The following is a 54816-nucleotide window of genomic DNA, read 5'->3' as shown; positions in this document are numbered from 1 at the left end:
TTAGGCGACGGCGGGGGTGCCGGGTGTGGTGTCGCTCTTGGCGGCGTTTGTCGTCTCAGGCGCACCGGCGGGCGTGATGGCCGGGGCAACGGTCCTGGCGATTTCGGTGAAGTCTGCCCGCGGTCCGAGGACGGCGAGGGCGTTCTGCCACTGGTCCGCCACGGCCGCCAGCAGGGCGGGCGTTTCGCCGATTTGGGCGGCAACGTCCACGGCGAGGGCGGCGTCGCGGGCCATGAGGCCCAGGGAGAAGCCGGAATCGTGGGTGCCGGTGAGCACCCAGTTCGGGTACATGTTCGCGGAGACCTTGCTGCCGCCGGAGGCCTCGCTGATGCTGGCGGCCGCCGTGGCGGGGTCGATTCCGTAGGCCTTGGCGACGCCCAAAGCCTCGCCGACGGAGACCAGGTTCGCCGCGGCGAGGACGTTGTTGAGGAGCTTGACCACGTTGCCGCTGCCGGGGCCTCCGATGTGGCTGTACTTGCCGCCCGTGAGTGCGAGCAGGACAGGCTCTGCAGCGGCAAGCGCAGCATCGGTTGCCCCGACGAACGCGCTCAGGGATCCCGTGGCTGCGCCGTCGCGGCCGCCGGAGACCGGCGCGTCCACGAACGCTGCCCCCTGCGCGTCGGCGAGGGCGGCCATTTGCTGGCTGGTGGCCGGCTCGGAGGTGGTGGTGTCAATGATCGCGACCGTTCCCGGTGCCGCGAGGAGCTGGGGCACGGTGGCTTCCACAACGCTGGCCGCAGGCAGGGAGAGCACCGCGTACGGGGTCCCGGCGAGATCGGCCAGGCTGGCGGTGGTGGGGATCCCCGCGTCCGCGGCTCCGGCCCGGGCTGCCTCGGAAGGGTCGAAGCCGGTGACGGCCCAGCCGGCCCGGTGCAGGGTGGCGGCCATCGCTCCGCCCATGGCGCCGAGGCCTATGACGGCTACGCGGCGGTTGGTGCTGGTGTTCATGAGGTACTCCTGGGAAGGTATTGCGGGGCTGGGGCGGGGCGGGGTGTTGGGAAGCGGGCGTTGGGAAGCGGGAGTGTGCTGGGTCAGTCGAGGTAGATGTCCAGGTCTTTCCACAGCTGCTGGGTGCGGCGGATCGCGGCGCGGCTGCGCTCGGGGTGCGCTGCCTCCATTCCCGCGAGCAGGCCGTAGACCAGAGAGTTTGCGGCGGTGACGGACTGGAAGAAGGAGATTCCTTCCGAGGCCACCACCAGGAGGTGGTCCGCCGCAGCCGCCAGGCGGCCGCGGCGCATGTCGCTGATGGCAATCACCGTGGCACCTGCCTGCTTGGCGGCTTCGGCGGTGACGATGATCTGCCGGATGGAGCGCCACATGTTGATGACCACCAGGACGTCCCCCGGGCCCAGGGTGTTGGTGCTGGAGGCGAGGTGGACGCCGGCGCGGTTCTCCAGGGTGATGGGGTAGCCCATGGTGGAGCCGAGGTGTGCCATCACGCTGGCGGGGCCTGCGAAGGAACCGAGCCCGACGACGGTGATGGACTTGGCGGCGGCCATGGCAGCGATGGCGGCCTCGGCGTCGTCGGCCGTATTGGAGTCCAGCGTCAGGCGGAGGTTCTCGATGTCGTGATTCAGCGCGTCATGGAGCGGGCTGCGGTGTTCGCCATGCTCGGTCAGGGTGTCCTCGGTGGAGATCATCACGAGGTACCGGGAGCGCAGCTCGCGCTGAAGGTCGGGCCAGCCCCGGTAGCCCAGGTGCTGTGCCGCCCGGACCACCGTGGAGTTGTTAACGTCCGCGCGCTGGGCGATCTCGGCGATGTCCGCATAGGAGGAGAGCTGCGGGTTGCGGCCGATGACATCGACCACCCGGCGCTGGGCTTTGGACAGCGGAACGTCGGGAAGCACGTCACCGAGCCAGGCATGGGAAATGTTGCCGGCGCCATTGCCGCTGGCCGCGTTGGCTTCCAAGTCGACCGCGTTGGTATTCAAGTCCGGACCTCTTCTGTAATCTGGCTCACTCTGCAAGTGCGATTGCATCAAATGTACTCTGCAATTTTGTTTGCGGCTAGGGGTTTGCGGTTCCCGCTTGTAAATCGTCGTTGTGGTGGCCGCCGGACTGCGCCACCATGATCGTATGAACGCTGAAACACCGAAGGTGGAGGTGAACCTTCCCCAGGCTGTGCTCCTTCTGGCGACGAACGACAAGGACGGCGAGCCCGTCGTGCCGCAGACCGTGCTCCGGGCCGCCGTCGCCGGGGCAATACTGGCCGAGCTGGACCTGATCGGCGCCGTCGAGCTGCAGGGCAAGCACGTGAGGATTACGGGGACCGACCCGACGACGGACTTCCACCACCAGCTGCAACTCATCCGAGACAAGTCCCGGCCGCACACGCCCAAACGGTGGATCTCGATGCTGGAGAGCCGCGCCGAACTGCACCGGATCTACGAGGGGATGGCGTCGTTGGGTGTGGTGGCCCATGTCGGTGAACGGCACCTGGGCCTGTTCCGGACCACGCGGTACCCGGAGAAGGATCACGCTCCGGAGGCGGCGCTCGTGCAGAAGATCCAGGCCGGGCTGGGCGCTGCACCGTCCGGTTCCGCGCCAGGCGATGCCGGGCCGCCGGATCCCAGGACATCAGCCCTGATCGCGCTGCTCTACGCGGCCGGGCTGCTCGCGAAGATCGCCCCGGCGGCGGATCAAAGCCGGGCAAGGGACATAGCGACCAGTTATTGGCCTGCCCGCGCCTTGGCGGACGAACTTCGGATGATCAAACTCGCGGAGGCAGAAGCAGTCACGTAGCGGACCGCCGTCGGCTGTTGCTCAACGCTCCCTCATGTCCGGCGGCCAATTGCTCAACGCTCCCTCAGGTCTGGCGCCCCGCCGACACGATTGTCACCGCTACCCGACGCTCCGACTCGGGATCTGGCCAGACGCTCAGGCGAGCCCGTACACACGGCGGGCGTTGTCGCGCGCGACGAGCTGCACGATCCTGCGGGCGTCCGCCTCGGAACAGTCGTCGTCGTCGATCCATCCGCCGACCACTTTGGAGATGGCGTTGCGCCACAGTCTCGCTCCGAGGTAGTGCAGTTCGGCCGGGCCGAACGCGTCGGAGGAGTACAGGACTTTCGTGAAGGGGGCCAGCTCGAAGGAACGGGCCACCAGGTCCCTGCTCCGTGTCCCGGTGTAGTTCACGGCCAGGCCCACATCGAGGTAGACGTTTTCAAAGGCGTGGGCCAAATAGCCGGCTTCACGCTCAAACGGATAGCAGTGGAGCAGCATGATGGGTGTGTCCCGCACATCGGGGGACCGCAGAAAGTCCAGAAGGTACAGGGGATTGGTCTTGTGGAGGTCGAGGTCGCGGTCACCTAACCCCACATGGAACTGCAGCGGAAGCTTCATCGACACGGCCGTGTGGATCCCGTGGGCAAGGAGGGGCACATCGGTGAGCCTCACGGGGGTGCCGGCGCGCAGGTTCTCCTGCCAGCGGCGGGCCGCTTCAACCACCGCGGCCGGTGTGGGCCGGCTGAGATCCTGGTCAAATCCCGCGCGGTAGGCGAGTACTGTTTTGAAGCCCACGGCGCTGCGGGTCAGCTCTTGAAGCCGCTGGCCGAACTCTTCGACGTAATCGCCAGGGTTGTCGATCTCCTGGATCAGCGACTCGGCGACCAGTTCCAGCCGAACGATCTGGTGGCTCCGCCCACCCGAGACCTCGGCCATGCCCGCCATGCCGAGGTAGCCAGGCGCATCAAGACCAGTATCGATCAGCCAGTCGCTCACGCCGGCAGCGCGGGTCATGCGCGTGCAAACCTCGAGTTCGCCAAGCTCGGAGCGCCGGCTCCAGTAGTCCGCCGGTGAGGCGTGCCGTGGCAAATCAAGAATGCCGCTGCACCAGCGTCGGATGGCGAGCCCGATTTGGGTGTTGTACGCGTCCCCGGGGTGGGCCAGCGGTTCGGTGCTTCCCTCGTTGAGCGCGTTTTGGAAGCGGGCCTCGTCGCCGTCGGCGCGAAACGCGCCATGCACGTGGTGATCGATGAGGCTGACGTGGTCAACGAAGTCCGGGAAGGACCCGCCGGCCATCAGATCGACCAGGCAAGTCGAAAGCGTCCCGCCAGCTCTTCCGGCGGGAGTCCCGCGGAGATCCGCTGTTCGTAGCGCCGGACGGCCACCGTGGCATCGACGATGGCGTCGCCGAGCAGCCCGCGCGCCAGGCGTGACGTGTCCAGCGTGTCGATGATGACGGCGGGGGAGTCCGGGAGCAGCCGGATGTTGGCCCGGCGCCGCTCGTCTTCGGAGAGCCGTCCGGGGTCGCCGGGGACCTGTGGCGGAAGCCTGCGCCCGTGGCGGATGCCGTCGAGGGCGAGCGCAAGGATGGCTGCGGACGCGAGATACACGTTCGACGACGGGTCGATGATTTTCACCTCGACGTTGGCTCCGTGCGGGTTGCTCTCGCCCTCCTCCAGGAACCGCACCGAGGCCTCCCGGTTTTCCAGGCCCCAGCACAGGTAGGCTCCCGACCACGTGCCGGGGGCCAGGCGGCTTCCGGACAAGACTGATCCCGTGAGGAAGCCCTGGATCTCGGGGAGTCCTGCGATGATGCCGCCGATGGCCGCGCCGCCCTCCTCGCGGATGCCGTGCGGTCCGCCGCCGCCGGAGAACAGCGGCACGCCGTCCTTGTGGAGCGAAAAGTGCTGGTGGGCGCCGTTGCCGACCGTGCCGGCAAAGGGCAGCGGGGAGAACGAGGCCTGCATGCCGTGGGCCCGGGCGGTGATGCCCACGATGAACTTGGCCAGGACCACGGTGTCCGCGGCCTGAACCGGCGAAGCGGGAGGGAGGGAGAATTCGAACTGGTTTCTGCCGTACTCGGCGTGGAGCTGCTCCGCCGGAACGCCGGCCTGGTCCAGTGCAGACAGGAGATTCTCGAGGAATTCCGCCCGGTCCAGCAGGCCGGTTGCCCCGTACGGAACCCAGAGTGTGGTGTCCAGCGCTGAACCGTCCGAGGCGACGAGGACGAATTCCAGTTCGTGGCCCACGAGTGCCCGGTACCCGGCTGCGTCCAGGCTCCCGTCGACGTCGGCCAGCAGTCCGCGGGCGCAGGCCGGAGATGCGGTTCCGTCTTGTTCGAAAAGGCTGCCAGGCGCCCAGGCCCGGCCGCCCGGCAGGATGCGGAGCCCCTCGATATCGATCTTCAGGCGCAGATCGCCCACGGTGGTGATGGTGTCCGTGAACGCTATCCCGCCGTCGATCGCGAAGACATGCCAGACGGGGGCGGCGCCCATCCCGGACTGGTGGAAGGCGCCGAGCCGGGCCAGCGGGACGCTCTTGGCCAGCGTGATGCCCGAAGCGTTCACCACCGTGCCGATCACGGTGCGGACGCCGGCCTCCTGGAGCTCGTGCTGAGCCTTGGCGACAGCGGATTCGTCCGCTGATGCGATGTACGCCATGCGCTCATCATGCGACGCATGCCAACCCCAATGAAAGAGTCGAAGGATGCGCCGGCTTTTGGCTTGCACCGTGGGTGCGGCCGCACCAGCGTCAACGGCGCCATCCACGCGTTCGCCGCCGTTCGACGACGCCGACTGGGCCAAAGAGGCGGCCGAAGTGAAGGCGAACAGGCCCCAGGAGGACTCCCGGGCGCCGGCAAGTCCAGCCGAAGATCAGGGGTACCTTGGGCATCCGAACCTGCTCCTGATACTTCGGCGTTCGTACGGCGGGGCCACGGCGGTTGTCAGGGCAGGGCCGACGAACCCGGCTTGGTGACTTCTACCAACTCGCCCGCCCTGTCTATCCGCGCAAAATGTTCGTCCATGGCGTTCATTGCCTCGCCCGGACTCCCTGATTTGAGCGCGTCGAGTATGTTCCGGTGCAGGCTGCGGAGCACCTCGGCGTCGGAGGACAGCGTCCGCATCCGGGCTCGTCGTTCGGTAACTGACTGCGCGATGAGGTCGCCAACTGCCTCCGACAGGAAGATGAGGGCAGCGTCTCCAGATGCCTGGAATAGTGCCGTGTGAAACTCCAGGTCGGCCGCGTAGAGCTCATCAGGGTCGGTGGCAGCTTCCATCCGCAGTACGGCCTCCTCCACATGCGCGATGGGGACGGGCTTGCCTACGGTGGCAGCCAATCGGGCGGCTTCCCGTTCCAGGGCCACGCGTACGGATTGGAATGCCGTCGCCGAGGACAATGCCGACGCGTGGAGGCCGGTCCGCAATGCCACTGCCACGTCCTGAGGCTTCATGACACGGGTGTATGTCCCACCCGCGCCTTTGCGCTCCAGGGCACCCATCGCCTCAAGCATCCGCAACCTGTCCCGCAGGGCGGTCCGGGAGCATCCCCAGCGCTCAGCGAGGTCGCGCTCCGAGGGAATTCTCTGGTCCGGCCCAACTTCGTCAACAAGTTCCAGCAGGCGGTCCAGCAGGTTGTCGTCGGACACTGAAAGCCTCAATTCACGTTCGATTCGCGATGCCCGGCACAAGTGTGGCCGATGGTTCATCTCATCCTATCTTGGACCTACCAAGCGTGTGGTCCGGGGAGGCTGCCCGCTTGGGTCGGCCAAAAGAGTCTCGCCAAAAGACTGGACTCTTGGTAAGACCAAGATTACTATTTGGAGTGACCTAGATTATATCCGGTAGTTCCACCGTCCCGTCGATAAGCACGAGATGCCGTTGGCACACCACCCCGATCGGAAGGAAGCCCTGTGGACGTTGTAGTCAACCAGGACATTCTTGGCAGCGAAACTGAAGCCGACATCAGCGAATGGCTGATCGAAGACGGCAGCGAGGTGACGGCGGGCCAGGCTTTGGTGGAATTGGAAACCTCAAAAGTGCAGGTTGAGGTCACCTCCCCCATGGCGGGAGTCATCACCCTCATCGCGGCGGAAGGCGACGTCATCGAGCCCGGCGCCATTATTGCCAGGATTGCGTAAACCCATGGCCACTCCTCAAACAACGGAGCTGAACGTCTTCGATCCGGCTGCAGACGGTACGGCGGCGCTCAAATCAATGACCGCCATCCGCGAATTCGAATCGCGCCTCCCCGGCTATTCCCGAGAAGGACTCATCCGCGGCTCGACCCACCCCTCCGTGGGGATGGAAGCCATCGCGGTCGGCGTCTCCCACTCCCTACGCGCGACAGACAGCATTGCCAGCAACCATCGCGGCCACGCCCACTGCCTGGCCAAGGGTGCCGACGCGGGCCGTACCCTTGCTGAAATCCTTGGCCGCCGGGACGGCTACTGCGGAGGCAAGGGCGGCTCTATGCACATCGGCGTGAAGGAACTTGGGATCCTCGGTACCAACGGCATCGTTGGAGCTGGCATTGGTCTGGCAACGGGAGCTGCTTTGGCGGCGCAACAACAAAACAGCGGCGACGTCGCCGTCGCGTATTTTGGCGACGGCGCCAGCAACCAGGGCGTATTGGCAGAAAGCTTCAACTTGGCCGCCATCTGGAAGCTTCCGGTGATCTTCGTCTGCGAAAACAACCACTTCGCCCAATCCGCAACCCTTGAAGAAATGGTGGCCCAGCCCGAGCTGCGCCGCCGCGGCGAGGCCTATGGGGTCCCTTCGTATGACGTCGACGGCATGGACGTCGAAGCCGTCGCAAACGTCACCGCAGAAGCAGTGGAGCGCGCCCGCCGCGGGCTCGGCCCCACCTTCATCGTCGCCGACACGTACCGATACCTCGGCCATATGGCGGACGACACGGAGATCTACCGTACGCGGGAGCAGGTCGAGGCGTGGAAGGACCGTGACCCGATCGCCAAGCTTGCCGCCAAGCTTGTGGATCACGGGACGCTGACCCAGGAGGACGTTGACGCCATCGCCGCAGAAGCGGAAGCCGCCGTCGATGCCGCCGAGGCATTCGCGAAGGCCTCGCCCTTCCCCGACATTTCGCAAGCTTTCACCCAGGTCAGTGAGGATCACCGATGAACAAGCCGGCACAGCAGTTGACGATATGGCGCGCACTGAACGCGGCCCTGCATGACGAATTCACCGAAGACCCGGACGTGATGATCATGGGGGAGGACATCACAACCTGGGGAACCGGGGGCGGCATATACGGCGTAACCCGGAAAATGGCGGAGACGTTCGGCAAGCATCGCGTGCGGGACACCCCCATCAGCGAAGAGGCCTTGATCTCCGCAGGAGTCGGTGCTGCGATGGCGGGAACCCGGACCATTGTGGAAATCATGTACTCCGATTTCAGCCTTCTCGGCGCAGATGGCCTGATCAACCAGGCAGCCAAGTCCCGGTACATGTTCGGCGGCCAATTCGCCACGCCGCTGGTTCTCCGCACAAATGGCGGATCAGGTATCGGCAAGGCGGCCCAGCACTCCCAGTCGCTGGAGACCCTCTATGCGCACATTCCCGGCCTCGAAGTCGTCGTGCCATCAACAGCGAACGACGCTTACGGACTGCTGCGTACCGCAATCAAGAGCAACAATCCAACCATCTTCCTTGAGCACAAGGGCCTGTACTACGACAAGGGTCCGGTTACCAAGGAACTCATCCCGTTCGGACAGGCCCGGACCGCCCGTGAGGGCAAAGACATCACGGTCGTCGCCACCCAGCTCATGCTCAGCCGCTCCCTCGAAGCGGCAGAAGAGCTCGCGGAACGCGGCATCGACGTGGAAGTCATTGATCCTCGCACGCTCTACCCCCTGGACATGGATTCCATCTACGCCTCCGTCCAGAAAACGCGCCACCTCGTGGTGGCACACGAAGCCGTCCGGGACTTCGGGTGGGGCGGGGAAATCATTGGCAATGCTGTTCAGGAGTGCTGGAACGAGCTGGATGCGGCCCCTCGGCGGCTCGGAGCCGCCCGCACACCCATCCCCTACAGCGAGGAGCTGGAAAAAGCCGTCATTCCGAGTACCGGAGCTATCGTCGCGGAGATCCTCGCCGCTCTCGGCAGCAAGGTGGCCCAGCCGGCATGACCAGCGCATCAGCCACGCCCCTCGTCGGTTTTCTCGGCATCGGCGCCATGGGCCTGCCCATGGCCCGACGTATCCATGAAAGCGGCCAGCGCGTACGCGCAGTGGACTTGAATCCGGGCCAGGTTGCCAAGGCTTCAGAAATGGGAATCGCGGCGTCCACGGCCCTCGACGATCTCGCCGCCGCTGACGCACTGTTTGTTGTCGTCGCGACAGGCGACCAGCTCCGGGGACTCCTCGACTCCGCCCTGCTGTCAGGGACCGGCAACATCAAGACTGTCGTGGTGCTCAGCACAGTGGGGGTCGACGCCGTGACGGACTTTGCCGGCAGGCTTTCCGACCGCGGAATCAGCGTCATCGACTGCCCCGTCACCGGCGGAGTCAGCGGCGCGGTTGAAGGCCGACTCAGCCTCTTTGTTGCCGGCGACCCGGCGGATGTCGATGCCCTCCGAGGCCCGCTGGAAACCATGGGGGCAGTTCAGGATTGCGGAACCAAGGCAGGCGACGGGCAGGCCTACAAAATGGTCAATCAGCTGCTGGCGGCGTCACATCTCGCCATCGCCGGGGAAGCGCTCGCGTTTGCGCACGCGCTGGGACTCGATCAAGGAAAGGCGCTCAAGGCAGTCAGCGGGGGCGCCGGAGGATCCTGGATGCTGTCAGATCGGGGTCCCCGCATGATCCAGCCGCCGGAACAACGCCCCACCCAGACCCACCTGTCCATCTTCCTGAAGGACACCAGCCTGGTGAAAGCCGCAGCGGCAGGGGCCGGATTCGACGCCAGGATCCTGAACGCCGTGGCCCGGGAATTCGAGCGAGCCTCCCAAGGAGGACTCGATAGGGCAGATGACTCTTCGATCGTGGATGTCGTACGGAGCCTGCCTAGCAATGCCGAACAGAGCCCTCGACAGCGGGCTTAATCAACTCCAGCAATTCATGCCGTTCCCCCAGAACTCAAAGAGGAGATCTTCAGTGGCAACCCAAATCACATCTGATCAGGGCGCCTTGCGCGCCTCCACCCGCCGCAAAGTACTTTGGCGCATCATGCCGTTCCTCATGCTGTGCTACTTCGTGAACTACTTGGACCGAAGCAATATCGGCTTCGCCGGGCCGAACGGGATGAACGAGTCCCTCGGGCTGACGGCCACGGCCTTCGGATTCGCGTCGGGCATCTTCTTCATCGGCTACATCCTGCTTGAAATTCCCAGCAACTTGGCCTTGCACCGCTTTGGAGCCCGGAAATGGATGGCGCGAATCCTCGTCTCCTGGGGCATCGTGGCTGCCCTGACGGCGTTCGTCCAAGACGCCACGATGCTCTACGTCCTTCGTTTTCTGCTCGGGGTGGCGGAAGCCGGATTCACGCCGGGCATCCTCCTGTACCTGACGTACTGGTTTGTCCAGAAGGATCGGGCGCAGGCGTACGCAATGTTCCTCATTGGCATACCACTCTCGTCAGTCATCGGCGCTCCTTTGGCCTCGGGCCTCATCCAGTGGGGAAACAACCTGCTCTTCGGCCTCGACGGCTGGCGCTTCATGATCCTCATCACCGGCATTCCGGCGATCCTGTTGGGTGTCATGTGCTTCTACTACCTCACGGACAAACCGGACCAGGCAAAGTGGCTGACCGAGGAGGAACGTACGCTGCTTGTCCGCGACCTCGCCGACGAGGAAGGCACTTATGTCCAGCACAAGCTGCGCGGCGTCCTGCTCAACGGAAAAGTCTGGCTGCTCGGCCTTGGCTACTTCGGCCTGGTGTTTGGCCTCTACGCCATCGGTTTCTTCCTGCCCACCATCATCAAAGACTTCCAGCAAACATTCGGTATTAAATACTCCGTCATCGAAATCGGGATGCTCACGGCTATCCCGTACGGTTTCGCCGTTGTTTTCACGATCCTCTGGTCGATGCACTCCCGACGCACAAATGACATCGCGGGACACGTCGCCGTCTCTGCTTTGATGGGCGCCGGCGGCATCCTGATCGCGGTCTGGGCGCCGTCGTCGATTGTTACGCTGATCGGCATCAGTATCGCGGCGATGGGACTCTGCTCCGGGATTCCGCTTTCCTTCGGACTGCCTACAAAGTTCCTCACCGGAGTGGGCGCGGCGGCCGGGCTGGCCCTCATCAACACCATCGGCAACCTGGGTGGCTTTGGCGGACCGTTCATCTTCGGCTGGTTCCGCGACCTGACAGGCACCACCAGTGCAGGCCTCTACGTCATTGCCGGCCTGTGCGTGGTGTCAGCCATATTGGCTGTGCGCACAAAACGCTGGACAACCGAGGTTCGGACTGAACGGGTCCCCTCGCGCGTCGGTTAGCAATAGGGCGTGGTTTGAGAGTACGACTACGTAAAACTCCAAGCGGACGACGGCGGGAGGCCGCCGGCGTCGTCTGCTTGGCAGGGTCCTTCCCGGGCGCTAAGGTTCCGGCGGACCCGGATGGCCTCGGCAATCGGCCGGCTGTGACGTCAACCGGGAAAGCACTGGGCGCGGTTCTTGTCACTCCGATGACCGAGTCAGGGCTCGACGAGCATCAGGATTGTTTCCGGACGGACGCCGTCGAATTTCATCGCTTCGGCCGCCTCCGCGGACTGCATGATCCGTTGGAAGGTTTCCATGTCGGGGACTTGGGCGATCAGGCCCACACGGTTGCTCTTCGCCGGGTCGATGAACGTTCGGACCGTGATGCCCAGCGGCCCGAATACCTCTTCCCGCTTTGGTGAGCTGAGCCAGCGCTCAACGTCGTCGACTTCGTGGAAAATCATCAGTGTTGGCATCATTTCCTCAGCTTTCTGGGGTGGGGCCAGGAGCCGGGCTGGTCAAGGGGCCGCGTCGGGACATCCTGATTACGCTGAACGTACCACGGCTCCGAATGCGGCGGTAGCGGGGAAAACTGGCAGTTCGGCCCCGCCAAGGGGGCCAGCCGGGAAGACAGGCAAGGCGCCGGTTGGCGGCAGTCGAGTGAAGGACGACGGCCACGACGACGGCCGGGGCCAACTCGTTCAGAGCCCGTCCCGGATGTCCCCAAGGGTCAGGGCCGGCGGGGAACTTCCGTCGATGTCCAGTACGCCGAACTCCTTCGCAACCGCGGCGGCGACGAGCACCTGGCCGGTCCGCGCCATCCGGTTCGGATCGTGGAATAGCGCGCTGATCACGCGTCCGATGAACTCGGGGCTCTCGCTGGTCGAGAGATCAAACGCGCCACTCTCCGCCGCCGCCAGGACCGCCTCGGTTCGCACCAGGCCGGGGTAGAGCGAGATGACCGGAATGTCGAACGGTTTCAGCTCGACGGCCGTATCGGACGTCATCTTGTCCGTCGCCGCCTTGGCGATGCCGTAGATCGTGTTGCCGAGGTGATGCTGCGCGGCCCAGAAGCTGATGTTGACGATCAGCCCGCTGTGCTGCGGCGTCATCAGCCGCGCCGCGTGCGCTGAACAAACAAATGCCGCGCGGACGCCGGCGTCGATCATGCCCGTCCAGCGGTGCATCGGCTGCTCCCAAAACGGCGCAGGCCACGTGAACGCGCCGCCTTCGACCATCTTCTCGTATCCGCCCCAGGCGCAATTGACGAGGAGATCCAGGCGCCCCTGCTCGGACCGGAGCACTTCATACACGTGCGCCGTCTCTTCGTCTTTGAGATGGTCGCAGCGCAGGCGCCGGATCTCCCGCGGCAGATCCGCCTGGTCGATCGAGCGGCCCGTGCCGTACACCTCAAACCCCGCGGCCAGGAGACCCAGGGCGATGCCCCGGCCTACCCCTCGGCTCGCGCCGGTCACGAGTGCAACGTTTCCCGCTGGCACCTCGTCGCGTCCGCTCACGTGGTTCATGCCCGGGCGCTGCGCTTCCAGCGGACCCGGAGGGCTCCGGCAATTGGACCGGCAATAGGGCCGGCGGTGACGTCGACGGTTACAGTGTGCACGGTGACCTTCCCGGTGCTGGAAGAGACGTTTTGAGTCATCCCAGCAGGTCGTCCTCATAACACCAGCGCCAGTCTTCGCCCGGCTCGATGCTCCGCATGACAGGGTGCCCGGACGCTTCGAAGTGCCTCGAGGCGTGGCTTCCGGGTGAGGAATCACAGCACCCCACCTTGCCGCATGCCAGGCACATCCGCAGGTGCACCGTCGTCGTGCCTTCCTTCCGGCAGTTCGTGCAGAAGGGGTCCCCGGGTACCTCCGGAGACCGGGCCGATTCGAGGTGGGCACATACTCCGCCCGGCCTCGCGATCCCTTCCCCGCCGCCCTCGCCGGAGGTGTCCACCTCGTCCAACGCCATGTCCAGCATGGATTCTTCAACATCCAGCCGGTCCAGCACCTCGCTGAGGACCTCCTGCGCGTACTCGCCGCCGCGCCGCAGTTCCAGTACCTTGGCCCGTTCCGCATCCAGCATGGCCAGCCGCAGCCAGGCATAGCGCGCGCTGGGGGTCGCTGTTTCCGCCGAGGGGCGGCCGAGCCGTTCCCAGGCAGCCAGCCCGCGCTCCTGGGTGCGCCGTTTCAGCATGGCCACCACCTCTGGCGGATCGTTGTCCGTGCGCAGTTCCTGCAGGCGAGCAACTCCGGCGGCCGTGGCCAGCTGCATCAGCGAAGCCTGGTTCAGCGCGTCTTCGCGCTGGTCGGGGCCTTGGATATTCAGGAGGCGGACCAGTCCCGGGAGCGTGAACCCCTGCAGCGTCAGCGTGCCGCCCACCACCACAAGGGCGGCCAGAATCAGCACCGAACGATGCTCCAGATCTGCGGGCAGCACCAGCACCGCGGCCAGCGTGACCACTCCCCGCATGCCGGCCCAGGAGACAATCGCCGCGAACTGCCACGGCGGCGCCGGGTCATTCCGCCGCACGGCCGGAATCAGGCGGGGCAGGTACGTGGCCGGGAAAACCCACACCGGCCGGAGCACCAGCACCGCCAGCAGGATCACGGCGCAGCCGGCCCAAATCCGCCCGGCGCCCAGGGAGTCGTCCTGGACGCCCTCGATGATGGTCCGCACCTGCAGCCCGATCAGCAGGAATACGGCGTTTTCCAGCAGAAACTGCACAGTGTTCCAATTGCTGCGCTGGCTTAGCCGGGCGGCGCCGTTGGGCATGGAGGGCGCCTTGGTGCCCATCACCAGCCCGGTAACGACGACGGCGAGGACGCCGGACGCGTGAATCGCCTCCGCCGGAAGGTACGCGACGAGCGGGGCTATCAACGACGTCGACGTGTTGATGGCGACGTTCCGGGTCCGCTTGCGGAGCTCGGTCAGCACGTAGGCGGCCGCCATGCCCACCACCACCCCGCCCCCTGCCGCGAGCAGGAAGTCCGCGGCGATCCCCGTCAGGGACACCGACCCCGCGATGGCGGCGATGGCAGCACGAAGGCAGATCAGGGCGGTGGCGTCGTTGACCAGGGATTCACCCTCCAGGATGGTGACGATCCTGCGTGGCATCCTCACCTTCCTCGCGATGGCGGTGGCCGCCACAGCATCCGGTGGCGCCACGACCGCGCCGAGAGCGATAGCGGCAGCAAGAGGGATTTCCGGGAACAACCACCAGACCACAAAGCCCACTGCGAAGGTTCCGAAGATGACATAGCCCACCGAGAGCAGTCCGATGGCGCGGCGGTTGGAGCTGAAATCGAAGAGCGAGGTCCGCAGCGCCGCGGCGTACAGCAGCGGCGGCAGCAGTCCCACCAGGACGACTTCAGGGTTCAGCTCAATGTGCGGGACGAACGGAAGGAAGGAGCCCGCCACGCCGGCCACCACCAGCAGCAGCGGCACCGAAATGTTGAGCTTCCGGCCCAGCGCGCTACCGGCGCAGACCACCGCGACGAGAACCAGGAGTCCCAGCGCAATGTCCATTGGGACATTGTCTCAGCCGGAGGCAAAGGTGTCCGGGCCAGCCGGGCATTTTCTGCGGCCTGCGCCGCGCGAGGCGGGCAGAAGGCCGCCTTCCGGCCCTACCGGGAGGCCGCTGGACGTCCTATCGTGGTCCTGAATCAGCCCGAGGAAAGGAACGACGATGTTCACCCTTCAGATTGGCTATCAGGTCCGGGACTACGAGGCGTGGAAGAAGGTCTTCGACAGCGATCCCGCAGGCCGCGCGGCCTCAGGCGCCCGGTCTGTCCGGGTGTTCCGGGATGCCGAGGACCAGAACAGCATCGCCGTGCTGCTGGACTTCGACACCAAGGACGCGGCGACCGTCTTTCTGGAACAGCTCCGCAGCAAGGTATGGGACAAACCGGAAGTGATAGGGCAACTGGTGTCGGCGTCGCCGACAGCCAGAGTCCTGGAGGAGGTGGCCCGCGAGGGCCAGGGCGCCGGCTGACCCAGTAGGGGAGCGGCGCCCAAGCGCAGACGGACGACGGCGGGAGGTCCCGCCGTCGTCCGCTCAACAGGTTCAGTCCTGGGCGCTGAGGTTCCAGTGGACGCGGATGGCCTCGGCAATGGGGACGGCGGTGACGTCGACCCGGAAAGCAACGGGTGCGGTTCCTGTCTCTTCGATGACAGAGTCACGGTATACGCGGCCGCAGGAGGGACACAGGGTGTGGAGATCCTCATCGGGAGGCCATTCCGCCAGCCCGGCGGGGACCGGGGTGGTGTCTCCGAGATGGACGGGGACGCCTTGTGAGTTCGCCTGGATCAACCCTTCCTTGCTGACGGTGTTGCCGCACACGCAAGTGATGGTGGTGACATCATGATCGATTACATCGGCGGTTTCAGAGTCCACGGTGACCTCCCCGGTGATGGAAGAGACGTTGTCCAATTAGCTTAAGCCTGCTGATCCGGGCGGAGGCCCAGGAATTAAAGCCCAGAAACTAAATCGGGCCGGCCGCGCCACCCGGGTCCCGGGTGGCGCGCAGGTGCTAGTCGGCGAGGATCTGGTACAGCGCGCGCCGGGTTTCATCGATTTTTTCCATCGCTGCCTTGCGTTGCTCCTCGGAGGCCGAGAAGCGGAACTGGTGGATCACGCCCATAAGCTTTCCCACGCTCTGATGAAACGCCGGGCCGGACCCCTGGGGGTCGGTGTTCCAGGCGTCCGCGAGCTCCTCTGCGTGGTCGGCGACGTAGGCCCTTCCCGCGTCGGTAAGGGAGAACTCGGTGCGCCGGCCGTCGCTCTCGGGCGCGATGAGTTCCTCGTCAACGAGCTGCTGCAGCGTCGGGTACACAGAGCCCGGGCTGGGACGCCAGGCGCCGGACGTCCTCTCGGCTATTGCCTTGATCAGGCCGTAGCCGTTGGACGGTGCTTCGGCCAGGAGGGAGAGGATGGCGGATCGAACATCGCCCCTGTTTGCCCGGCGTGAACCGCCCGGACCAAATCCGGGGCCGAATCCGGGACCGAACCCTGGCCCAAACCCGCGGCCCGGCCCGAAGCCGCCCCCCGGTCCGAAGCCGCCGTGTCCGTGGGGTCCGCGGCGCCCTCTGCCGCGGCCGAAGCGTCCCGCGGGGGAGCCGCTTTCCGGGAATTTGTCGTCATTTATGCCTTTCATAGCGGCATCGTCCTTCCTCTGGGAGTCATTCATTTTGTTGGTCACCGAACCTATCGGCGATAGTTAACGATATATCGGTAAGCATCGTTGAGCAAGAGTGTATCCAACGTGTTTGCGGTCAGGTCCGGGACTAATTCGGCGGACGGTGCAGTTATGCAGTCGGAACAGGAACCGGTTTTGCCGGCAACGCGCTTTGGGCGCCGACAGGGAATGGGACGACGTGACGACAACGCATGCTGACGGTGTGGGCTTCCGGTCCAAACGCGGACCGGTCCTCATCGCCCTGATGCTCTCCACGGGACTGGTGGCGATCGATGCCACGGTGGTGGCCACGGCGGTGCCTTCGATCGTGGACGACATCGGCGGTTTTACCTCGTTCCCGTGGCTGTTCTCCGCCTACCTGCTGGCGCAGGCCGTGTCGGTTCCTGTCTACGCGAAGCTCTCCGACACCATCGGCCGCAAGCCCATCATGCTCATCGGAATCGGCCTGTTCCTGCTCGGCTCCATCCTCTGCGGAGTCGCCTGGAGCATGCCCGCGCTCATCGCATTCCGCGTGGTGCAGGGCCTGGGCGCCGGAGCAGTCCAGCCGATGGCCATCACCATCGCCGGCGACATCTATACGCTGGCAGAGCGGTCAAAAGTGCAGGGCTACCTTGCGAGCGTATGGGCCGTCTCCTCGGTCGTCGGTCCAACGCTCGGGGGAGTGTTTGCCTCACTCGGCATCTGGCGTGGCATCTTCCTCGTGAACATCCCGCTGTGCCTGGTGGCCGGGTGGATGCTGGTCCGGTCGTTCCACGAGAACATCGAGCGTGTGAAGCACCTGGTCGACTATCTGGGGGCGGGGCTGCTCACGGTCTCCCTGACTTTGCTCATCCTCGGGGCCCTTGAGGGCGGCCAGGCGTGGGCGTGGAACTCTGCCGCCAGCTACGGAGTGTTTGCCGCCGGTGCGGTATTGTTCGCCGCGTTCATCTTCGTCGAGCGGAGGGCCGCGGAACCGGTCCTGCCGCCGTGGGTTGCGTCCCGCCGGCTGCTGGCGACGACGGCGATGGTGTCCTTCGGCGTCGGAGCCGTCATGCTCGGCCTCACTTCCTACGTTCCCACGTTCCTCGAGGGTGCACTCTCCACCTCCCCGATCCTCGCCGGGCTCGCCCTGGCCGCGCTCACTATCGGCTGGCCGATCAGTGCATCCCAGTCGGGGCGTCTGTACCTTCGAATCGGGTTCCGCAGGACCGCCCTGATCGGCGTCACGGTCACCGTCATCGGCACGGCGGTCCTTGCGTTCACCGCCTTTTCGCCGAACATAGCGATGGTCGCGGCCAGCTGCTTCATCGTCGGGCTGGGACTGGGGCTCGTGGCGACCCCGACCCTCATTGCCGCCCAGTCGAGCGTCGAATGGAACGAGCGCGGCGTGGTCACCGGCACCAACCTTTTCGCCCGATCGATCGGCAGCGCAATCGGCGTCGCCGTCTTCGGGGCAATAGCGAACGCCGTCTACGCCGGCACGCCAGACGGCGGCACGGATCCCCACACGATCGTGGCGGCCTCCGCCGCCGTGTTCCTGGCCGTCATGATCGGTGCCGTCCTCACGGTCGTCGCCGTGATCGCGATGCCCGCCACAAAAAGCGTCCAACAGGCCCACGCCGCCGCGCGGTCGTAGTTACCAAAATCCCGCCAGGGCCGGGCGAAAAAAGTGTCGGCACGCAGCTTCTTGCGTGCCAGAATCCTCACATGGCCAAGGAACGCAGTGAACTGAAGAGCATCGGTTACGAGATCTTCATCGGTATCCTTTCGATTTTGTCGATCGTCAATCTGGGGCTCCTGTATGCCGCGCAGGAGAAGTCGATCGATACAGTGCTGACGGCGATGAACGCCCTCTTCAGCGTGATCTTCGTCGTCGACTTCCTCTACCGGATTGTCACCGCGCCATCGGCGGGCGCCTATTTCTTCAGGCACTTTGGCTGGGCCGATCTGTTGGCAAGCGTGCCGTTGGCGCAGTTCAAGATCCTGCGTGTCTTCCGGCTGATCCGCGTGTACCGGCTGCTCCGCGATGTCGGCCCCCGCACCGTCCGCCGTGCATTGATCAAAGATCGGGCCGGCAGCTCTCTGTACACACTGCTGATCATGGGCATTCTCGTGCTGGAATTCGGAAGCCTCACGATGCTCACCGTCGAGGAGGGCGCCCCGGGGGCCAACATCACGACCGCCTCGGACGCCATCTGGTTCACGATCGTCACGATCTCGACGGTCGGATACGGTGACCAATATCCGGTCACCGATGCGGGCCGCATGATCGGCGCAGGCATCATCATTGTCGGTGTCGGTATTTTCGGCACCTTCACCGGCTACCTGGCCAACTTCTTCCTGTCTCCCAAGAAGAAGGAATCCGCACCGCCCGTCCTTGCGACGGACACGAGCGCCACAACGGTCGAAAGGCTTCGACTGAGCCTCGAAGAGTCCGAAGCAAAGCTCGCCGAGATCAGAAAGCTGCTTGCCGGGCCGGCCCAGTGAAGGACTGTCACATGACGCCGGTGGGTACCAGCAGGGCCCAGGCCAGGGCCGGGGCCACCAGCACCACTCCTCCGGCGTAAATCATCAGCTGGCGGTAGACGCGGTGCCGGTCGTTCGCCCGGGCGTTGGCGACAACTAGCGCGCCGTCGGTGGAGAACGGGGAGACATCCACGACGGTGGCGGCGATGGCCAGTGCCGCCACCGTTCCGGAGGCGCTCAACGTACTCGTGGCCAGCAGCGGACCGGCCAGCGGGATGAACGCGGTGAGCAACGCCGTGGAGGAGGCGAAGGCTGAGCCGACGCCGATCACGTAACAGAGGACCAGCGCCACCAGCAGCGGCGCCCCCAGCGCCAGTGCCATCTCGGCGAGGGTGTCGATGACGCCCACGTGCTGGAGCAGCGAGACGTAGGTGATCATGCCCGCCACCAGCAGGACCGTGGACCAGGAGACGCCGCCGATGAATGTTTGATGTTCCTTGATGTTGACCAGCGCCAGCAGGAGTCCGGCCGAGAGGGCCACAAAGCCGATCGGCATATGGAAGCCCAGGGTGCACACGAGCATCACGGCGATCAGTACGAGCGTGAGGATCTGCTGGCCGTGGGGACGGCCGGTCCGGGTGTCGAGATCGGCCTGCTGGCCGCCTTCGCCGTCGCGCAGCTTGCCCAGCAGGACGAACAGGACGATGGTCAGCACGGAGAGAATGAGATTGATGGCGAAACTGGCCAGGAAGAGTGAGCCCTGGGAGATGGGAAAGCCGTTCGCAAGCGCGACGTCGTGCACCAGCACGCCGGCCACGGACAACGGTGAAAAGCCGCCGGCGTGCGCCCCGTTGATGATGAAAGCCCCCATCAATACCGGATGGATACGGGACTCGTAGGCGAAGGCGATGGCCGCCGGTGCCAGCAGCGCGACGGCGGCGGGGGAAAAGGTGCCCAGTGCCGTCAGTGCGGCTGCGAGCAGGAAGAACACCCAGGGCAGCAGCAGGGTCTTGCCCCTGACGAGGCGCACGCAGTTCTGGACGATGATGTCGATGGTGCCGTTCCGCTGGGCCATGCTGAAGAAATAGGTGACCCCGATGATCGTCAGGACGATGCTGGCGGGGAAGTCCTTAAGGATCTCCTTGTCGGTCATACCGAGCAGGAAGTAGCCGACGCCGAAGGATGCGACCAGCCCCATGACCCCGATGTTGAGTGGCCACCTCGTGGCGACGACAAACATCACGACAAGAATGACGAGCGGGATGATCTGGATGGCGGTCATGGTCTGCTCCGGTTGCGTGGTGGCCGCCGGGGTAAAGATGTCACCGCCCAGCAGAAGGGCGGCCAGACCCAGGAACACGAATCCGGCCACCGCCAAGATTAGAGTACGGCGGCGACGGGGAGGACGTTTGGGACCGTCGTCCGGGGTCTCGCCCGCCGGGGCAGGGGTGCGGTGCGCAGTCTCAGTCATGGGGGTCTCCTCAGGAGTAGCACTTGCGAGGGAGGCCGTGGCGGCGCTGCCGGAGGCCTCGGGGAGGTGGCGGTGAAACAGCGGGGCGGCCGTCGTTGCGATGAGTCGGCGATCCGGGTGATCGCCTTGGCCGCCCCGCTGTAGTCTGCGGAATTCAGCCGATGTAGCCGAAGATCCGGTTCCAGGTTTCCTGGTCGTCTTTTCCGTGGCGGGCCAGGTCCTCGGGCATTCCACGGTGCGGGAGCCCGGTGTTCATGGCCGGGAGCTGGACATCCATCACCTTGGGAGCCGGGGCGGAGGAATCGGCCGGGTATTCGCCTATCTGGGAGAAGACGCTGGCTCCTCGTTTGCTGAGGTTCCAGTTCATGAACAGCTGGGCGGCGGCCGGGTGTTTGGCCGTGGGCGTCATGCCCAGGAAGTAGTCGTAGAGCGCGAATCCTTCCTTGGGGACCACGAACTTCACCGGCGCGTTGTTGTTTGCTGCGATGTTGACGCTGCTGACCACTGCCGTGGCTACCTGGATTTCACCGCGAGACAGGCTTTCCTGCTGCGCGCCGGAGGAATCGAAGATCCGTGGCTGCTGGGCCGCGTAGCCCTTGAGGTAGTCCTCGCCGAGGGCGTCGAGCTGGAAACGGACCAGGGATGCCGAGCTGCCGCCGGCGCCGACCTGCGTGGTGCCGATCTTCCCTTTCCATTTGGGGTCCAGGAGGTCCTGCCAGGACTTCGGGGCGTCCGCCTCGCTGACCAGGGCCGTGTTGTAGGCGAACGTGAACGCCGGGTCGAAGACGCGGTAGAACTTCCCGCCGTCGTACTTCACCGTGTCATCCAGCTGGTCGAAGTTGGGGACCTTGTGCGGCGCGAAGGTGCCGGCCTTGTTCATGGCTGATACCGAGGAGAACTCGGAGGTGCGGATGACGTCGGCCCCCAGCTTGTTGGCGCCCTGTTCGCTGAGCACGCGCTCCAGCAGTCGGTTGGGTACCAGCCGGACCAGGTTTACCTTGATGCCGGTGTCCTGGGTGAAGGCCTTGATGACTTCCTTCTCGCTGTTTTCCACGTAGCCGCTGTAGAGGCTGATGGACCCTTCGGCCTTGGCCTTGGCGAACAGCTCGCTGTCAGCCACGGTCTGCCCGTTGATCACGAGGTCGGAGGTGGCGGAGAGGGATTCGGCCTTGCTGACCAGCGTGACGGTCTTCGGGGCGCTGCAGGCGCCGGCGGTGACCGCCAGCACGGCGGCGGCCAGCACCGACGTCGTTGTCTTGAGGATGTTTTTCATCGTGCTTCTCCGTTGGTTGCGCGGGCGCCGAAGGCTTTCGCGATGACGACCAGGGCCAGGATGACCAGGATGTAGAGCAGGCTCGTCGAGGCTGCGGAGCGCAGCGCCCCGTTGTCGTAGTTGTCAAAGACCACAATCGCCAGGAGCCGGGTGTTGGAGGTGAACAGGAACAACGCGGCGGAGAGTTCCCGCATCGCCAGCATCAGCAGCAGCAGGACCGTGGACATCACGCCTGTCTTCATCAGCGGCAGGGTCACATAGGACACCGCGCGCGCCCTCGTGGAGCCCAGAAGCACTGCGCTGTCCTCGAGGTCCTTGTCCACCTGCAGGATGCTGGCGGACATGCCCCGGTACCCCTGGGGCAGGTAGATCGCGATGAAGGCGATGATCAGCACCACGATGGTTCCGTACACGGGCAGCGGCAGTACCAGCCAGGTCCAGAGCAGGCCCAGGCCCATAACGATCGCCGGAATGGCGAGCGGGAGCATGGCGACGAACTCCAGGCTCTTCCGGCCCGGGGTCTTGGTCCGGTACACGAGGTAGCTGAGGTAGAACGCCAGCCCGGCACCCAGGATTGCGACGCAGACGGCGACCATCACGCTGTTCCGTGCCGCGTCGAGGAAGGTGGACGACTGCAGCGTCTGGAAGAGCGACCAGAAGGAGAGTGCATCTTCGCCGAATAGCTGGCCCAGGTTGGAGACGTAGGGCGAGGACTGCAGCGAGGCCAGCAGCAGGGCTATCACCGGCAGCACGATTGCCAGGGCGAAGTACGCCAGGGCGAAAGCCAGGCCCACGCCGCGGAGCTTGCCGATGTCCATCATGCGGGGCTTCATGCCCTTGCCGGACACGGTGGTGAAGTTCCTTTTCATCACCACGCGCTGCTGGATTGCGGTGACGGCTATCAGGACGACGGTCAGGACGACGGCGACCGCGGCGGCTTCGTTACCCCTGGCCGGTGCGGAGTTCATCAGGCGGTAGATGAAGGTGGGCAGTGTTTCAATCTGGCCGGGGGTGCCGATCATCTGGGCGACCGGGAAGTTTTCCATGGTCAGGGCAAAGATCAGCACGCCGGAGCCGAGAATCGCCGGTGTGACGAGAGGGAAGGTGACGGTTTTCAGGATCTTGCCGAGCGAGCCGCCGTGGACGCTGGCGGCCTCCTCCAGATCGGGGTTCATGAGGGTCATGGCGCCGTGGATCAGCAGGAACGCATAGGGGGCGTAGTACAAGGCCAGAACCAAGATCAGGCCGGGCATCGTGTAGACGTTGAAGAGGTTGCCCAGGCCGATGCCGCGGGTGAGCAGGTTCAGGTAGCCCGTGGCGGGTCCGGCCAGGAGGGACCAGGCCAGTGCCCCCACCAGGGAGGGCAGGAACATCGGCGCGATGCCGATGAAGTAGATGACGGCCTTGCCCCAGATGTTGGTCCTGGCCGCAAGGAAGGCCAGCGTTCCGCCGATAAACATGGCCAGCACTGAGGCGGATGTTGCCACCACCAGGGAGTTGGTCAGTGCGGTGACCGACTGGTGGGAGGAGAGGATCTTGAAGTTCTCCAGCGTCAGGCCGCTGAGTCCGATCGAACCCGGCCGGGGTGTGGAGCTGCTGAAGGCAGAGATCAGGATCAGGGCCATCGGCATGAGGATCAGGAGGGCCAGGAGGGCCAGCATCAGCCACGTGGGCATGGACTTCCTGAGCTGGTGGCCGAGCTGGCCGCCGGTTCTGCGTCGGGGCTGCGGGGCCGGTTTCTCACGGGGCGGTGTGCCCGGCTGCTGATCCGGCCGCTCGCGGAGGTCTGTGGTGGCGGCGGACATCAGGCCACCTCGGCGGGGAGGACCTGGATGTCGGAGGGGTTCGCCGTGACCCAGACCCTGTTGCCTTTTCCGGCGGGCGGGCCGTCGCGGCGGGAAACTAGGGCCTCGATGGCGGGGCCGCCGTCGAGCTCGATCAGGTAGCGCACGTTCGAACCCTGGTAGCTGGCCACGGCGACCTCGCCGGCCCAGTTGTTGGAGTCGGCCTCTGGCCGGTGTGCGGAGACGATGACGTCCTCCGGCCGGATGCACGCCTTGATGGCATCGCCGCCGAGGGTGTACTCGACCGTGGACAGTTCGAGCTTGTGCTCCGCCATCTTGTACGTTCCGGGGTGGCCGTTCTTGAGCACCGGGAAAATGTTGGTGACACCCAGGAAGTCCGCGATCGAGGCGCTCGCCGGGTTTTCGTAGATCTCGCCGGGACTTCCCACCTGCGCGAGCCTGCCGTTCTGCATGAGCGCGATCCGGTCCGCGAGGGCCAGGGCCTCACCCTGGTCGTGCGTGACGTAGACGCTGGTCAGGTTGAGCTTCTGCTGCAGTGCCCGGAGTTCGATCCGCAGGCGGTCCCGGAGCCTTGCGTCAAGGTTGGAGAGCGGCTCGTCGAGCAGCAGGACGCTGGGGCGCATCACCAGGCTGCGGGCCAGGGCAACCCGCTGCATCTGGCCGCCGGATAGGAGGCTGGCGCCGCGCTTCTGGAACCCGTCCAAACCCACCAGCTGGAGTGCCTCGTCGACGCGCTCCGTGACTTCCTTTTTGCCCAGTTTCTTCATTTGGAGCGGAAAGGCGACATTTTCGAAGATGGTGCGGTGCGGCCAGACGGCGTAGGACTGGAAGACCATTCCCACGTTGCGTTTGTGCGATGGGACGTTGATGTTTCGTTCGCTGTCGAACACCACCTGATCCCCGATGGTGATCCTGCCGCGGACGGGTGTCTCCAGCCCGGCGATGCAGCGCATGGTGCTGGTCTTGCCGCAGCCGGACTTGCCCAGCAGCACCAGGGAGTGCCCGTCCTCGATTTCGGCGTTGACGCCCTGGACGGCGTAGGTATCGCCGTATTTCAGGTCGATGTTCTCCAAAGTGACTTTCATGTCAGACTCCTTTGTCTTGGTCTTTTATGCGGTTAGGCGCTGGCCCGCACAGGGGCGGCGGCGCGGGTAAAGATGATGGATTCGCTGATGACGCGGGCGGCCCGCTCCAGGCCGATCCGGGCAGGCCGCCCGAAGGGATCCACGTTGGCGACGGTGCCGATGATGCCGGCGGCGGTGCCGATCCGGAGGTGGGCAACGGCGTCGGGAGCTGTCTGGATCGCCCCGCCGGGCAGGGCGGCGTGGACCACGGTGCCTGCCGTGAGGGCGGCGGTGGCGATCCCGACGGCAGACGTCAGCCCGATCGCAGGGTGCGGGGCGTGCATGGAGAGGGTCCGGATCGAGACGTCGTAGGCCGAGCCGCTGATGTGCTGGCCGCCGGTGGTGACGAAGTCCGTGGCGGGGCCAACCACGCCCACCTTGGGCACCGCGTGGTCAACCGGCGAGCCGGCGGCCCTGAGCCCCATGCGCACCGCGGCCGCGCTCCGGATGCGGGTGAGCAGGGGCACGAATTCCGAGAGTTCCGCCAGGCTTTCGGTTCCGGTCAGGCCCAGGCTGTCGGCCGCCACCAGGACCATCGGTGCGCCGGCGTCGATCATGGAGACCAGATAGTTCCGGCCGTCTACCGTCAGTTCCTCGCGGGCGTGCCGGGTGGGCAGTGCAGCGCCGGTGCTGCCGCCGGCGGGGTCGAGGAAGGCCAGGGTGACGGGCACTCCGGTGGCCAGGGTGCCGGGGACCTGCGCGTCGCCGAAGGCCGGCAGTTTCCCGTCCGGGGTGGCGACGTCGGCTTCGAGCCGGGTGCCGGTGTTCAGGTTGCGCATCCGGACGAGGGTGGTTCCCGGGGTGGGCTGCACAAAGCCGTGGCTCACCGCGTAGAGGGCGATGGCCGTTGCGCAGTTTCCGCAGTTGCTGCCCCATTCGACGCGGCCCTCGCCGATGCCGACCTGCGCGAAGAGGTAGTCAACGTCGACGTCGTCATCGGGGGCGGCCGAGACGACGGCCGCCTTGGAGGTGGTGGACGTGGCCCCGCCGACGCCGTCGATCTGGCGCGGGTCCGCCGCGTTGAAGGTGTCGATCAGGAGGGCCTCGATCTGGTCCCTCGACGCCGGAAGGTCCTGGCCGTCGAACAGCCAGCATTTGCTGGTTCCGCCCCTGACCAGGGTTGCTGGGATTCTCAATGGATTCTCGATTCGAAAGTAGTTGGTGTCCGGGCCGCCACGGCGCCTGTGTGGCCTCGGTCATATCTACTTTCGGGGCTGCCAGTGTTGAGCACAATGTTCGTTTTCTTTGACTGCCTTAACTTCAACTACACTCTTTGGTATGGAGCTTGATGTTCGCCGCCTCTTCCTGCTGGCTGAAATAGCCGAGTACGGGTCCCTGACCGCGGCCGCCGAAGCGATGATGTACACGACGTCCGCGGTCTCCCAGCAAATGCGCCGGCTCGAGGCCGAGGCTGGGCAGACCCTGTTCGAGCGGCACGCCAGGGGAGTGGTCCTCACCGACGCGGGGGCAGCCCTGGTGGCCAGGGCGCGATCCATCCGGCGTGAGCTGGCCGGCGCCGAGTCTGATCTCGAGGCGCTGAGCGGGCTGCGGGCAGGCAGCCTGCGGATCGGGTCATTCCCCACGGCCTCCGCCTCCATTCTTCCGCTGGTCCTGACCCAGTTCGCGAGGGAGCACCCGGCCGTTTCCGTGTCCGTCAAGAGCGCGCTGCGGGACCCCCTCCGCGAACTGCTCCTCATGCGGGAGGTGGAGCTGGCCCTCCTTTGGGAATACGACTGGAGCCCGTTCACGGACGAGGAAATCGACACCGAAAAGCTCGTGGACGATCCCACCGTCCTGGTGGTGGCGGGGACCAGTGACGTGGGGCGGAGCGGGCCGGTGGATCTCAGCTCACTCGCCGCGGCGCGCTGGATCATCCGGGCCGACGGGCACCCCGTGGCGGATGTGCTGACCAGAAGCTGCCACGCGGCAGGGTTCGCGCCCGACATCTCCTATGACGCCCACGACTATCAGGAAGCACAGGCAATGGTCGCGGCAGGACTCGGTGTCGCCCTGGCCCCCCGGCTGTCGCTGACAAACCTGCGCGACGACGTCCGGCTGGTCCCGCTCGATCCGCGGATTCCCGTGCCGGTCCGCCGGATCCTGCTCGGACAGCTCAAGGGAAGGAAGCCGACGCCGGCCATGCTCGGCTTCCAGGAAACGCTGCGGGGCGCCGCCAGGGCGATGCCCCAGACCTTCGGCCGGCCGGGCCAGCTCGGCTCGGTCAACATCTGACCTGGCGCTATTGGCCTTCCCGCGCGGTGGAGGACGAACTCCGCATGATCAGGCCGGCGGAGGAAGAGCCCGGCATATGAGGCTGGGTCCGCCGGCCGGACTCATTCAGGTGACTGGCGTTTGATGGAAGCTGAAATTCGTTCCTCCATCGCCCGGACCCCGCCCACCGCCGCTGGACCCATCTGCTGCCTTGCGCGGTTCACCGCGTCGCGGACTTCGCGGCGCACCACGCGTTCATTCTGGCTCGACGACTTTTCCCTGGTTTCTCTTGCTAGATCGAGCAGAGCCTGCGGGGCGTAGTGATTGACGCTCATGTCCGTGAGCAGGGGCAACTGCACTCTCAGGTCCTGTTCGATGGCCGTGCGAAGGGGGCCCAAGCGCAGCAATTGCGTGAGGAAATCCGGACTCAGGACGGGCGAAGGAGGCGCAAGAGGGCCAAGGCGCTCCCGGAGGTGGTCCTTCATTTTCATTGCTGTTCCATCGAACGTCAGCCACCATGCCAGATAGCCCATGGGGGATGGGCCAATGGTCCGCCGGTACTCGATGACGCCGACAGAGTTTTCGACGTCGTGGGCAACCAGCCGGGACCGCGTTCCCGGGTCGGCTCCGTAGTCACCCCGTTGGCGCCGTCTCTCGTGGGTCTGATTCCACAGTTCCTGAACCGCGCCCCGGAGTTCGATCGATGCGGCGTCGGAGTACTCCAGGAGATTCCGGGTCTGGATGGAGAATTCGGCTGCGAGGTAGTCGCTGACGTCCTGCAACGGCTGTTCGCGTCCACAGATATCCCGTTGCCAGTCCAGGAATTCATTCTCCGGTCGGCCCGAGAGCACGAAGGCCGAGTAGAGGAAAGGGACTCTCCCGGCCCAAGTCGACGTTCTGTTGTGACCGTAAGCGACGGCCAGGTTTAGGTGCCTCTCAACTTCTTCTACGACCCCTTCCGTTACGAACAGCAGCAACCCGGCGTCGACGGCTGCCCGTATCAGGATCGTGAAGTGGCGCTCTTCAGGATCATCTATCAGGCTCTCCCCGATAAGCGGCAGGATCGCGGTGGTGTCCATCCAGATGTCGCCTTCACTGAAGACGTTGAGCATGACCTTCTGGACGTCCGGGGTTTGTTTCAGGAACGCGAAAAGCGTGTATGCGTCAGCGAGCCGCCGAAGATGGGACTGTGTTTGAGGCGAAGGCTGTTCCAGGACATGCGCTATGGCAGCGGCCGCGGCATCAGAACCGAGCCCATTGATGCCTCCATCCGCCGTGATCTTGTCCGCGATGGCGACAGGGCTGAGCTGGAACGGCTCTCCTGTTTCCACGGCTTCGGCAAAAGACTCACCCCGTTCCAGGAGTGTTTCGTCCAACGCCGTCCGCAGCTCCCGGGAAATCTCCGTCAACTGCGCCTCGCTCAGTTCCTGAGGTACTTCGAGGGCTCGTACCGCCACAACGAGCTCTGCATCCAGAGCAGCTTCGTCAAGAAGGAACTTGGCCGTCTGATCATTGATCCTCTTAGCCTCCTCAAAACTGAGGTGGTAGGTATCCTCAGGCCCGGAAGCTGATTTGTGCTGTTTAACCGGCCCCTTCCGGGACAGGCGGTTCAACGCGCTCAGGGTCAGGGCATCGATTTGCCCTCGCTTTCCCACGGGCATACGAAGGGCGACGCCGTCCTGGATTTCGCTCAGGCTGAGCCTATTGTCCCTGCTCGAATCGTGAAGCGCCGCCAACACTAACGAATCGAAGCAGCTCTTGGTAAGACTCTCATCGGTCGCCTGATCTTCGTCGTCGAGTGCCAAGTGCAGCACGGCGACCTTACTTTCGTCCGCTGACAAGGTCGATATTCTGTCGATGACCCCACGTTTGGACAGGAGCGGATCAACAAATCTCTTAGCCAGCTCTTCACTTGCCACTCGCCGTTGGGGATAGGACACCTCACGGTCCACAAACCACGACCGGTCCCGGATATCTACGGTAATGTTCCGGTCACGTCGCGACTCTTCCCTGAGTTCATCGGCGGCCGGACCAATCACCTGGTTGGTCAGGTAGATCATGGTGCTGACCGAAGGGAAATTCTTCTTGAGGGTGCCCAGCGTGCTCGTAATCTTCGTCTTCCAACTCGGTGTGACCGAGTATTGAAATGCGACTTTTGGCACGCCGTCGATCGTGAATATTTCGGCGTCCCTGCCCTTGTCTCCGTTCGGCGCCGCCATCGTGCGCAGGGCTGGATATTCGACGGCTAAGAACTCCGACGCGAACTTCTCGAATATCTCCCAGTCTCCAGGGCGAATACGTTCCAATGCGAGGGACAATCGCGGGTTCGGCATGACCGCATCATAACCACCACAGTCCTTTCTTGAACATCGCTACGGGGCATTTTTAGTCGACTCGTGTTTGGAAAAGCGGCAGTCTGGTTTCAGTTCTGAGGCCCGCGCTGCCAGCTGTCGGTCAGTTCCAACAATCATTACTTATGCAAGGTCCTGCAAATCGATAATGAACGCCCTTCCGCACAGCTGGAACTTGGCGGATTTGGTGAAACTTCCGCGCCGAACCAGCCGCAGCCAGTCGCCGTTGACTTTCGTGTCTCCTGCGAGGACGATGACGAGTTAAGTCGATGATTGGGGGGATAAATCAGAGTCTGACCTGCCGAAAATATGCATGTGTGCCGATTATTCCCGCGCTGAATCTTGATGCTGCAGGGGGAGTCGCCAATCGTGAAGCTGATGCTTCCTGATCTTTTTAATAAACTCCGAAGCTTGGGGATCAACGGAGAGAAAATGACCAAGATTTCTTTTAAGCCGGGTGCAGGCGCGCCCGATGTATTTACAACTGCGTCGGTGAAATCCCGCAGGGGAGATCCAACCCGTGCGATGATGCACGGTCGAAAAGCACCAATAAAAGCCATAGGCAAAACAACAGCTGTCGTGGTTTCAACGACAGCGAACCCTGGGCTGGGCGTCATTGCTTTCAGACCGTCGAGTATATGGGACGCGGCCAAAGACCTCGCCGGTCGCGCTTGGGACGAAATTAACGAATTTCTGACTGATGAGGGCGGTGGCGGCGGTGCTTGCACGATAGTGGGCCCGGACCAGGCCGAAATCGTCACAGTGGCCCCGGCGCCGGCACTGTTCAGACCGAGATTCTAAACAATCCGCTGCGGTTGCGTTTGGACCCAGGGAAAGGGACCAAGTGCAGGCCACTGGCGGCGGCCTGCACTTGGCCAAACGGGGACGACCAAGGCGCCAGCCTCGACGACGCCATCCTCGCCTCCCGCGGCAGCAGGTCGGCGCTGCAGGGACATGCCCTCCGGCCATACCGCCCGGGCAGGTTCTGCGGGCCGGTCGGGACGATCGGCCTTGACTGCCTGTCGGGCCCCGGGGCCATAATCGGGCGGGGCGCCAGAGCGGTGCCGCAGAGAAAAGCCGACGGATGGCGCCGCCGGGGCAGAGGAGTCCTCGAATGACCAAGTACCTGATCTCGTTCCCCGGTGAGGCCATGGTGTTCCCCGCGGAAGACCTCGCGGCGGTGGCCGCAGCCGCGCACGCCGTCATCGACGAGGCCAAGGCAGCAGGCGTGTACGTCTTCGGCGGCGGGATCGATGAGGACGTGGCCCCGGTGCTCGTGGCCGGTGACGGCACCGTCACCGAGGGCACGCACCCGGGCCACAAGGTGCCCAACGGCGGCTACACCGTTCTCGAGCTGCCCTCGCGGGAAGCTGCAGTTGAGTGGGCAGCGAAGATCGCCGTCGCCTGCCGCTGCGCGCAAGAGGTCAGGCAGTTTCAGTACGACCCGGCCAGCTGACCAGGGCAACCACAGCCATGGAGCCCATGGATTGCCTGGTCATCTACGTCCCCAGTAAAGCTGCACACGCTGTCCGGCAGGCCATAGGCGACGCCGGGGCGGGCAGGCTGGGCAACTACTCGCACTGCTCGTTCAGCGTCGAAGGCACCGGGCGCTTCACGCCGCTGCCGGGCGCGAACCCGACCATCGGCGCCATCGGTTCCCCCGAGGAAGTCCCGGAAACCCGGATCGAGGCCATTTACCCGCGCTCCCGGCGCGACGCCGTCGTCACCGCCGCACTGTCCGCGCACCCGTACGAGACACCGGCGTTCATGACCTTCCCTGTCGACGCCGGGGCATGACCGGTAGCCAGGAGAGCGACGGCGGGCAGAACGACCGCTCCGCCGCGGATCATCGGGGCTACGAGCCGTTCATACTCCCTGCGCATGAGGGACTGGGTCGCCGGCGTCTGGCTGGTCACGATCTTGCCGATCCCGCCCACGCCGCCTGCCGGTCCGGCCCACAGGTCGTCGGCGTCGATGCGGAACTCCCAGGTGAGGGTGGTTGCCTCGACGCCGGTCAAGCCCGCCCCGGCCAGCAGCTCCGCGAGCCCACGCTCCGTGCGGTCGAAATCCATCTCGGCCGACAAATGCTGAGGCGGCAGTGTCAGGGCGCCGCTGGCACTGACGACTTCTGCCCACAGGGCATTAATGGCTGATAGCGCCGACGGCCAGACGGTCACGCCAACAACCCCGCCGGGCGCGCAAACCCGCATGAGATCAGCGACCGCAGCCCGAGGATCGCCCACATGGTTCACGACGAAATTGGCGACCACAACGTCAAAGGTATCCGGCTCAAAAGGAAGGGTCGGGACGGCCCCAACGCACACCTCCGCGTCGGGTGCTCCTGAGCGGGCCAGCGAGAGCATCTCGGCGTCGGGGTCGACGGCAGTCACGCGCGCGCCACGGCCGGTCGCGAGGGCAGCGAGCGTTCCGGCGCCACATCCCACATCCGCCAGGTGTTTTCCTGCCAGCAGGCCTACGCCGTCTTCGACCGCGGCCAGCAGCGGTGCGATGGCTCCGGCGCACAAGTGCGCAAAGCTCTGGGCATACGCCGGGCCTGTGCCCGTCCAGTTGTTTGTGCCCCGTACATCTGAACTAGCAGGCATTAATCCATCCTTGCGTTGCTGTGTCGGATTGCCTTGGCAGTCCAAGGGTAGGTCCCGTGGAAGCCCCGAAGACTAGCGGCTGCTCACCTGACCAAACCGCTTCGCGATGGGTGCCAGCACCAGCGGGCGGGCGGCGTACCACCCGGCTGCCGTGACGGCGATGGCGGCCGCGAAGAGCCAGAACCCGGCCCAGTTCACTGCGTCGGTGCCGCCGTACATGTGGTTCAGGTTGCGCAGCGCACCGGTCGCGAACACCAGGAACACGTGGATCAGAATGAACAGCACGAAGAACAGCATGGTCGGGAAGTGAACCGCGCGCGCCGCCTCCACCGGGTAAACCTTGTTCAGCGTCTTCGCGTCCTTCGGCCAGAACTCGCTCATGCGCGCACCCGTGATCGCCGCGAGCGGGGCCGCGATGAACACCACGAGGAAGTACATGAGCTGCTGCAGGCTGTTGTAGTTCACCCAGCCGTTCTCCACCGGCCAGTCGAGGGTCATGTACTGCAGGAGCGCGGAGAGCGCATTCGGGAACACCTCCCAGCTGGTAGGCACAATCCGCATCCAGTGCCCCGAGGCGAACAGCAGGACCACAAAGATGAGACCGTTCACCAGCCACAAGACGTCGAGCGACTGGTGCAGCCACAGGTTGATGCTGATCTTCTTGCCGCCGCGCTTCGGCGTCCAGAACGCCGGCGGCTTCTGCTGCGTGCGCACCTGGTAGCCGGAGCGGATGATGAGCACCATCAGGAAGAGGTTCAGGAAGTGTGTCCACTGCGCCCACCACGGGAAGCCCGGCTCGGCGGCCTCGGGCAGGTGGTACTCGCCGGGGTACCGCTCGAGGAACTCCGGCACGCCCGGCAACGTGGTCACACCGCGGGCGGCGAGGACCAGGATCGCCGCGGCGGCCACGGCGCCGACGGCGAGGAGCACCACGCGCTTGATCCACTGGCCCAGGGTGCGCGAACCGTAAAGTTTGGCCTCGGCCTTCGGCCTCGCGGGCTTTTCCGCGGCGGCAGGCTGTGCCGCCGGTGCCGGGGCGGCAGGCTGTGCCGCCGGCGCTGGAGAGGCAGACTGTGCCGCCGGTGCCGGGGCGGTTACGACGGCGGCGGGTGCACTTGCGGGCGCCGGCGGCTCCGCCTCGGCAACCGTCTCCACGACGGCGGCAGCTGGGGCCTGTGTCTCGACGAGGGGTTCGGGAGGTGCCTGCCCGGCAGGGGCGGCGGCAGCCGCAGGAGCGACAGCGGCCACGGGAGCGAGTCCAGCCGGCGGCCACGGTTCACCACCGGGAACGCGGGGGAGCCCGCGACGCAGCGGCATGGTTCCCGTCGTCGGGGCGGCGGGTACGGTGGCGGGAGCAGCTAAAGGCGGTGGCGACGTCGTCACTTCCGGCACTACTTGCGCAGCAGCGTCAGCGGTCCGCGTCGGGGTCGGCGTGGCGTCAGCTGTCGTCGGCGTCGTGTCTGCGGCGGGGGACGCGGACAGGGCCGCCACTGCTGCCGGGGCCGCGCCCGCGGGCGGCCAGGGCTCGCCGCCTGGCACGCGTGGCAGGCCGCGGCGAAGCTGCCGCGCCCCCGCAGCGCCCGCGTTTACGGCAGCGACCGGTGCGGAGACCGCCGTTGTACCCGATGCCGTTTCCTGGGCAGCGGCGGGAGTGGCGGGAACATCAGGAACAGGCGCGGCGGCCGCAGGAGCGGCGGGGACCGGTGCAGCCGCGGAAACAGACTCTTCCGGAGCTTCCGCCGGAACAATGCGTGCGGGCGCCTCGCCGGCAGGAGGCCAGGGGTCGCCGCCTTCGACGCGAGGCAGGCCCCGACGGATGGACCGAGACAGAGTTGCCATGGCTACTTCTTCCGGGCCTCAAGGGCACTGATCAGCTGGGGGACAACCTGGAAGACGTCGCCCACCACACCGAAGTCGGCGATCTCGAAGATCGGCGCGTCCCCGTCCTTGTTGATGGCGACGATGGTCTTGGCGGTCTGCATGCCGGCCCGGTGCTGGATCGCGCCGGAAATGCCCAGCGCGATGTACAACTGCGATGACACGGAAACCCCGGTCTGGCCGACCTGTGCCGACTGCGGGATGAAGCCGGCATCCACGGCGGCACGCGAGGCGCCGACGGCAGCACCGAGGGTGTCGGCGAGCTGCCCCACGAGGGCGAACTGTTCCTCCGACCCGAGACCGCGGCCGCCCGCGACAACCTTCGCAGCGCCGCGCAGCTCCGGCCGTGAGGTGGCGGCTACTACCTCCTCGAAGGAATCGATGCGCGCGGCGGTCTTCCCGGAGGGCGTCACCGACAGGGTCTCCGATGCTTCCGGCTGAGCCGTGGCGCGTGCCTCGATGGAGCCCTGGCGGACCGTAATGACCGGAGCCCCGAACGTGGCCGTTGACGTCACGTTGTAGGCGCCGCCGTAGACCGAGTGGTGGGCCACGACGCCTTCGTCGTCACGCGACACACCGATCGCGTCGACGGAAACCGCCGCCCGCGAACGGGCAGCGTAACGGCCGGCAAGGTCGCGGCCGTTCAGGGAGTGCGAAATCAGGATCGCGTCCGGCTGCACCTGCTCCGCGGCGGCGGCCAGTGCGTCAACGCCCGGCACTCCAAGCGCGGACGGATCCGGCGTCTCGGCGATGAGTACGCGCGTGGCACCAAGGGCCGCGGCCTCCGCGGCGGCGGTGCTCCCGGTGCCGGGTGCGGCAAGTACCAGTGCCACCGGTGTGCCAGCGGAGGCGGCAGCGCCGAGGAGTCCGGCAGCAGACTTCTCGAGTTCACCGGAAGGCTGGGCTTCCACGACGACGAGGATTGCGTCACGAGGGAATTCAGTCATGTCCGTTGTTCCTTACGCCAGTCGGTTTTCGATAAGGAAGTCAGCGAGCTTCTCGCCGGCATCACCCTCGTCAATGATCTTTACGCCCGCCTCGCGCGGCGGCTTCTCTGCGACGGTCAGCATGATCGAGCGCGCCGCGTCGGGGTTGTCGGCCGTGACCCCGAGGTCCGCGAGGGTCAGCACCTCAACCGGCTTCTTTTTCGCGGCCATGATGCCTTTGAAGTTCGGGAAGCGCGGCCCGGGAAGCGCCTCGGTAATGGAAATTACTGCGGGCAGGTCCGCTGAGACCTGCTGCACGCCGGAGTCGACGGGCCGGGTGCCGGACACCGCGCCGCCGCTGATTTCCACGGAGTTGAGGCCGGAAGCCAGCGGCACGTCAAGCAGTTCGGCGAGCATCGCGGGAATCAGGCCGCCGGATCCGTCGGTGGAGACGTTGCCGGTGATCACCAGGTCAAAATCGCTGCGACGGATGGCGGCTGCGAGGGTTTCGGCAGTGAGCCCGAGATCCGCACCCCGGAGGGCCTCGTCGGAGATGTGGGTGGCGCTGCCCGCGCCCATCGCGAGCCCCTTACGGATAGTTGCCGTGGCACCCTCGGGAGCGAGGGAGAGGACCGCGACGTCGGTGCCTTCGTTGGCGTCGGCGTACGTGAGCGCCAGTTCCAGGGCCCGCTCACCGATCTCGTCAATGACTGTCTCGCTGGCTTCCCGGTCGGCGAGGCCTGTTTCCAGGTTCAGTTTTCGGTCCCCGTACGTGTCGGGGACTTCCTTTACTAGGACGACAATCTTCATCGATAACTCTTCCTGTGGCGGGCATGCCTCCACGGGGAGACACGTCGGATCTCCATAGAGTCTACGAAAGTGTGGCTCCCGCTGCGCCGGCGGGGCCCGTGTCGCGAGTTGGAGTGCCCGGCCCGGGCTGCACGAAGACCTCTCGCCAACCCCGGCGTCCGGACCGGGAGGGGCCTGTTTCGACGGCGCCGGGCGCCGTAGGCTATGGGCATCCATCACAGCGAGGAGGCACTCATGCGCACGGCAAATCCCACAGTGCAGGCCGATCAGGTCCGGCATCTTTCCGAAAATCTTTTGTCTCAGCTCACGAAGGGGCGGGAGTGGGCAACTCCCGGGGTCGAGGCGGCATTGCAAAAAGCGATCGCGGGACTCGATGACGGGATTGAATCTGCGTCCCCGAGGATCCAGGCCGGCCTACGGCGGCTCGCTGACGAGCTCGCCGGCGGAGTGGAAACTTTGGCTCCCCGTGTTCACGAGGGTCTGATGCGGGTGGCTCCTAAAGTTGCCCCGGTATCCGCCCGTGCGAAATCGAGGCGGACGGCGTCCGGGAAAGCCTGGTTCATTGCCGGGGCGGTAGCCGTTGCGGTGACCGTGGGACTCGCGGCCCGGAACTTTTTCCGGCATGCCGAAGAGGGGCCGAGGCCGCCCGTGAACGTCCGGCCAACCAGCGGCGCGAACCCCGACGCGGACGCCGGCCCCGCAGGGGCCCGGGACTGAGGCAATTCCGGGCCGGAATGCGGGCAGCCGGCGTTAGTCCAGGGGCAGCGTTACCGTCACACACGTTCCTGCGGCGGACGAATTGATGATCACTTCTCCGCCCGCAAGGCCTACGGCCATGCGCATGAGCCGCAGTCCCATCCCGGTGTGCCGGCCGACCATTGCTGCCGGCACGTCGAAACCACCGCCGTCGTCGGTCACTTTGAGCTGTACGCCGTGGCTCATGCCATGGGTGACGCAACCGAGCCGGACCGTCACAGCTGACGCCTGCGCGAATTTGTAGACATTGCTGAGGAGCTCCTGCGCCACCCGGTACAGAAGAGTTGCCGTGTTCCGGTCCACTTCCATCCCGTGGTGCGGAGGCTCCAGCTGCACCGCGGTGCCGCGGTTGCGGAGGGGGAGGGCCAGGCGGTCGATTGCGCCTGTGAGCCCAAGGGCATGAAAATCGACCGGGTGAGTATCGGTGAGGACGCCACGTACGGCGACGACTTCATCGCTGAGTAGTGATTTCATGTTCATACTGTGCGCTTGTGACGTTGTATTTTCCTGTGACGCGCCGAGGGCAGCGGCGGGAGTTCCCGCCGTCGTCCGCTTGAACGCCCAAGTCAAGATTCGACGTCGGCCGCGGCAATAGCTTTGTCCGTGAGGATGGGCATCATCCCGAGCAGCGCAAGAGTCAGGACTCCCATCATGCCGAACATGGCCTGCAGGCCCAGCCACTGGGCCAAGAGGCCGCCCGCCGCCGCCCCGAGCGGCATGGTGCCCCAGGCCAGCAGGCGGTACGCGCTGTTGACCCTGCCCAGCAGGCGGTTGGGGGCAATACGCTGCCGCAGGGATACGGTGATGACGTTCCACAGCACGATCAGCACCCCGCCCACAAAGAACAGCGGGCCAAGAACGTAGGGGTTGTCCGTCACGGCCGGCGCACCCACGAACAGCGCGCCACCGAAGATCGTGAGGGCCAGGGACCTGGACCGGCCCAGCTTTGCCTCCACCCGTTCGGCGAGGAACGACCCGACGAAGGCGCCGAGGGCGGAGGTCGTCAAGAGCACACCGAACCCCACTTCGGACAGTTTCATCGCCGAGGCCGGGCCCACGGCGAACAGCACAAAGACCGCGAATGCCGCGTTGGAGGCGAAGTTGAACACGCCGGTCATCACCGCGAGCGTGCGGAGGATCTTTTGGTTCCAGAGGAACCGCAAACCCTCGCCAATGTCGAAGCGCAGGGTGGTCTTCACCTCCCGCTCTGTCCGAAAAGCCCCCGGGACAAGGAGCAGGGCCCCGACGGCCGCAAGCCACAGTGCCGCCGGCGCCGCAAAGCCCGCGACCACGCCGATGGCCACCAGCAGCCCGCCCAGCGGGGGGCCAACGAACTGGTTCGCGGTGAGCTCGACGGCGTAGAGCCGGCCGTTGGCGCGCGACAGCTGGTCCCGGTGGACCATCTGGGGCAGGATCGACTGGGCGGAGGTGTCGTAGAGCGTTTCAGCCACACCCACCATCAATGCGACAACGTACAGGGCCCAGATGGAGCCCAAATCCAGCAGAATGCCGGCCACCAGCAGGGCGGGCAACAGCGCGCGGCCTAGGTTGGCCCACAGCATCAGCTTGCGCCGGTCCAGCCGGTCGGCCAGCGCCCCGGCGGTGAGCGCGAAGAGGAGCCAGGGAAGCGTCGCCGCGACACTCAGTCCGGCGATCAGCGTGGGTGACTGCGTGAACTGAATGGCCAGCAGCGGCAGCGCGATCTTGAAGACGCCGTCCGCGAGGTTGGACAGCCCGGATGAGGTCCAGAGTTTCCAGTAGGACGCACCCAGCGGCGCACCACTCTGTTCTTTCACCTGCGGAGCGGAACTAGTCATGGGTGAACCATTCCCTATCGATTGAGAAAATTCAAGGGGGTTGAATTAAGTACATCGGATCGTAGGATGGATGCATGACGGACGCGGAGCCGACGGGCGCGAACGAGAAGAAACCCGCCGCCAGCGCCCGGGAAATCAAAGCGCTGGCCCATCCGCTGCGCCTGAGGATCCTGCGCCTGTGCGGGCTCCACGAACTGACCAACAAACAACTCGCCGACCGGCTGGGCCAGGACCCGGGTACGGTGCTGTACCACGTGCGGCAGTTGCTCTCGGCCGGATTCCTTGAAGCCGCCGACGTCCGTGCCGGAGAAAGCGGCGCGCTGGAGAAGCCGTACCGTTCCACGGGGCGGTCCTGGAATCTGGACGCGGCACTGCGCGACGCTGGTCCCGGCGGCCCATTGGCGCCGATCGAGGCGTTCCGGGAGGAGCTCTCGGAAGCGGGACCGGACGCGCTCACCAGCCTCTCCCGCTTCGTCCTGCATCTCTCCGAACAGGACACCGAGGACCTCGTCGGGCGGATCGGCGCGGTGCTGGACGAATACACCGGCAGTGACCGGCAGCGGGCGGGCCGGCCAGCCTATGGCGGGATCTTTGTCCTTCACCGGTCGCCAGACTAGGGCTTCACAGAACCTGGATCAGTGTCAGGCCGCCGGCCAGTGCGACCCACGCTAGGTACGCCAGCATGTTGAAGCGATTGGGCCAGCCGACACGCACGTCAGGCTTCCCGACCGCGTCGGGCTGGCCGAACCGGACTGCAGCACCCAGGAACCAGGCCAGTCCCGCCCACGGGATGATCGCCGCCCACGCGAGAATTTGCCCGGCCGGCGAATACGTAGCTGCGCTAATTCCCGCACAGGTCGCGGCAACGGGAAATCCCAGGATAAAGAGCGAGCCGAGACCGGCGTGGACCTTGCTGCGGCCCGTGATCTCCGCACGCGGCGTCGTAACCGGGTCGGTGTCGACGAAGGCCGCCCCGATCGGCCCAAGCGCAACCACGGGAAGCCCGACAGCCAGCACGCCAGCAGGCTGCCACAAAGCGACACCGCATGCCGCGACGCCGGTTCCGCCGAGGATGAAGGCAATCCGCATGATCACGCCGTACCTTCCCAGCGAATATTCGCTGAGCATCCGCCAGGACGGGTCGAATTCCGGTTCGAGTTTGTGAAGCGCCATCACCAGGAGGATGGCAACCGCGACGGCACCCAGCGAGTAGCAGGCGGCAGACGCCGCCAGGGGGTGCGATAACGCCGTCATGCCTTGATTATCAGCCCCCGACGCCGGGAATTGCGCGGGTCCGGCTAGGGCCGGCTCGGGGCCCCGGAGGCGGGCCCGCGGGACCGGCTGGTCGTCACGAATGCCTGCGCGGAAACGAGTGACACCACAAAGTCTTGACGTGACACCACTATGGTGTCACTATGGTGGCATGGAACTCGGACAGTATGTCAGCGACCTGCAACGCCAGCTAGTGGATGCCGCGGAGAACGGCTCGGACGATACCCGCGCCGCCGCCGAACGGCTCGCCGCAGGACTGGACGCCGCCACGCGGCTTGTACTGCTCGACGTCCTGTCGGCCGCAGCCGGCGAGATCACCCGGGACCTCGCGCCCGGCTCGGTGGACCTGCGGCTGCGCGGACGCGACGTCGAGTTCGTCGTCACCCAGCCGAACACGGATCCTGACAACGACGATCGCCCCGCCGCACCCCTCGACCTCGACGACGCGAGCACCTCCCGCACCACCCTCCGCCTGCCCGACGCCCTCAAGGCGCGGGTGGACGAGGCTGCCGCGGCAGACGGACTGTCCGTCAACACCTGGCTGGTCCGTGCCGTGGCCACCGCCCTCCAGCCCAAGCAGCGACGATCCGCGCAGCGCACGCTGCGCACCGGCGACAACTTCGCGGGCTGGGCACGCTAACCCGCCACCCCAACCGCAACCACCTATCCACCAGCCACGCGAACCCCGCGGGGCCGGACAAACACACCCACAGAAAGGCAGACTTCGGCATGCCCACTTTCAACACCCCCGCCCCCGTCGACCTCGCCATCAACCTGCAAGTCGGCGCGATCGACGTCTTCGCCGGTGACCGCGCCGACACCGTCGTGACCGTCTCGCCCACCAACCCCGCGAAGGCGGTGGACCGCCGGGGCGCGGAGGAGACCACGGTCGACTTCGACGGCCAGCGGGTCACCGTCAAGGGCCCCCGGCCCCGGATCAGCTGGATCGGCCCCACCGAGTCGGTCGACGTCAAGATCGAACTGCCGGCGGGGTCGCGGTTTACCGCCGAGATCGCGGTGGGCGGCGTCCGCACCGTCGGACGCCTCGGCGCGACCCGCATCAAAAGCTCACTGGGCCGCGTGGATCTCGACACCACCGGCGACCTGTGGCTGCGCGCCTCGCACGGCAACGCAACCGTGGGTACGGCCGAAGGCGGCATCGAGATCACGGCCGACCACGGTCAGATCCGGATCGGCGCGGTCACCGGCGACGCGCTCCTCAAGGCATCACACGGCAGCATCCTGGTCGGGGAGTCCGGCGGCGACGTCGACGCGAAGCTTTCTTACGGCGACCTCGAGATCACGAAGGCACTCGCCTCCGTTGCGGCAAAGACCGCCTACGGCAGCATCCACCTGGGCGAGGTCTCCAGCGGTTCCATCCAGGTGGAGAGCGGCTTCGGCCAGGTCACCATCGGCGTCCGGCCCGGCGTCCCCGCCTGGCTCGACCTGTCCTCGAAGGACGGGCACGTGCGCAACGAACTCGGCGGCGACCACGCACCCGGCGCGTCGGAACAGGCCGTCGCCGTGCGTGCCCGCACCCGGGCCAGCGACATCAGCATCCAACGCGCCCGGTGACCCCGGGCAACCAGCAGAGGGGAACGAATCACATGAACATGCCAGCGATCCAAGTCCGCGGGCTGCGCAAGTCCTACGGCCAGAAAGTCGTGCTCGACGACGTCCACCTCGCCGTGGGCGCCGGCACTGTCACCGCGCTGCTTGGCCCCAACGGCGCCGGCAAGACGACCGCCGTGCACATCCTGTCCACGCTTGTCCGGCCCGACGGCGGCACAGCGGTCGTGAACGGCTGCGACGTCGTCCGCGATCCGGGCGGCGTGCGCGCAGCGATCGGCCTGACGGGCCAGTTCTCCGCGGTGGACAACCTGCTCACCGGCGAGGAGAACCTCCTGCTGATGGCCCGGCTGCGCCACCTCGGGACGAAGCGCTCAAAGACGCGGGTGGCCGAGCTGCTGGAGCAGTTCGACCTCATCGACGCCGCCCGCAAGCCGCTCGCCACCTACTCGGGCGGGATGCGGCGCCGCCTCGACCTCGCGATGACCCTCGTCTCGGCGCCCAGCGTCATTTTCCTCGACGAGCCCACCACGGGCCTGGACCCGCGCAGCCGGCACACCATGTGGGACATCGTGCGGAGCCTCGTCGCGGACGGCACCACCGTGCTGCTCACCACCCAGTACCTCGACGAAGCGGACGAACTCGCGGACCGCATCGCGGTGCTCGACGGCGGCCGCATCGTCGCCGAGGGGACGCCGGACGAGCTCAAGCGCCTGGTGCCCGGAGGCCACGTCCGGCTCCGGTTCGCGGATGCCGCGGCGCTCGACGCCGCCTCCCGCCTGCTTGAGGAGTCAGCCCGCGACGACGCCGGACTCTCACTCACCGTGCCGAGCGACGGCGGGGTGGGCGCGCTGCGCACCGTCCTGGACCGCCTGGACACGGCCGACCTTGAGGTGGACGACCTCAGCATCCACACCCCGGACCTCGATGACGTGTTCTTCGCGCTCACCGGCCGGGCAGACACGAAGGGAACCGCGTCATGACCACCATCACCACCCAACGCAAGACGACCCCTGGCACCGGCCGACCATCCCACGTCATCGCCGACGCCGTCACGATGCTCAGCCGCAACCTGCTGCACATGGTCCGCTACCCGGGCCTGTCGGTGTTCACCATCTTGGGCCCGGTGGTGCTCCTGCTGTTCTTCGTGTTCGTGTTCGGCGGCACCCTCGGGGCCGGCCTGCCAGGTGCGGATCCGGCCGGCGGGCGGGAGGCGTACGTCGCTTACGTGATGCCGGGCATCCTGCTGCTGACCATCGCCGGCAGCGCCGGAGGCACCGCGACGACGGTATCGATGGACATGGCCGAGGGGATCACGGCGCGGTTCCGCACCATGGCGATCTCGCGGGCGGCGGTGCTCGCCGGGCATGTGCTCGGCAACACCATCCAGGCGATGATCGCCGTCGTGCTGGTGCTCGGCGTCGGTCTGCTGATCGGCTTCCGCCCGACCGCCGGACCGGTCGAGTGGATCACCGCCGCCGGTCTGCTGGTGTTCATCGCGTTCGCCATCAGCTGGCTCGGGGTTGCCATGGGCATGCAGGCGAGGTCGGTCGAGACCGCGAGCAATCTGCCCCTCCTGCTGACCTTCCTGCCCTTCCTCAGCAGCGGGTTCGTGCCCACCGGGTCGATGCCGGAGTGGATGCAGTGGTTCGCGCAGTACCAGCCGTTCACGCCGTTCATTGAGGCCATCCGCGGGCTGCTGCTCGGCACCCCGCTCGGCTGGAGCCCTGTGCTCGCGATCGGATGGTGCGTGGTGATTGCGGCCGCCGGGTACGCCTGGTCGATGGCGCTCTACGAGCGGAAGTCGGTGCGCTGAGTACGTTGCCATAGGCTGTCTACAGTGACGGGCCGGTGGCTCGGCACATGAATGACCGGAAGGATGCCATGTCCCAGACGACAGTCGCCGAGCTGATGGCCGAGCTGGCCGCCCTCGAGGACCCGAAGGTGCGTGCGGTCAACGAGAGGCACGGCGATGACCACGGCGTGAATCTCTCCAAGCTGCGCGCCATCGCCAAACGCCTGAAGACGCAGCAGGACCTTGCCCGGGTGCTTTGGGCGACGGATGACACGCCCGCCCGGCTCCTCGCGCTGCTCATCTGCCGGCCCAAGGAGTTCGAACGCGGCGAGCTGGACGCCATGCTGCGCCAGTCGCGGGCGGCCAAGGTGCATGACTGGCTGGTGAACTATGTGGTCAAGAAGAGCCCGCACGCCGAGGAGCTGCGCACGGCCTGGACCGCGGATCCCGACGCGGTGGTGGCCAGCGCCGGCTGGGCACTGACCAGCGAACGAGTGGTGAAGAAGCCCCAGGGTCTGGACCTTCCGGGCCTGCTCGACACCATCGAGGCCCAGATGCAGGACGCACCGGATCGCCTGCAATGGGGGATGAACATGTGCCTGGCCCAGATCGGGATCCAGCACGCCGCGCACCGTGCCCGGGCGATCGACATCGGCGAGCGGCTCGAGGTTCTCAAGGACTACCCGACCCCGCCGAACTGTACGTCCCCGTTCGCGCCGGCCTGGATCAAAGAGATGGTGCGACGGCAGGGCGCCGCGAGCTGACCCAGGCCCGGCCAGGCAGCGGACGACGGCGGGAAGTCCCGCCGTCGTCCGCTGTCAATCGCGCGCGAGTGCTTCCTCGTCAGTAAGTTGTTGTTCCTCGGTCCGCACGCTTCTGAACTTCGAGCCAAGGAGCACCATGGAGGCCAGCAGAAGAAACGCGACGGAAACCCAGAGTGCGGTACCGGCGCCGGCCATGGTGGCTATGAGTCCGCCCAGCGGGGCGCCGATGACAATCATTCCGCGGTTCACGGAACGCATCGTGGCACTCATCCGGGCGATCAGGCGATCCGGGGTGACAGCTTGGCGAAATCCCATTTCCAGCGGTCCTTCGACGCCCATGGCCGCACCAAAGAGCAGCTGCCCTGCGCCGATGAGAGCGAAGGCGGCCCACATCTCCGCGGTCCACTGCAACGGGGAGCCATACGACTCTCCCGCGCCTGTGCCGCCGGCAATGACGGGCCCCAGGGCCACCAACGCGATCGCGACCGGCTGGGCCACCCGTGCCGTAACCATTGTCCGGCCCGTACCCCACCGGTGGCCCACTCGAGTGGAAACCGTCGTGCCGACGACAGCCCCAATCCCGGCACACCCCATGACCAGGCCCAGACCGACGGCGCCCATACCAAGATCGTTCAGGATCACGGCCGGCAGGACGGTTCCGAGGATGGACGAGCCGATAAACCAGATATGGGTGCTGCAAGCCAAGGGCGTCAGGTAAGGATGCCGGTAGACCCAGCGAAGGCCCTCCGCGACCTTCCGGTGAAGCCGTTGTGTGCTTGGGACCGGAGCCTGGGACGGCCGCTTGAGGGTGAGGAGGACCGCGGCGGAGAGGAAATACGAGAGGGCATCCAGCAGCAAGGCGAAGGGGGCTGTCACCAGTGCGACCAGGCCGCCGGCTACTGCACCTCCGGTGGTTTGTGCCACGGTATCGCTTTGCTGCAGCCGGGCATTGGCCTTGGTCAGGAGGGGTCTGGGGACCAGCTGCGGGAGGAAGCTCTGATGCGCGGCGTCACTTGTCAGTGCCAGTGTTCCAAAGGCAAAGATCAGCATTGCCAAGGCCGGAAGGGTGAGCAGGCCGGCCGCCGATGCCAGGGCCACGCCGGTCAGGATCAGGCCGCGGCCGAGGTCTCCGCCGATAAGTACTGTCCGGCGGGGAAGCCGGTCAATCCACACCCCCGCCACGAGACCGAAGAGTAGATACGGCGCCCACCTCGCAGCGTTGACCAGGCCCTGGTCAAGGGCTGTCCCGCTCATCGTCACCAGAATCAGGACGGAGAGGGCCACGGAAGTTATGTAGGTGCCAAAATCGGACACCGTCGAGGCCAGCCAGAACCGCACGAATGGCGGATAGCGGCGGAGCTTTTCCTCCATAACAACCGGGCTGTCGGCAGAGACTCCCACCTATCCCCCCATCGTCGTTGGCCTACAGCATACCGACGGCGATAGGCCCCTTCGGTGCGCTCTCTTCGCGCGGCGGGAGCGTCTCGCTGGGAGTGCCAAGGCTTAGACGGGTTCCTTGGCCGGCAGAAGGACGATCTTCCCGAACGGTCCGCCTTCGAGATGCCGGAGGGCGTCCTGCACCTGACCGGTGGAATAGGTGGAGTCGATCACGGGGACGACGCCGTGCTCTGCGATGAAGCGGGCCATCTCCTCGAACATCTCGCGGGAGCCGGTTTCAATGCCGTGGATCGTGACGTTCTTGGTGACGAACTCGTAGGTGTTGACCCGGGCGGCGGTCCCGGCGAGGAGGCCGATGAAGCTGATGGTTCCACCGATCCTGACCGCCCTGAGCGAGTGGTTGAGGTTCTCGCCGCCAATCGTCTCGATGACGTGGTCAACCCCTTCTCCTGACGTGAACGCCAGGACCTGGCCTGCGGGGTCCGGCGTGTCGGCGTAGTTGACGGTGTGGCGGGCGCCAAGTGCCAGGGCCCTCGCGAGCTTTTCATCGCTGCTGGACGTGATGATCGGGATTCCGCCGAGCGCGGCGGCGAACTGAAGCGCGAACAGGGCCACGCTGCCGGTGCCGTGGATCAGGACGGTCTCGCCCGGCTGGACGCGGCTTCGCCTCGCCACGGCGTGCCAGGCAGTGGTTGCCGCGACAGGCAGGGTGGCGGCATGGATGTCGCTGATTCCCGGCGGGATTTCCGCGGCCTGATCCTGGTGGACCGTGACGTACTCGGCCAGCATGCCGCGGTTGCACGGGCCGCCGGTCGGGTCCACGTAGGTCTCCCGGGTCAGCTGCCCGGTGTGCCACTTGGGCAGGAAGATCGGAGCGACGCGGCTGCCCACGCTGAACCGGGTGACGCCGTCGCCGGCTTCCACCACGGTGCCGGCAGCGTCGGAGAGCGGCACCACGGGCGCCGGGGGTTTCCAGCCGTCCCGCCCGTTGATCACCATCAGGTCCCGGTAGTTCAGGGAGAGCGCATTGATTCTGACCAGGATTTCCTCCGGGCCGGGGGCGGGCCGGGGCACCCGGGCGGCCGAGAGCTTGGCGATTCCGTCGCCGCGGGTGGTCCAGACGGTCATGAGTTCCACGGTGCCGGGTCCCTTCTGGTGTGTTCGCGGGGGAGTGGTTGCCAGCACGGTATCCGCCGGCAGGGTGCTGGCGATAGCCCCTGTTCCGGCTGCCCATAAGTACCGCCCCGGGGGTGGCCTTAGAATGTTCCGCGGTTCGGGGATTCGGTGGCGACCTGCACGATGACGTTGCCCCTTTTGACGCCGGTATCCACGTAGCGGTGGGCCTGCACTATTTCGGCAAGCGGGTAGGTCCGGTCGATGACGGCCTGGTAGCGGCCGTCTTCGGCGAGGCGGACGAGGGCGGCCAGGTCTTCCGCGGTGTAGTTGAGCTTGAGATCGCCGGCGGTGACGAGCTTTCCGCTCCGGCGGCTGTTGCCGGGTGCCTGCAGCATCCCCTTGAGGTCCGCGATGACCAGAAGCAGTGCACCGCCCGGGTTCAGGCTGGAAGCGACCCGGCTGAAGGGGGCATTGCCGACGCAGTCCATGATCACGTCGTAAGTCTGGCCCCCGGCGGTGAAGTCCTCAGCGGTGTAGTCGATCACACGGTCTGCGCCGAGGGAGGTCAGCAGCCCGCTTTTTCCGCCGCTGCAGACGGCGGCGACATGCGCGCCGCGGTGTTTGGCGAGCTGCACCGCAGCTGTGCCCACCGCGCCGGAGGCCCCGTTGATGAGGACGGTCCGGCCGGGTTCGACGGCGGCGCGCGCCAGGAACGCCTGGGCCGGAAGTCCGCCGAAAACAAGCGTGACGGCCTCCGCGAAGTTCATGCCGCGCGGTTTGGCGGTGATGGGCCCGTCCTGCCGGACTGTCACGTAGTCCGCATGTCCGCCGAACTTGGCCCCCAGCATGGCCACCACCTCGTCGCCGACCCGGAACTTGCTCACGCCCGGACCCGTGGCCTCGACAACGCCGGCAATGTCCATGCCCAGAATCCTGCGCCGCGGCCTGAAGGCGCCCAGCGCCAGGGCGGAGAGGACCTGCATGCCCGCCGGAACGGTGCGGCTGCGCGCCCGGCGGTCGGCTGCGCTGAGCGTGCTGGCGTGAACCCTGATGAGGACCTCGTCCCGACGCGGCGAGGGCTTGGGGACTTCCTCGACGCGGACCACCTCCGGGCCGCCAAAACGGCGGTAGGTTGCCGCCCTCATCGTGACGCCCGCATGACTGCCGGCGTCGCCTGCGCCGCGCGGAGCGTGGATACTGCCGGCCTGGACTGCGTTCACTTGAAGCTCCTACTCCTCAGGGTGTACGGCGTACACCTGTTGAATAAAGACTAGAGTGTACGGCGTACACCAGTCAAGGGTGGACACCGGGGATTGCTACTTCGTCGTGGCCCTGCTGACGGTCGCCGCCCGGGCGCCCGACACCATCGTGAATATGGTTCACGACAATGGCAACGGCACATACTCCGTTTCGTTTCACAGCATTCGCGAACGGCCTCGGAACGCCTGGGACCTCCAACACTGAAGGCAAGCTGGTGTCCGACCACTCCTACGCGCTGCTGGGCGTGAACTCCGCCAAGCAGACCGTCGTGGTGGGGAATCCGCAGGGCGGCCAATCCACATTGACGTTTGCGGCCTTCAAATCCACCAATATCAACCAGTACATCGCTATACCGGCCTACCGTTGATCTCAGGGTCCCGGACGCATGCGGATCCTGGACTGTCCCCCCTTTTGCTTACTTGCGCATGGCGGCCGGAGACGTTGCACCCTGGATGACCCAGCGGTTGCCGTCCGGGTCAGCGAAGTAGGCAAACTGCACCCCGCCCATGTCCTGGACCTCACTGATATCGGCGCCCCGGGCCAGGAGCTCGGCTCGGGTCGCACCGATGTCCGGCACGACGAGCTGCAGCCCTTCGAGGCTGCCCGGTGCCATGCTTGTCATTCCGGTTCCTATGACGACCGAAGCAGCCGAACCCGGCGGCGTCAGCTGCACCACCCGCATCCCGGGGATGTACTCAACATCGTGGTCGAGGACAAAGCCCAGCTTCTCGGTGTAGAACGACTTGGACCGGTCGACGTCGGCGACGGGTACCTGCACAACTTCAAGGCGCATCTCCATGCGCCTCACAGTACCGCTGCACGGCCGGGATTGCTGCTGGATGGGCCCGGTACTTCTTAAGCCATTCTTAAAGGCCGCACTGGAGAGTGGAAGCAGGCGCCGGACAGCGCCCCTGCCCCGATCCGTAGGACGCCATGCCTGGACCAGCCCCCGTTGACCGCACGACCGGACGGAACCCCGCCGCCACACCTCTGGCCGCCCGCCCGCAGTTCTGGGCTCTTCCGCAGGTCCGCCACTGGCTGCTGTGGGGCGCGCTGCTGTGCGCGGCCGTCCTCGCGCTCGGAGTGGCGGTGCAGCACGTGCCCGGCAGCAGCGCGGCCGAGCTCGTTGTCGACCAGGATCTCAGCCTGCACCACGCCGCATTGCTGACCGGCGTGGCAATGTTTCTGAACGTGGTGTTCGGCCCGGCGGCCGGCGTGGTCCTGGTGGCCGCCGTCGCGCTTTATCTCTGGGTGGTCCGCCGCTCCCCTGTGAAGGGCGTCGCATTCGGCCTCGTCGCCTGCTCCGGCTGGGTGGCCAGTGAGTTCTTCAAAATCGTCATCGCCCGCCAGCGGCCCAACCCCGCCCTGCTGTTCGATCCGCTTTCGCCCGAAACCGGCTCCAACAGCTTCCCCAGCGGTCACGTTTCCTTTGCGGTCGCGCTGGGATTTGCGCTGTACTTCCTGGCCCGCGGCACCCGTTGGGCCAAGGCCACTGCGGCTGCCGCCGTGGTGGTGGCCCTGGTGGTGGCATGGTCGCGGCTCTACATCGGGGTCCACTACCCCACCGATGTGACGGCCTCCTTCCTCGCGGCGAGTGCGGCAGTGCTGCTGCTCGGAGGCCTGTGGAACCGATTCGTTCCCCGCATCTTGGACCGCCTCCCGGCTGCGGCCTCGCCCCGAACAACCGGTTCAACCGGTTCCACCCGATCCACCCGATCTTAAGGACGTGACCATGCACGGCATTTACGCTTCAGCACTCGCCCCGGCATTAGCGGCCGGATCCCCGTCCCTCCTTGACCCCGCGGGCCTGCTCGAGGGCCTGGGCCCGGCGGCGCTCGGCGTCATTTCCCTGATGGTGTTTATCGAATCCGGCGTGCTGTTCCCCTTCCTGCCCGGGGATTCGCTGCTCTTCACCGCAGGCCTCCTGCATGAGCAACTGCACCTGACGCTGCCGGTGCTTATCGGCGTCATCACCGCCGCTGCGGTGGCCGGCGACCAGGTCGGTTACATGATCGGCCGCAGGTTCGGCCGCCGGTGGTTCAAGGACGACGCGCGGATCCTCAAGACGGCGCACCTGACCACCACGGAGGACTTCTTCCGCCGCCACGGCGGAGCCGCCGTCGTACTGGCCCGCTTTGTGCCCATGGTCCGGACGTTCGCCCCCCTCAGCGCCGGCATCGCCCGTTATGAGTACAAATCCTTCACGCTCTGGAACATCGCCGGGGCGCTGGCCTGGGGCTCGTCCGTGACGCTGCTCGGGACATGGCTGGGGCACTATGAGATCGTCGCCAACAACATCGACGTCATTGCCGTTGTTATGGTCCTCGTCTCCGTCCTGCCGTGGGTTATCCAGTTCCTGAAACGCCGCCGCCGGAACCGTGGAGCAGCTACCGAACCCGCAGCTGACTACGGCGACGCCGCAGGCGATCTGCCGGCGGAAGGCATGGCACGAGAGAATAGCTGACATGACAACCGCTGACGGCCGCCCGTCCCTGCTCCTGGTGGAGGACGACGCGACCCTGGGTCCGCTGATCGCAGAACTGCTGGAAACGGACTACCGGATCCGGCTGGCCACCGATGGCCTGGACGGCCTGCACCTGGCGCTCACCCAGAACTGGGACGTTATGGTGATCGACCGGGGCCTGCCCCTGATGGACGGCGTCGCGCTGATCACCGCGCTGAGGTCCAAGGGGGTCCCGACGCCGATCCTGATCCTCACGGCCCTCGGGGCCACTGATGAAAAGGTCAGGGGTCTGGATGCGGGGGCCAACGACTACATGACCAAACCGTTCGACGCCGGTGAACTCGCGGCGCGTCTGCGCGCCCTGACGCGCACCTTCACGCCGGAACCCGCGCCCGTAAGCATCGGAGACTGGGAACTCGATCCGGTGTCCCGTTCCGTGCGCTCGATCTACGGGCAGTTGGTCTCCCTCACCGCAAAGGAAGCCGAGCTGCTGGCCGCCCTGGCCGCCGAACCGGGCAGGGTATTCACCCGGGAGGAACTGCTCGGCGAGCATTTCCGGGCCGCCGACCAGCCCGGCCTGATCGACACGTACGTCCACCACCTCCGAAGGAAGATTTCCAAGGCCGTGGTCCGAACTGTCCACGGCGTCGGCTACCAGATCGGCGATGCCCCATGAATCGGATATCCCCGGTGACAGGCGAACCGGACCGCGACACACTTCGGCGGGCCTCGCTCAAAGTCGCTTTACGGACCAGTGCCGCCTGCGCGGTGCTTGTTCTTTGCCTCCTCGCCGCCGCCACCGCCTACCTGATGAACAAGCTGGCGCACCCCGACCTGCCTGGCTCCGTTGCGCACGGGGAGGCCTACACCTATCTCGATTCCAAAGACCTGATCGAAGCGATGATCATCGCAGGAGCGGCGGGAATCGTCCTGGCGGGTGCCGTCGGGTGGCTCAGCGCACGCAGCGCCATCCGGCCGCTAGGGGAAGCGCTTGCCCTGCAGCGGCGGTTCGTCCAGGATGCCAGCCATGAACTGCGCACGCCCTTGGCCATCCTGGACGCGCGCATCCAGCTCGCCCAGCGCGACGCCAACCCTGAATCCAAACCGGGCCGGGCCTTGGGCAAGATCCGGGAGGATGCGGCCACCCTGACCGGGATCGTCAACGAACTCCTGCTGGCGGCCACCGGAGCCGCGCCGGAGCCCGCCGCGGAGCCGGTGGAGCTCGCCGACGTCGCTGGGGCCGTCAGTGAAAGCCTGCAGGAACTTGCGGCGCGGCAGGAAGTCCGGCTGTCCTTCTCCGACGACGGCGGCCAGCCGCTGGCCCGCATCGACCGGAACTCCCTGCGGCGGGCGGTGCTCGCCCTGGCCGACAATGCCCTGGCCCACACGGGGTCCGGCGGGAGCATTATCATCAGGACAGGAACCGAAGGCAACCAGGCGGTTGTCTGTGTAGCGGACACCGGAACCGGAATCACGGACGTCGACCAGGCCCGGATCTTTGACCGCTTCGTCAGGACTGCCGGCCCGGACGGATCCGGGAGCCGGCGCAGTTTCGGCATCGGCCTGGCACTGGTCCGTGAAATCGCCACGGCCGCCGGCGGCTCTGTCGAGATTGACCGCACCGGACCAAGCGGTACGACGATGAAGCTCAGGCTTCCGCTGGCCCGGCGCTGAGAGCGGGCCGCGGTTCCTCACGTCGCTTGCGGCGCCGCGAAATTGACCCCGGACGCGGCTGTGGCCCGGGCGGGTGCCCGGGCCACAAACGGCGGATATCAGTGCGTGTTACTTGCCGGAGGCGACGAGCTGATCGACTTCCTGACGCTGGCGGGGTCCCCAGGTCTCCCGGGTTGCGATTGCCGCAATGAGGCCGATGGCGGCGCAGCCGATGTAGACGATGGAGACACCGGTCCATCCGAACGCTGCCGCTGTGGCCGCTGCGATGAGCGGGATGAAGCCGGAAAGGGCTGCCGAGAACTGGTAGCCGATGGATGCGCCGGACGTGCGGGTGTTGGCGTTGAACAGTTCGGAGAACCATGCCCCCTGTGAGCCGGCCAGCATGTCATGGAGGATGGGGAGGCCGATGATGTAGACGAGGACGACCAGGAACGGGACGGCCGTGTTGACCATCAGGAACATCGGGAAGGCGAAGAGGATCATGCCGGTGCAGCCGATCAGGTAGAGCTTGCGGCGCCCGATGCGGTCGGTGAGGCGGCCCCACAGGATGGTAGCCACAACGCCGATAGCGGCGGCGAGCACGAGTCCGGTCAGGCCGGTCTGGCGGTCGACGATCTTGTTCGAGGTGATGTAGGACAGCAGGTAGGTGACGATGATGTAGAAGCCGCCGGATTCGGCCAGGCGGAGCCCGATGACGCGCAGAATGGTGCGCCAGTCGTCCTTGATGACGGTCAGCAGGGGGTTCTTGACGAGTTCGCCGCGGGCCTTGGTTTCTTCGAACTCGGGCGATTCGCTGACCTTCAGGCGGATGATGATGCCGGCGATGATCAGGAGGGAGCTGGCCAGGAAGGGCACGCGCCAGGACCACTCGTTGTTCCAACCGGTGGTGGCCAGGAAGACGAGGTTGGCGAGCAGCAGGCCCAGCGGGACGCCGGCCTGGGGGATTCCGGTGTATTCGCCGCGCTTGCGCCACGGGGCGTGCTCGAAGGTCATCATGATGGCTCCGCCCCATTCGGCGCCGAATGCCAAGCCCTGGACGACGCGGATGCAGACGAGAAGGATGGGCGCGAGGACGCCGACCTGCTCGTAGGTTGGCAGGAGGCCGATCATGAAGGTGGAGGCGCCCATCACAAGAAGCGCGCCGACGAGGACAGGTTTGCGGCCGTACTTGTCGCCGAGGTAGCCGCCGATGAGTCCGCCGAGCGGCCGCATCGCGAATCCCACTGCCAAGGTGGCGAAGGCCAGCAGGGTTGCGGAGAGGGGATCGCTGCCGGGGAAGAACGCGGTACCGAAGTACAGGGCGGCTGCCGTTCCGTAGGCCAGGAAGTCGTAGTTCTCGATGGTGGTGCCGACGGCGCTGCCGATGGCGACCTTCTTTTTGTCGGGTGAACCGTGCTCAGCCTGCTGAGCCTTGGATTGCATAAGAGCGCTCATCTGCGTTCATATCTCCTTCGATATGGAACAGGGACTTTCCCTGCCCCGCGTTGCCGCAGGCGTTGCACTTGGGTGATTCCGGAGTCCGGCGTCACCGAGGTGGGTTCAGGCCTCGACGTTTTTTCCAATGTTGTAGAAGCTGCGGATGTGGTCGCCCACGGCTTGCCTCGCTTCCGTCGGTTCCCTGCGCTGGAGGGCGTCCAGGATGTGACGGTGTTCGCGGCGCACCACGGGGGCCGTTTCTTTCCAGTCTTCGAGCCGGGCGTAGGCCTCGATCATTTGCCGGTTGATGGCGACTCTCAGTGAACCCATCAGGTGGGATGCGAGTGAGTTGCCGGTGGATTCGGCGATCCGGACGTGGAACGCGGCGTCCAGCTTGTTGAACTCGGCCGTGGTGATGTTCGGGTCGTCCATCCGGTCCAGGATCAGGCCCAGTTCCCGGTGGTCCTGCTCGGTTGCCCGTACCGCGGCTTCCTCACAGCACCAGGTCTCGAGTGCAATGCGGGTTTCGAGAACCTCTGTTTGCTCGAACTGGCCGAGGGCCAGCTGAAGCTTGAGCAGGTTCACGAACCCCGATCCGGGCTCGCCTACCAGGACTGCGCCTCCTTCGACGCCGCCGCCGGGACGAATGTCCACGATGCCCAGGGCTTCAAGTACCCGGAGTGATTCCCTGAGCGAGGGCCGGGAGACACCCAGCAGGGCGGAGAGGTCCCGCTCGCTGGGCAACTTGTCTCCGGCCTTGAGCCGTCCATCCAGGATCCGGTCCTCGATCTGGGCCATAACCTGTTCGTAGGTGCGAACCCTTTGTACCGGTTCCCATGCTTCTGCCGTCATGCCGACCACCTCATTGATTTCCTGCCGCCGGCACGCCGCCGGCGGCACTCCCATCCTAGTTCGTCGGCCTGATGGTCTGACCTAGCTGGGTAGCAGCATTTCGGCGCGGAATTCGCTCTCCAGCTGGCGCCGGATCTGTACGGCCAGCAGGGTCTCGTCGGCGTCGACGTCGTCCCAGGACACTGTGCCGTCCTTGGGAACGTCGCGCTTGAGCTTCATCCCATGCGCCAGGCCCAGCGGGAGGGCGTTGCGTTCCAGCGAGATCTTCGCCGGAGCCAGCTTGCCGAAGGCGGTGTAGCCGCCCTCGCCGTCGAGCGTTTCGCCGGCCTTGAGGTCCTTCTTGGCCGTGGTCATGACGTCGCCGCGGAAGCCGGTCGGGGTTCCGGTGGCTTCGCCCCGGAGCACTGCAGAGGCGATGCTGACGCCCAGCTCAAGCCCGATCATGTGGTACGGCCGGTACAGCGAGCCGTAGCGTCCGGTGGAATCGGTCTTGACCCCGTACTCGGCAAAGCACTGCACCGCGTAGTCGGTTTTGGCCTCGAACGTGACGTAAACGCCCCAGCGGAGATCCCGCTCCACTTCGGTGCCGTCCCGGTTGAGGCTGGACGCGATTTCCACGGTGCCGCGCCGGGTGAGGATGCCGCCGACGGACTTTTCGCGGTAGACGTGGGGGAGATCGTCAACTCCGGCGGGCGGGAAGAAGAGGCCTTCGTCCTGCGGGATCAGGCCGGTGCCGTTGGCGACGGCGGCCATCTCGATGGCGGACTTGGTGCCGTCCAGGAACGAGTTGAACATCTTCGGGTTGAAGTCGCCCGAGGCCAGCTGCTCGTCGCTGAAGCCGTAGTAGTTCCACACGGTGTCCGGCGTGGAGTAGTTGTACTCGGGGAGGTATTTGGTGCCCTTGCCGGCAGCGACAATGTCGAATCCGACGGTCCGGCACCAGTCGACCATTTCGCAGATCAGCGCGGGCTGGTCCCCGTAGGCCATGGAGTACACGACGCCGGCAGCCTCGGCGCGGCGCTGAAGAATCGGGCCGACCATGCAGTCGGCTTCAACGTTGACCATGATGATGTGCTTGCCGTTGTCGATGCTCTGCACGGCGTGGGCGGTGCCCACGATCGGGTTGCCCGTGACCTCCAGGATGACCTCGACCTGGGGGAGCTGGATCAGGTCGGATGAGCTGTCGGTGACAAACGTTGTGCCGTTCCGAAGGGCCTCGGCGAAGTTCTTCGCTGCGTAGCGCTCGGCCGGCCAGCCGGTCCGCTGCATGGCGCCCCGGGCTTTCGGTACGTCGATGTCGGCAACGCCGACGACGTGGATCCCTTCGGAGTTCAAAGCCTGCGTCAGGAACATGGATGCGAACTTTCCCGCGCCGATGACGCCGACGCGGATGGGACCCTGCTG

At 66.0% G+C, this 54816-nt stretch carries 55 protein-coding genes (1 of these 55 running past the window's edge); 24 read left to right on the top strand and 31 right to left on the bottom strand.

Annotated elements, in window-relative coordinates; genetic code table 11:
* Window positions 1-948, bottom strand: a complete 948-nt coding sequence (locus tag AC1DC5_RS11440; protein ID WP_476865182.1) for an NAD(P)-dependent oxidoreductase — start codon at window positions 946-948, stop codon at window positions 1-3.
* A gap of 83 nt (window positions 949-1031) precedes the next feature.
* A complete protein-coding gene (locus tag AC1DC5_RS11435) occupies window positions 1032-1931 on the bottom strand; it encodes a MurR/RpiR family transcriptional regulator (protein WP_476865181.1) in 900 nt (299 codons plus the stop codon).
* A gap of 145 nt (window positions 1932-2076) precedes the next feature.
* On the opposite strand from AC1DC5_RS11435, the gene AC1DC5_RS11430 reads away from it, so the two are divergent.
* Window positions 2077-2742 (top strand): GOLPH3/VPS74 family protein, encoded by a 666-nt coding sequence (locus AC1DC5_RS11430; RefSeq protein WP_476865180.1) that lies wholly within the window; start codon window positions 2077-2079, stop codon window positions 2740-2742.
* A gap of 135 nt (window positions 2743-2877) precedes the next feature.
* On the opposite strand, the gene AC1DC5_RS11425 is transcribed toward AC1DC5_RS11430, so the two are convergent.
* The 3 genes from AC1DC5_RS11425 to AC1DC5_RS11415 form a co-directional block, all read right to left on the bottom strand.
* Window positions 2878-4020 (bottom strand): amidohydrolase family protein, encoded by a 1143-nt coding sequence (locus AC1DC5_RS11425; protein WP_441405891.1) that lies wholly within the window; start codon window positions 4018-4020, stop codon window positions 2878-2880.
* The gene (locus AC1DC5_RS11420; protein ID WP_476865179.1) at window positions 4020-5384 is read right to left on the bottom strand and encodes a type I glutamate--ammonia ligase; all 1365 of its coding nucleotides are present in this window, start codon (window positions 5382-5384) and stop codon (window positions 4020-4022) included. Before AC1DC5_RS11420 ends, AC1DC5_RS11425 begins: the two co-directional genes overlap by 1 nt.
* 284 nt (window positions 5385-5668) lie before the next feature.
* Complete coding sequence (locus AC1DC5_RS11415; RefSeq protein ID WP_441405893.1) at window positions 5669-6370, bottom strand: FadR/GntR family transcriptional regulator; 702 nt, start codon at window positions 6368-6370, stop codon at window positions 5669-5671.
* 264 nt (window positions 6371-6634) lie between these two features.
* Here AC1DC5_RS11415 and AC1DC5_RS11410 point away from each other — a divergent pair, with 264 nt between their 5' ends.
* The 5 genes from AC1DC5_RS11410 to AC1DC5_RS11390 are packed head-to-tail and all read left to right on the top strand — an operon-like array spanning window position 6635 to window position 11182.
* On the top strand, window positions 6635-6862 hold the full coding sequence (locus AC1DC5_RS11410; protein ID WP_441405894.1) for a lipoyl domain-containing protein: 228 nt from the start codon (window positions 6635-6637) through the stop codon (window positions 6860-6862).
* A gap of 4 nt (window positions 6863-6866) precedes the next feature.
* Window positions 6867-7865 (top strand): thiamine pyrophosphate-dependent dehydrogenase E1 component subunit alpha, encoded by a 999-nt coding sequence (locus AC1DC5_RS11405; RefSeq protein ID WP_441405895.1) that lies wholly within the window; start codon window positions 6867-6869, stop codon window positions 7863-7865.
* On the top strand, window positions 7862-8872 hold the full coding sequence (locus tag AC1DC5_RS11400) for an alpha-ketoacid dehydrogenase subunit beta (RefSeq protein WP_441405896.1): 1011 nt from the start codon (window positions 7862-7864) through the stop codon (window positions 8870-8872). Before AC1DC5_RS11405 ends, AC1DC5_RS11400 begins: the two co-directional genes overlap by 4 nt.
* A complete protein-coding gene (locus AC1DC5_RS11395) occupies window positions 8869-9786 on the top strand; it encodes an NAD(P)-dependent oxidoreductase (RefSeq protein WP_441405897.1) in 918 nt (305 codons plus the stop codon). Before AC1DC5_RS11400 ends, AC1DC5_RS11395 begins: the two co-directional genes overlap by 4 nt.
* A gap of 52 nt (window positions 9787-9838) precedes the next feature.
* Window positions 9839-11182 (top strand): MFS transporter, encoded by a 1344-nt coding sequence (locus AC1DC5_RS11390; protein WP_476865178.1) that lies wholly within the window; start codon window positions 9839-9841, stop codon window positions 11180-11182.
* Window positions 11183-11379: 197 nt separating this feature from the next.
* Here AC1DC5_RS11390 and AC1DC5_RS11385 read toward each other — a convergent pair whose 3' ends face one another.
* The 4 genes from AC1DC5_RS11385 to AC1DC5_RS11370 all read right to left on the bottom strand — a co-directional run bounded on the left by AC1DC5_RS11385 (window position 11380) and on the right by AC1DC5_RS11370 (window position 14692).
* Window positions 11380-11643 (bottom strand): hypothetical protein, encoded by a 264-nt coding sequence (locus AC1DC5_RS11385; RefSeq protein ID WP_476865177.1) that lies wholly within the window; start codon window positions 11641-11643, stop codon window positions 11380-11382.
* A gap of 222 nt (window positions 11644-11865) precedes the next feature.
* Complete coding sequence (locus AC1DC5_RS11380) at window positions 11866-12690, bottom strand: SDR family NAD(P)-dependent oxidoreductase (RefSeq protein ID WP_476865176.1); 825 nt, start codon at window positions 12688-12690, stop codon at window positions 11866-11868.
* Window positions 12687-12821: a hypothetical protein gene (locus AC1DC5_RS11375; protein ID WP_441405901.1), complete on the bottom strand. Its 135-nt coding sequence runs from the start codon at window positions 12819-12821 to the stop codon at window positions 12687-12689. Before AC1DC5_RS11375 ends, AC1DC5_RS11380 begins: the two co-directional genes overlap by 4 nt.
* Window positions 12818-14692 (bottom strand): Na+/H+ antiporter, encoded by a 1875-nt coding sequence (locus tag AC1DC5_RS11370; RefSeq protein ID WP_476865175.1) that lies wholly within the window; start codon window positions 14690-14692, stop codon window positions 12818-12820. Before AC1DC5_RS11370 ends, AC1DC5_RS11375 begins: the two co-directional genes overlap by 4 nt.
* 160 nt (window positions 14693-14852) lie before the next feature.
* On the opposite strand from AC1DC5_RS11370, the gene AC1DC5_RS11365 reads away from it, so the two are divergent.
* Complete coding sequence (locus tag AC1DC5_RS11365; protein WP_441405903.1) at window positions 14853-15158, top strand: hypothetical protein; 306 nt, start codon at window positions 14853-14855, stop codon at window positions 15156-15158.
* 72 nt (window positions 15159-15230) lie between these two features.
* Here AC1DC5_RS11365 and AC1DC5_RS11360 read toward each other — a convergent pair whose 3' ends face one another.
* Window positions 15231-15596, bottom strand: a complete 366-nt coding sequence (locus tag AC1DC5_RS11360; protein WP_441405904.1) for a hypothetical protein — start codon at window positions 15594-15596, stop codon at window positions 15231-15233.
* 100 nt (window positions 15597-15696) lie between these two features.
* Complete coding sequence (locus tag AC1DC5_RS11355; RefSeq protein WP_476865174.1) at window positions 15697-16320, bottom strand: PadR family transcriptional regulator; 624 nt, start codon at window positions 16318-16320, stop codon at window positions 15697-15699.
* Window positions 16321-16540: 220 nt separating this feature from the next.
* Here AC1DC5_RS11355 and AC1DC5_RS11350 point away from each other — a divergent pair, with 220 nt between their 5' ends.
* Window positions 16541-17977 carry an MFS transporter gene (locus AC1DC5_RS11350; RefSeq protein WP_476865173.1) on the top strand — a complete coding sequence of 479 codons (1437 nt, stop codon included), beginning with the start codon at window positions 16541-16543 and terminating at the stop codon, window positions 17975-17977.
* 71 nt (window positions 17978-18048) lie between these two features.
* On the top strand, window positions 18049-18828 hold the full coding sequence (locus AC1DC5_RS11345; RefSeq protein ID WP_476865172.1) for an ion transporter: 780 nt from the start codon (window positions 18049-18051) through the stop codon (window positions 18826-18828).
* Window positions 18829-18835: 7 nt separating this feature from the next.
* Here AC1DC5_RS11345 and AC1DC5_RS11340 read toward each other — a convergent pair whose 3' ends face one another.
* The 5 genes from AC1DC5_RS11340 to AC1DC5_RS11320 all read right to left on the bottom strand — a co-directional run bounded on the left by AC1DC5_RS11340 (window position 18836) and on the right by AC1DC5_RS11320 (window position 25616).
* A complete protein-coding gene (locus AC1DC5_RS11340) occupies window positions 18836-20278 on the bottom strand; it encodes an SLC13 family permease (protein WP_476865171.1) in 1443 nt (480 codons plus the stop codon).
* Window positions 20279-20432: 154 nt separating this feature from the next.
* Window positions 20433-21551 carry an ABC transporter substrate-binding protein gene (locus AC1DC5_RS11335; protein ID WP_441405909.1) on the bottom strand — a complete coding sequence of 373 codons (1119 nt, stop codon included), beginning with the start codon at window positions 21549-21551 and terminating at the stop codon, window positions 20433-20435.
* A complete protein-coding gene (locus AC1DC5_RS11330; protein ID WP_441405910.1) occupies window positions 21548-23356 on the bottom strand; it encodes an ABC transporter permease in 1809 nt (602 codons plus the stop codon). The genes AC1DC5_RS11335 and AC1DC5_RS11330 overlap by 4 nt, the downstream gene beginning before the upstream one ends.
* Window positions 23356-24441, bottom strand: coding sequence for an ABC transporter ATP-binding protein (locus AC1DC5_RS11325; RefSeq protein WP_441405911.1), 1086 nt, complete (start codon window positions 24439-24441; stop codon window positions 23356-23358). The genes AC1DC5_RS11330 and AC1DC5_RS11325 overlap by 1 nt, the downstream gene beginning before the upstream one ends.
* 32 nt (window positions 24442-24473) lie before the next feature.
* Window positions 24474-25616 (bottom strand): PrpF domain-containing protein, encoded by a 1143-nt coding sequence (locus AC1DC5_RS11320; RefSeq protein ID WP_441405912.1) that lies wholly within the window; start codon window positions 25614-25616, stop codon window positions 24474-24476.
* Between the two features lie 142 nt (window positions 25617-25758).
* Between AC1DC5_RS11320 and AC1DC5_RS11315 the strand changes: the two genes are divergently transcribed.
* Window positions 25759-26712 (top strand): LysR family transcriptional regulator, encoded by a 954-nt coding sequence (locus tag AC1DC5_RS11315; protein WP_441405913.1) that lies wholly within the window; start codon window positions 25759-25761, stop codon window positions 26710-26712.
* A gap of 101 nt (window positions 26713-26813) precedes the next feature.
* Here the strand turns inward: AC1DC5_RS11315 and AC1DC5_RS11310 are convergent, their stop codons facing one another.
* The gene (locus AC1DC5_RS11310; protein WP_476865170.1) at window positions 26814-29024 is read right to left on the bottom strand and encodes a hypothetical protein; all 2211 of its coding nucleotides are present in this window, start codon (window positions 29022-29024) and stop codon (window positions 26814-26816) included.
* Between the two features lie 387 nt (window positions 29025-29411).
* On the opposite strand from AC1DC5_RS11310, the gene AC1DC5_RS11305 reads away from it, so the two are divergent.
* The 3 genes from AC1DC5_RS11305 to AC1DC5_RS11295 all read left to right on the top strand — a co-directional run bounded on the left by AC1DC5_RS11305 (window position 29412) and on the right by AC1DC5_RS11295 (window position 30839).
* Window positions 29412-29843: a hypothetical protein gene (locus AC1DC5_RS11305; RefSeq protein WP_476865169.1), complete on the top strand. Its 432-nt coding sequence runs from the start codon at window positions 29412-29414 to the stop codon at window positions 29841-29843.
* 313 nt (window positions 29844-30156) lie between these two features.
* Window positions 30157-30498, top strand: coding sequence for a YciI family protein (locus AC1DC5_RS11300; protein ID WP_476865168.1), 342 nt, complete (start codon window positions 30157-30159; stop codon window positions 30496-30498).
* A gap of 17 nt (window positions 30499-30515) precedes the next feature.
* Window positions 30516-30839 (top strand): hypothetical protein, encoded by a 324-nt coding sequence (locus tag AC1DC5_RS11295; RefSeq protein ID WP_476865167.1) that lies wholly within the window; start codon window positions 30516-30518, stop codon window positions 30837-30839.
* Here the strand turns inward: AC1DC5_RS11295 and AC1DC5_RS11290 are convergent.
* The 6 genes from AC1DC5_RS11290 to AC1DC5_RS11265 all read right to left on the bottom strand — a co-directional run bounded on the left by AC1DC5_RS11290 (window position 30737) and on the right by AC1DC5_RS11265 (window position 37832).
* On the bottom strand, window positions 30737-31645 hold the full coding sequence (locus tag AC1DC5_RS11290) for a class I SAM-dependent methyltransferase (RefSeq protein WP_441405917.1): 909 nt from the start codon (window positions 31643-31645) through the stop codon (window positions 30737-30739). The two genes, AC1DC5_RS11295 and AC1DC5_RS11290, sit on opposite strands and share 103 nt — an antisense overlap.
* Window positions 31646-31717: 72 nt before the next feature.
* A complete protein-coding gene (locus AC1DC5_RS11285; protein WP_441405918.1) occupies window positions 31718-32893 on the bottom strand; it encodes a cytochrome b/b6 domain-containing protein in 1176 nt (391 codons plus the stop codon).
* A gap of 593 nt (window positions 32894-33486) precedes the next feature.
* On the bottom strand, window positions 33487-34470 hold the full coding sequence (locus tag AC1DC5_RS11280) for an electron transfer flavoprotein subunit alpha/FixB family protein (protein ID WP_441405919.1): 984 nt from the start codon (window positions 34468-34470) through the stop codon (window positions 33487-33489).
* Window positions 34471-34482: 12 nt separating this feature from the next.
* Entirely contained in the window at window positions 34483-35259 is a 777-nt protein-coding gene (locus AC1DC5_RS11275; RefSeq protein ID WP_441405920.1) for an electron transfer flavoprotein subunit beta/FixA family protein, read from the bottom strand.
* Window positions 35260-36009: 750 nt separating this feature from the next.
* Window positions 36010-36489, bottom strand: a complete 480-nt coding sequence (locus tag AC1DC5_RS11270) for a sensor histidine kinase (RefSeq protein WP_441405921.1) — start codon at window positions 36487-36489, stop codon at window positions 36010-36012.
* Between the two features lie 92 nt (window positions 36490-36581).
* Window positions 36582-37832, bottom strand: a complete 1251-nt coding sequence (locus tag AC1DC5_RS11265; RefSeq protein WP_441405922.1) for an MFS transporter — start codon at window positions 37830-37832, stop codon at window positions 36582-36584.
* Between the two features lie 74 nt (window positions 37833-37906).
* Here AC1DC5_RS11265 and AC1DC5_RS11260 point away from each other — a divergent pair, with 74 nt between their 5' ends.
* Window positions 37907-38449 (top strand): ArsR/SmtB family transcription factor, encoded by a 543-nt coding sequence (locus AC1DC5_RS11260; RefSeq protein ID WP_441405923.1) that lies wholly within the window; start codon window positions 37907-37909, stop codon window positions 38447-38449.
* Window positions 38450-38453: 4 nt separating this feature from the next.
* On the opposite strand, the gene AC1DC5_RS11255 is transcribed toward AC1DC5_RS11260, so the two are convergent.
* Window positions 38454-39086 (bottom strand): DUF998 domain-containing protein, encoded by a 633-nt coding sequence (locus AC1DC5_RS11255; RefSeq protein WP_441405924.1) that lies wholly within the window; start codon window positions 39084-39086, stop codon window positions 38454-38456.
* 169 nt (window positions 39087-39255) lie between these two features.
* On the opposite strand from AC1DC5_RS11255, the gene AC1DC5_RS11250 reads away from it, so the two are divergent.
* From AC1DC5_RS11250 to AC1DC5_RS11230, 5 genes are all read left to right on the top strand, one after another.
* The gene (locus tag AC1DC5_RS11250) at window positions 39256-39744 is read left to right on the top strand and encodes a type II toxin-antitoxin system HicB family antitoxin (RefSeq protein ID WP_441405925.1); all 489 of its coding nucleotides are present in this window, start codon (window positions 39256-39258) and stop codon (window positions 39742-39744) included.
* Window positions 39745-39833: 89 nt separating this feature from the next.
* The gene (locus AC1DC5_RS11245; RefSeq protein WP_441405926.1) at window positions 39834-40679 is read left to right on the top strand and encodes a DUF4097 family beta strand repeat-containing protein; all 846 of its coding nucleotides are present in this window, start codon (window positions 39834-39836) and stop codon (window positions 40677-40679) included.
* 38 nt (window positions 40680-40717) lie between these two features.
* On the top strand, window positions 40718-41656 hold the full coding sequence (locus tag AC1DC5_RS11240) for an ATP-binding cassette domain-containing protein (protein ID WP_476865166.1): 939 nt from the start codon (window positions 40718-40720) through the stop codon (window positions 41654-41656).
* Window positions 41653-42489: an ABC transporter permease gene (locus tag AC1DC5_RS11235; protein ID WP_441405928.1), complete on the top strand. Its 837-nt coding sequence runs from the start codon at window positions 41653-41655 to the stop codon at window positions 42487-42489. The genes AC1DC5_RS11240 and AC1DC5_RS11235 overlap by 4 nt, the downstream gene beginning before the upstream one ends.
* Before the next feature lie 68 nt (window positions 42490-42557).
* Complete coding sequence (locus tag AC1DC5_RS11230; protein WP_441405929.1) at window positions 42558-43232, top strand: DNA alkylation repair protein; 675 nt, start codon at window positions 42558-42560, stop codon at window positions 43230-43232.
* A 54-nt stretch (window positions 43233-43286) separates the two neighbouring features.
* Here the strand turns inward: AC1DC5_RS11230 and AC1DC5_RS11225 are convergent, their stop codons facing one another.
* From AC1DC5_RS11225 to AC1DC5_RS11215, 3 genes are all read right to left on the bottom strand, one after another.
* The gene (locus AC1DC5_RS11225; RefSeq protein ID WP_441405930.1) at window positions 43287-44633 is read right to left on the bottom strand and encodes an MFS transporter; all 1347 of its coding nucleotides are present in this window, start codon (window positions 44631-44633) and stop codon (window positions 43287-43289) included.
* A 102-nt stretch (window positions 44634-44735) separates the two neighbouring features.
* Window positions 44736-45758, bottom strand: a complete 1023-nt coding sequence (locus AC1DC5_RS11220) for a zinc-dependent alcohol dehydrogenase family protein (RefSeq protein ID WP_441405995.1) — start codon at window positions 45756-45758, stop codon at window positions 44736-44738.
* 128 nt (window positions 45759-45886) lie between these two features.
* Window positions 45887-46966 carry an NAD(P)-dependent alcohol dehydrogenase gene (locus AC1DC5_RS11215; protein WP_441405931.1) on the bottom strand — a complete coding sequence of 360 codons (1080 nt, stop codon included), beginning with the start codon at window positions 46964-46966 and terminating at the stop codon, window positions 45887-45889.
* Window positions 46967-47133: 167 nt separating this feature from the next.
* Between AC1DC5_RS11215 and AC1DC5_RS11210 the strand changes: the two genes are divergently transcribed.
* A complete protein-coding gene (locus tag AC1DC5_RS11210) occupies window positions 47134-47373 on the top strand; it encodes a hypothetical protein (RefSeq protein WP_441405932.1) in 240 nt (79 codons plus the stop codon).
* Between the two features lie 48 nt (window positions 47374-47421).
* On the opposite strand, the gene AC1DC5_RS11205 is transcribed toward AC1DC5_RS11210, so the two are convergent.
* On the bottom strand, window positions 47422-47805 hold the full coding sequence (locus AC1DC5_RS11205; RefSeq protein ID WP_441405933.1) for a VOC family protein: 384 nt from the start codon (window positions 47803-47805) through the stop codon (window positions 47422-47424).
* A gap of 134 nt (window positions 47806-47939) precedes the next feature.
* On the opposite strand from AC1DC5_RS11205, the gene AC1DC5_RS11200 reads away from it, so the two are divergent.
* The 4 genes from AC1DC5_RS11200 to AC1DC5_RS11185 are packed head-to-tail and all read left to right on the top strand — an operon-like array spanning window position 47940 to window position 51144.
* The gene (locus AC1DC5_RS11200) at window positions 47940-48728 is read left to right on the top strand and encodes a phosphatase PAP2 family protein (protein ID WP_441405934.1); all 789 of its coding nucleotides are present in this window, start codon (window positions 47940-47942) and stop codon (window positions 48726-48728) included.
* A gap of 10 nt (window positions 48729-48738) precedes the next feature.
* Window positions 48739-49470 (top strand): DedA family protein, encoded by a 732-nt coding sequence (locus tag AC1DC5_RS11195; RefSeq protein WP_441405935.1) that lies wholly within the window; start codon window positions 48739-48741, stop codon window positions 49468-49470.
* A gap of 1 nt (window position 49471) precedes the next feature.
* Entirely contained in the window at window positions 49472-50146 is a 675-nt protein-coding gene (locus AC1DC5_RS11190) for a response regulator transcription factor (RefSeq protein WP_441405936.1), read from the top strand.
* A 14-nt stretch (window positions 50147-50160) separates the two neighbouring features.
* On the top strand, window positions 50161-51144 hold the full coding sequence (locus AC1DC5_RS11185; protein ID WP_441405937.1) for a sensor histidine kinase: 984 nt from the start codon (window positions 50161-50163) through the stop codon (window positions 51142-51144).
* A 108-nt stretch (window positions 51145-51252) separates the two neighbouring features.
* Here the strand turns inward: AC1DC5_RS11185 and AC1DC5_RS11180 are convergent, their stop codons facing one another.
* The 3 genes from AC1DC5_RS11180 to AC1DC5_RS11170 form a co-directional block, all read right to left on the bottom strand.
* On the bottom strand, window positions 51253-52578 hold the full coding sequence (locus AC1DC5_RS11180) for an MFS transporter (RefSeq protein ID WP_441405938.1): 1326 nt from the start codon (window positions 52576-52578) through the stop codon (window positions 51253-51255).
* A gap of 105 nt (window positions 52579-52683) precedes the next feature.
* On the bottom strand, window positions 52684-53412 hold the full coding sequence (locus AC1DC5_RS11175; protein ID WP_441405939.1) for a FadR/GntR family transcriptional regulator: 729 nt from the start codon (window positions 53410-53412) through the stop codon (window positions 52684-52686).
* An 81-nt stretch (window positions 53413-53493) separates the two neighbouring features.
* Window positions 53494-54816: the 3' portion of an NAD(P)H-dependent oxidoreductase gene (locus AC1DC5_RS11170; protein ID WP_476865165.1), read on the bottom strand. It continues 36 nt past the right edge of the window; only the last 1323 of its 1359 coding nucleotides appear in the window; its start codon lies off the right edge, out of view — the gene reads right to left on this strand; the stop codon is at window positions 53494-53496.

The organism is Arthrobacter sp. 10L424 (genome assembly GCF_056395325.1).
This window is presented reverse-complemented; position numbering and strand designations above follow the sequence as displayed.

What these genes read in the sequence shown, in the direction of transcription:
- AC1DC5_RS11440 (WP_476865182.1), bottom strand. Translation starts at nt 948, where the DNA reads ATGAACACCAGCACCAACCGCCGCGTAGCCGTCATAGGCCTCGGCGCC.
- AC1DC5_RS11430 (WP_476865180.1), top strand. Translation starts at nt 2,077, where the DNA reads ATGAACGCTGAAACACCGAAGGTGGAGGTGAACCTTCCCCAGGCTGTG.
- AC1DC5_RS11425 (WP_441405891.1), bottom strand. Translation starts at nt 4,020, where the DNA reads ATGGCCGGCGGGTCCTTCCCGGACTTCGTTGACCACGTCAGCCTCATC.
- AC1DC5_RS11420 (WP_476865179.1), bottom strand. Translation starts at nt 5,384, where the DNA reads ATGGCGTACATCGCATCAGCGGACGAATCCGCTGTCGCCAAGGCTCAG.
- AC1DC5_RS11405 (WP_441405895.1), top strand. Translation starts at nt 6,867, where the DNA reads ATGGCCACTCCTCAAACAACGGAGCTGAACGTCTTCGATCCGGCTGCA.
- AC1DC5_RS11400 (WP_441405896.1), top strand. Translation starts at nt 7,862, where the DNA reads ATGAACAAGCCGGCACAGCAGTTGACGATATGGCGCGCACTGAACGCG.
- AC1DC5_RS11395 (WP_441405897.1), top strand. Translation starts at nt 8,869, where the DNA reads ATGACCAGCGCATCAGCCACGCCCCTCGTCGGTTTTCTCGGCATCGGC.
- AC1DC5_RS11385 (WP_476865177.1), bottom strand. Translation starts at nt 11,643, where the DNA reads ATGATGCCAACACTGATGATTTTCCACGAAGTCGACGACGTTGAGCGC.
- AC1DC5_RS11380 (WP_476865176.1), bottom strand. Translation starts at nt 12,690, where the DNA reads ATGAACCACGTGAGCGGACGCGACGAGGTGCCAGCGGGAAACGTTGCA.
- AC1DC5_RS11375 (WP_441405901.1), bottom strand. Translation starts at nt 12,821, where the DNA reads ATGACTCAAAACGTCTCTTCCAGCACCGGGAAGGTCACCGTGCACACT.
- AC1DC5_RS11370 (WP_476865175.1), bottom strand. Translation starts at nt 14,692, where the DNA reads ATGGACATTGCGCTGGGACTCCTGGTTCTCGTCGCGGTGGTCTGCGCC.
- AC1DC5_RS11365 (WP_441405903.1), top strand. Translation starts at nt 14,853, where the DNA reads ATGTTCACCCTTCAGATTGGCTATCAGGTCCGGGACTACGAGGCGTGG.
- AC1DC5_RS11355 (WP_476865174.1), bottom strand. Translation starts at nt 16,320, where the DNA reads ATGAAAGGCATAAATGACGACAAATTCCCGGAAAGCGGCTCCCCCGCG.
- AC1DC5_RS11345 (WP_476865172.1), top strand. Translation starts at nt 18,049, where the DNA reads ATGGCCAAGGAACGCAGTGAACTGAAGAGCATCGGTTACGAGATCTTC.
- AC1DC5_RS11340 (WP_476865171.1), bottom strand. Translation starts at nt 20,278, where the DNA reads ATGACTGAGACTGCGCACCGCACCCCTGCCCCGGCGGGCGAGACCCCG.
- AC1DC5_RS11335 (WP_441405909.1), bottom strand. Translation starts at nt 21,551, where the DNA reads ATGAAAAACATCCTCAAGACAACGACGTCGGTGCTGGCCGCCGCCGTG.
- AC1DC5_RS11330 (WP_441405910.1), bottom strand. Translation starts at nt 23,356, where the DNA reads ATGTCCGCCGCCACCACAGACCTCCGCGAGCGGCCGGATCAGCAGCCG.
- AC1DC5_RS11325 (WP_441405911.1), bottom strand. Translation starts at nt 24,441, where the DNA reads ATGAAAGTCACTTTGGAGAACATCGACCTGAAATACGGCGATACCTAC.
- AC1DC5_RS11315 (WP_441405913.1), top strand. Translation starts at nt 25,759, where the DNA reads ATGGAGCTTGATGTTCGCCGCCTCTTCCTGCTGGCTGAAATAGCCGAG.
- AC1DC5_RS11310 (WP_476865170.1), bottom strand. Translation starts at nt 29,024, where the DNA reads ATGCCGAACCCGCGATTGTCCCTCGCATTGGAACGTATTCGCCCTGGA.
- AC1DC5_RS11300 (WP_476865168.1), top strand. Translation starts at nt 30,157, where the DNA reads ATGACCAAGTACCTGATCTCGTTCCCCGGTGAGGCCATGGTGTTCCCC.
- AC1DC5_RS11295 (WP_476865167.1), top strand. Translation starts at nt 30,516, where the DNA reads ATGGAGCCCATGGATTGCCTGGTCATCTACGTCCCCAGTAAAGCTGCA.
- AC1DC5_RS11290 (WP_441405917.1), bottom strand. Translation starts at nt 31,645, where the DNA reads ATGCCTGCTAGTTCAGATGTACGGGGCACAAACAACTGGACGGGCACA.
- AC1DC5_RS11280 (WP_441405919.1), bottom strand. Translation starts at nt 34,470, where the DNA reads ATGACTGAATTCCCTCGTGACGCAATCCTCGTCGTCGTGGAAGCCCAG.
- AC1DC5_RS11275 (WP_441405920.1), bottom strand. Translation starts at nt 35,259, where the DNA reads ATGAAGATTGTCGTCCTAGTAAAGGAAGTCCCCGACACGTACGGGGAC.
- AC1DC5_RS11270 (WP_441405921.1), bottom strand. Translation starts at nt 36,489, where the DNA reads ATGAAATCACTACTCAGCGATGAAGTCGTCGCCGTACGTGGCGTCCTC.
- AC1DC5_RS11265 (WP_441405922.1), bottom strand. Translation starts at nt 37,832, where the DNA reads ATGACTAGTTCCGCTCCGCAGGTGAAAGAACAGAGTGGTGCGCCGCTG.
- AC1DC5_RS11260 (WP_441405923.1), top strand. Translation starts at nt 37,907, where the DNA reads ATGACGGACGCGGAGCCGACGGGCGCGAACGAGAAGAAACCCGCCGCC.
- AC1DC5_RS11255 (WP_441405924.1), bottom strand. Translation starts at nt 39,086, where the DNA reads ATGACGGCGTTATCGCACCCCCTGGCGGCGTCTGCCGCCTGCTACTCG.
- AC1DC5_RS11250 (WP_441405925.1), top strand. Translation starts at nt 39,256, where the DNA reads ATGGAACTCGGACAGTATGTCAGCGACCTGCAACGCCAGCTAGTGGAT.
- AC1DC5_RS11245 (WP_441405926.1), top strand. Translation starts at nt 39,834, where the DNA reads ATGCCCACTTTCAACACCCCCGCCCCCGTCGACCTCGCCATCAACCTG.
- AC1DC5_RS11240 (WP_476865166.1), top strand. Translation starts at nt 40,718, where the DNA reads ATGCCAGCGATCCAAGTCCGCGGGCTGCGCAAGTCCTACGGCCAGAAA.
- AC1DC5_RS11235 (WP_441405928.1), top strand. Translation starts at nt 41,653, where the DNA reads ATGACCACCATCACCACCCAACGCAAGACGACCCCTGGCACCGGCCGA.
- AC1DC5_RS11230 (WP_441405929.1), top strand. Translation starts at nt 42,558, where the DNA reads ATGTCCCAGACGACAGTCGCCGAGCTGATGGCCGAGCTGGCCGCCCTC.
- AC1DC5_RS11220 (WP_441405995.1), bottom strand. Translation starts at nt 45,758, where the DNA reads ATGACCGTCTGGACCACCCGCGGCGACGGAATCGCCAAGCTCTCGGCC.
- AC1DC5_RS11210 (WP_441405932.1), top strand. Translation starts at nt 47,134, where the DNA reads ATGGCAACGGCACATACTCCGTTTCGTTTCACAGCATTCGCGAACGGC.
- AC1DC5_RS11205 (WP_441405933.1), bottom strand. Translation starts at nt 47,805, where the DNA reads ATGGAGATGCGCCTTGAAGTTGTGCAGGTACCCGTCGCCGACGTCGAC.
- AC1DC5_RS11200 (WP_441405934.1), top strand. Translation starts at nt 47,940, where the DNA reads ATGCCTGGACCAGCCCCCGTTGACCGCACGACCGGACGGAACCCCGCC.
- AC1DC5_RS11195 (WP_441405935.1), top strand. Translation starts at nt 48,739, where the DNA reads ATGCACGGCATTTACGCTTCAGCACTCGCCCCGGCATTAGCGGCCGGA.
- AC1DC5_RS11190 (WP_441405936.1), top strand. Translation starts at nt 49,472, where the DNA reads ATGACAACCGCTGACGGCCGCCCGTCCCTGCTCCTGGTGGAGGACGAC.
- AC1DC5_RS11180 (WP_441405938.1), bottom strand. Translation starts at nt 52,578, where the DNA reads ATGAGCGCTCTTATGCAATCCAAGGCTCAGCAGGCTGAGCACGGTTCA.
- AC1DC5_RS11175 (WP_441405939.1), bottom strand. Translation starts at nt 53,412, where the DNA reads ATGACGGCAGAAGCATGGGAACCGGTACAAAGGGTTCGCACCTACGAA.